Here is a 57,671-nt window from a genome sequence, read left to right on the forward strand (position 1 = left end):
GCTCGAACTTCTGCAAAACGAAGCGATAGCCCTGCATGGCCGCGACATGGCCGTACTGGAGCAGATCCTGGCCCGCAAACAGTCGTTGATCATCTTGCTCGAGCAGCAGGGTCGGCGCCGCAGCCAACTGCTCGCCAGCCTCGGCCTCAGCGCCGATCGTGCCGGCGCAGAAGCCCTGGCCGCCCAGTCGAGCAATGGCCAGGCCATCCTCGCCCGGCTCGCCGAGCTGAGCAACCTGATGGACGCCTGCCAACAGGTGAACGCCACCAACGGCCAGATCATCCAGGTGCAGCAGCACGTCACCGCCAACCAGGTGCGAATCCTCCAGGGTGGCGACTCTCCGTCGCTCTACGACGCCCGCGGCGGCACCTCGCCGATGGCCAAGCCGCGCGCGATCAGCCAAGTGTGATTAGTGGTATCAAGGCACGGAACATACTGGCAAAATGCCGTTAATTGCGTGTGTCGTTTTTGCCTGGAGATTGAAAACCCGTGTTCAATGAATCCGATGCTCCCCAGCCACCGAAGGTGCTGACCACTCCTTTGGAGATTACGGCCAACCTGCGCCAGCTGCTGGAGAGCCACGATCCGCTGATCATCAGCTTCCATGAGCGCAGCCAGCGCTTCCAGAGCTATGTGGTGCATGTCGACCGCGAGGCGGGGGTACTGGCACTGGACGAGATGATCCCGCGCGACGGCGAAAAGTACATCGAGAACGGCGAGGCCTTCCGCATCGAAGGTTTCCACGATGGCGTGCGCATCGCCTGGGAAAGCGACATCCCGCTGACCATCACCGAGATCGATGGCCATCGCTGCTACCGCGGCCCTCTGCCGACGGAAATCACCTACCACCAGCGCCGCAACGCCTTCCGCGCCGCGCTGAAGTTGTCGCAACTGGTCGACATCGTCCTCGACGGCACCCACCTCAAGGGCAATGGCGGGCTGCGCGGCAAGCTGCTGGACATTTCCGCCACCGGCTGCAAGCTGCGCTTCGAAGGCAATGTCGAAGAGCGCCTGCAACTGGGCCAGGTCTACGAGCGCTTCAAGGCCGGCAATCCCCTGGGCTTGACCGACACCCTGGTCGAACTGCGCCACCTGCACTACGAAGAACGCATCAACACCACCTTCGCCGGTGTGCGCTTCCACAACCTCAATGGCCAGGCCCAGCGCAAGATCGAAAGCTTCGTCTACCAGCTACAGCGAGAAGCGCGGCGCTTCGATAAAGACGACTACTAAGAAAAACGCCACCTTCGGGTGGCGTTTTCGTTCCGGCACGATAGTCGTGGGCGTCAGGAATGCACTCAGCTCCTGCCCTCCCCGGCCTCAGGCGGCGCTACCTGAGCGCCTTTATCTTCTTCCTCGGTATCCTCCGCCGCCACCGGCGCCTGCATCACATCCTGCACCGTCTGCTCATCGACCCGCGGGTCAAGCGCCGCCGACAATGGCGAGCCTGCCGCCGGCATCGCCACGTGCCCCAACGGCGCATCCTGGACCTGGTGCAAGCCGGTCACCGCTTTCGGCCTGATGCGCCACACCAGCACCAGGGCAAAGAACAGGAAGAAGGCGTACAGCATCTGCGCCCCGAGCAGTTTCATCAGCACACCGGCGGCCAGCGGCCCGATACAGGCGCCGACACCGTAGGTCACCAACAGCATGGCCGTCAGCGACACCCGCCGCTCGCTCTCCACATGGTCGTTGGAGAAGGCCACCGCCAAGGGGTAGAGGCAGAACTGCAACAGCGAAATGACAAAACCAATGGCAAACAGCAGTGCCAACGGCACGCTCGGCAGGATCGCCAGCGGCGCCGACGCCAGCGCCAGGCCGATCGCCGCGCTGCGGATCAACACTGCGCGGTCATAGCGGTCGGATAACCAGCCCAGCGGCCACTGCACCACCAGGCCGGCGAAAATGCAGCTACCCATGAACAAGCCGACCTGCTCGGTGGACAATCCTTGGTTGGCCGCATACAGCGGTGCCAAGCCATAGAAGGAACCGACGATCAAGCCGGAGCCCAGCACGGTGGACAACGACTGCGGCACCCGCTTGATGAAAAACTTCGGTTCCATTGGCGCCGGGCGCAAAGGCGCGGGGTGGATACGCCGGGTCATGGCCACCGGCACCAGGCACAGGGCAAAGCACATGGCCACCAACATCAGCAGTTCCGGCCCCAGTTGCGGGTGCACCACCAGGATCAACTGGCCCAGCACCAGCCCCAGGTAGGAGGCGATCATATAGCCACTGAATACCGCACCACGGTGCTTGGCGTCGGCCTGTTCGTTGAGCCAGCTCTCGATGACCATGTATTGGCACATCATCCCCAGGCCGACGATCATCCGCAGCCCGACCCAGGCCGGCAACCAGCTGGTCAGGCCATGGCCGAGCACCGCCGCGCCGACGATGCCGGCGCAGGTGGCATAGGCGCGGATGTGACCGACCCGGGCAATCAGCCGGTGGCCAATCTTGCCTCCCAATGCCAGGCCGAAATAGTTGGCCGCCATCAAGGCGCCGACCCACAGGCTGTCGACATGCTCGGCCGCCAGGCGCAAGGCCAGGTAGGTACTGAGCAGGCCCGAGCCGATCAACATCATCAGGGCGGCGAAATACAGCGAACGAAAAGACTTCCAGATCTGTCGCATGCGTTCCGAAAAGCTCCCTGGTCAGGTGGCGGCGGTGCAAGCAAGCATAAGGGCAATTGCCTGACCGCGCAGGCCCCCGGCAGCGAAAAAAACCACCGGCGACGTACGCGGTACAGGGCGTGTCGCGTTCAGGCCTGCGCCGCCAGTACACGGCGTTCCCACGGCGTGATCTCATCGAAGAAATCCGTCAGCTCGAGGGTCTTGGTGGCGATGTAGCCTTCGATGAACTCCTGGCCGAACAGTTCCCGCGCCAGGGCGCTGCGCTTGAGGCGCTCCAGTGCCGCATGCAAGGTGCAGGGCAGGCTCAGGTGCTCCGGCACCTCGAACTCCCCCTGGATGGCCGCCGCCGGCACGATCTGCCGCTCGATGCCATGCAGCCCGGCGGCGAGGCTGGCGGCAATCGCCAGGTACGGATTGGCGTCGGCACCCGGCAGGCGGTTTTCCACCCGTCGCGCCACCGGCGAGCTGGCCGGGATGCGCAGCCCGGCGGCGCGGTTGTCTTCGGACCAGCAGGCATTGTTGGGCGACGCATAAGGGTGGCACAAACGCTGGTAGGAATTGACGTGAGGCGCGAACAGCACGGTGAAGTCGGCCAGGCAGGCCTGCAAGCCGCCGATGAAATGGTGGAAGGTGTCGGTTGGCGCGCCCTGCTCGTCGCTGAACACATTGCGCCCGCTGGTGATCTCGACCAGGCTCTGGTGAATGTGCATCGAACTGCCCGGCGTGTGCGCCAACGGCTTGGCCATGCACACCACGCTCAGGCCATGCTTGAGCGCGACTTCCTTGAGCAAATGCTTGAACAGGAAGGTCTGGTCGGCCAGCAGCAGCGGGTCGCCATGCAGCAGGTTGATCTCGAACTGGCTGACGCCCATCTCGTGCATGAAGGTGTCGCGCGGTAGCCCGAGCGCCGCCATGCAGCGGTACACCTCGTTGAAGAACGGGCGCAGGCCATTGTTGGAACTGACACTGAAGGCCGAATGGCCCATCTCCCGACGCCCGTCCTTGCCCAGCGGCGGCAGGAATGGCTGGGCGGGGTCGGTATTGGGGGCAAAGACGAAGAACTCCAGCTCGGTGGCCACCACTGGCGCCAGACCACGCTCGGCATAACGCGCCAGCACCGCCTTCAGCTGGCCGCGACTGGACAGCCCGGACGGCACGCCATCGAGTTCGACCGCATCGCAGATCGCCAGGGCGCGTGGCTCGTCGCTCCAGGGCAGGCGGTGGATCTGCGCGGGGTCGGCCACCAGCGCCAGGTCACCGTCGTCGCTGCCATAGAACTTCGCCGGCGGGTAGCCGCCCATGATGCACTGCAGCAATACCCCGCGCGCCATCTGCAGGCGCCGGCCTTCGAGGAAGCCCTCGGCGGTCATCACCTTGCCACGGGCAACGCCGTTAAGGTCCGGGGTGACACATTCGATTTCGTCGATACCCTGCAGGTGCTGGGCCTGGTGATGCGGGCCTTCGGTCGTCATGACGCTGTCCTTGTTGTTGTGTACGCATGCCGCAATGGCGGTGAACACAACATAGACAGAGGGTGTTTAAAATATCAAGCACCCCAATTCCATGGCGCACTGTTCACGGGTAAACCCGCTCCCACAGGTTCACCGTTGCCCTTGCGGGTGGCCTGGTACCTGCGAAAGGGCCAGCCCAGGTTATTGCTCACGCAAGGTCATGCCATTGGCCGGCAACGGCAGCGCGGTCTTGTAGCGCACCTGCTTCAAGGCAAAGCTGGAACGAATGTTCGCCACCCCCGGCAACCGCGTCAGGTAATCGAGAAACCGCTCCAGCGCCTGGATGCTCGGCAGCAGCACCCGTAGCAGATAGTCCGGGTCACCGGTCATCAGGTAGCACTCCATGACCTCGGGCCGCTCGGCGATCTCTTCTTCGAAACGGTGCAGCGATTGCTCCACCTGCTTCTCGAGGCTGACGTGGATGAACACATTGACGTCCAGCCCCAGCGCCTCCGGTGACAACAGCGTTACCTGCTGGCGAATCACGCCCATCTCCTCCATAGCCTTGACCCGATTGAAACAGGGAGTGGGCGACAGGTTGACCGAACGCGCCAGTTCCGCGTTGGTGATCCGGGCGTTTTCCTGCAGGCTGTTGAGAATGCCGATATCCGTACGATCCAACTTACGCATGAGACAAATTCACCTGGTTTTTGTGTTTGTCCGGAATGTTTATCTTCCCTGCCCGGCAAAGGCAACGAACTTGAGAGAAAAATTCTCCGGCCATCCCCCTATGATGTAAAAGACGCTGACTTGCCAGTCACAAGCCGGTACTCAGCGGCGGCCGCTTCAAAGCTCACAAAAACAACATTCGAGCGAGCGTAAAAAGCAATGAACGAGTACGCCCCCCTGCGTCTGCATGTGCCCGAGCCTACAGGCCGGCCAGGCTGCCAGACCGATTTCTCCTACCTGCGTCTGAACGACGCCGGCCAAGTCCGTAAACCCCCTATCGATGTAGAGCCCGCCGACACCGCGGACCTCTCCTACAGCCTCGTGCGCGTGCTCAACGAGCACGGTGACGCTGTCGGCCCCTGGGCCGAGGGCATCGACCCGCAGGTGCTGCGCCAGGGCATGCGCGCCATGCTCAAGACGCGCATCTTCGACAGCCGCATGGTGGTCGCCCAGCGCCAGAAGAAAATGTCTTTCTACATGCAGAGCCTGGGCGAGGAAGCCATCGGCAGCGGCCAGGCCCTGGCCCTGAACCGCAGCGACATGTGCTTCCCCACCTACCGCCAGCAGAGCATCCTGATGGCCCGCGATGTGTCGCTGGTGGACATGATCTGCCAACTGCTGTCCAACACCCGCGACCCACTCAAAGGCCGCCAGCTGCCGATCATGTACTCGGTGCGCGAAGCCGGCTTCTTCACCATCAGCGGCAACCTGGCCACCCAGTTCGTCCAGGCGGTCGGCTGGGCCATGGCCTCGGCGATCAAGGGCGACACGAAAATCGCCTCGGCCTGGATCGGCGACGGTGCTACCGCCGAATCCGACTTCCACACCGCGTTGACCTTCGCCCACGTCTACCGCGCCCCGGTGATCCTCAACGTGGTCAACAACCAGTGGGCGATCTCCACCTTCCAGGCCATCGCCGGCGGTGAATCGACTACCTTCGCCGGCCGTGGCGTGGGCTGCGGCATCGCCTCGCTGCGGGTCGACGGCAACGACTTCATCGCGGTCTACGCCGCCTCGCGCTGGGCCGCCGAACGCGCCCGCCGTGGCCTGGGCCCGACACTGATCGAATGGGTCACCTACCGCGCCGGCCCACATTCGACCTCGGACGACCCGTCCAAGTACCGCCCCGCCGACGACTGGAGCCACTTCCCGCTAGGCGACCCGATCGCCCGCCTCAAGCAGCACCTGATCAAGGCCGGCCATTGGTCCGAGGACGAGCACCAGGCCGTCAGCGCGGAGCTGGAGGCCGAGGTGATCAAGGCGCAGAAGGACGCCGAGCAGTTCGGTACCCTGAGCAATGGCCATATCCCCAGCGCCGCCTCGATGTTCGAGGACGTGTACAAGGAAATGCCCGACCACCTGCGCCGTCAGCGCCAGGAACTGGGGGTCTGAGATGAACGATCACAACAACAGCATCCATCTGGAAAACGCCATGTCCACCACTACCATGACCATGATCCAGGCCCTGCGCTCGGCCATGGATGTCATGCTCGAGCGCGATGACAACGTGGTGGTCTATGGCCAGGACGTTGGCTACTTCGGCGGCGTGTTCCGCTGCACCGAAGGCCTGCAGACCAAGTACGGCAAGTCGCGCGTGTTCGATGCGCCGATCTCCGAGAGCGGCATCGTCGGCACTGCCGTGGGCATGGGCGCCTACGGCCTGCGTCCGGTGGTCGAGATCCAGTTCGCCGACTACTTCTACCCCGCCTCCGACCAGATCGTCTCGGAGATGGCCCGCCTGCGCTACCGCTCGGCCGGTGAGTTCATCTCGCCGCTGACCCTGCGCATGCCTTGCGGCGGCGGCATCTACGGCGGCCAGACCCACAGCCAGAGCCCGGAAGCGATGTTCACCCAGGTCTGCGGCCTGCGCACGGTCATGCCGTCCAACCCCTACGACGCCAAGGGCCTGCTGATCGCCTCGATCGAATGCGACGACCCGGTGATCTTCCTCGAGCCCAAGCGCCTGTACAACGGCCCGTTCGACGGCCACCACGACCGGCCGGTGACCCCCTGGTCCAAGCACCCGCACAGCGCCGTGCCCGATGGTTACTACAGCGTGCCGCTGGACAAGGCGGCCATCACCCGCCCTGGCAACGATGTCACCGTGCTGACCTACGGCACCACCGTGTACGTGTCGCAAGTGGCCGCCGAGGAGAGCGGCGTCGACGCCGAGGTCATTGACCTGCGCAGCCTCTGGCCGCTGGACCTGGAGACCATTGTCGCCTCGGTGAAGAAGACCGGCCGCTGCGTGATCGTCCACGAAGCCACCCGCACCTGCGGCTTCGGCGCCGAACTGGTGTCGCTGGTCCAGGAGCACTGCTTCCATCACCTCGAGGCGCCGATCGAGCGCGTCACCGGCTGGGACACCCCCTACCCCCACGCACAGGAATGGGCTTACTTCCCAGGCCCTTCGCGGGTAGGCGCGGCACTGAAACGGGTCATGGAGGTCTGAATGGGAACGCACGTCATCAAGATGCCGGACATTGGCGAAGGCATCGCGCAGGTCGAGTTGGTGGAATGGTTCGTCAAGGTCGGCGACCTGATCGCCGAAGACCAGGTGGTTGCCGATGTCATGACCGACAAGGCCACCGTGGAAATCCCCTCGCCGGTCGCCGGCAAGGTCCTGGCCCTGGGCGGCCAGCCAGGTGAAGTGATGGCGGTCGGCAGCGAGCTGATCCGCATCGAGGTCGAAGGCAGCGGCAACCATGTCGACGCGCCCCTGGCCAAGCCGGTAGAGCCGGCAGCCGCGCCGGTCAAGGCCGAAGCCAAGCCCGAGGTGCGCCTCGAAGCACCGCCACAGGCCGCCACGCATCACATCGCCGCGCCGATCGTGCCGCGCGAAGCCCACGACAAGCCACTGGCCTCCCCCGCCGTGCGCAAGCGCGCGCTGGATGCCGGTATCGAGCTGCGCTACGTGCATGGCAGCGGCCCGGCCGGGCGCATCCTGCACGAAGACCTCGACGCCTTCATCAGCAAGCCGCAGACCAGCGCTGGCCAGGCGCCAGGCGGCTACGGCAAGCGCACCGACAGCGAGCAGGTGCCAGTGATCGGCCTGCGCCGCAAGATCGCCCAGCGCATGCAGGACGCCAAGCGCCGCGTCGCCCACTTCAGCTACGTCGAGGAAATCGACGTCACCAACCTCGAGGCCCTGCGCCAGCAACTCAATGCCAAGCACGGCGACAGTCGCGGCAAGCTGACCCTTTTGCCGTTCCTGGTACGTGCCATGGTCGTGGCCCTGCGCGACTTCCCGCAGATCAACGCCACCTACGACGACGAAGCCCAGGTCATCACCCGCCATGGCGCTGTGCACGTGGGCATCGCCACCCAGGGCGACAATGGCCTGATGGTCCCGGTGCTGCGCCATGCCGAAGCCGGCAGCCTGTGGAGCAACGCCAGCGAGATCGCCCGCGTCGCCCACGCCGCGCGCAACAACAAGGCGACCCGTGAAGAGCTGTCCGGCTCGACCATTACCCTGACCAGCCTCGGCGCACTGGGAGGCATCGTCAGCACGCCAGTGGTCAACACCCCAGAAGTGGCGATCGTCGGTGTCAACCGCATGGTCGAGCGGCCAATGGTGATCGATGGCCAGATCGTCGTGCGCAAGATGATGAACCTGTCCAGCTCGTTCGACCATCGCGTGGTCGACGGCATGGACGCCGCCCTGTTCATCCAGGCCGTGCGCGGCCTGCTGGAACAACCTGCCTGCCTGTTCGTGGAGTGATCATGCAACCGATTATCGACACCACCCTGCTGATCATCGGCGGCGGCCCCGGCGGCTATGTCGCCGCCATCCGCGCCGGGCAACTGGGCATCCCCACCGTGCTGGTCGAAGGCCAGGCGCTGGGCGGCACCTGCCTGAACATCGGCTGCATCCCGTCCAAGGCACTGATCCATGTGGCCGAGCAATTCCACCAGGCCAGCCGCTTCACCGAACCTTCGCCGCTGGGCATCAGCGTGGCGTCGCCGCGGCTGGACATCGCCCGCAGCGTCGAATGGAAGGACGGCATCGTCGACCGCCTCACCAGCGGCGTCGCCGCCCTGCTGAAAAAGCACGGGGTGAAGGTGATCCACGGCTGGGCGAAAATTCTCGACGGCAAGAGCGTCGAGGTCGATGGCCAGCGCATCCAGTGTGAACACCTGTTGCTGGCCACCGGCTCGAGCAGCGTCGAATTGCCGATGCTGCCGATTGGCGGGCCGGTCATTTCCTCCACCGAAGCGCTGGCACCCAAGGCATTGCCGCAGCACCTGGTGGTGGTCGGCGGTGGCTATATCGGCCTGGAACTGGGCATCGCCTACCGCAAGCTCGGCGCCAAGGTCAGCGTGGTGGAAGCGCGCGAGCGCATCCTGCCGACCTACGACGCCGAGCTGACTGCGCCGGTGGCCGACGCGATCAAGAAACTGGGCATCGCGCTCTACCTGGGGCACAGCGTCGAGGGCTATACGGATGGCTGCCTGCTGGCCAGCGATGGCCAAGGTAGACAACTGCGCCTGGAAGCCGACCAGGTACTGGTGGCCGTCGGTCGCCGCCCACGCACCAAAGGCTTCGGCCTGGAAAGCCTGGAGCTGAAAATGAATGGCGCCGCCATCGCCATCGACGAACGCTGCCAGACCAGCATGCGCAATGTCTGGGCCATTGGCGACGTCGCCGGCGAGCCGATGCTGGCACACCGGGCCATGGCCCAGGGCGAGATGGTCGCCGAGATCATTGCCGGCAAGAGTCGCCGCTTCGAGCCCAGCGCGATCGCCGCGGTGTGCTTCACCGATCCAGAAGTGGTGGTGGTCGGCACTACTCCTGAACAGGCCAGCCAACAGGGCCTGGACTGCATCGTCGCGCAATTCCCTTTTGCCGCCAACGGCCGGGCCATGAGCCTGGAAGCCAAGACCGGTTTCGTACGCGTGGTGGCACGCCGTGACAACCACCTGATCCTCGGCTGGCAAGCAGTGGGCGTGGCGGTTTCCGAACTGTCCAGCGCCTTCGCCCAGTCACTGGAAATGGGCGCGCGCCTGGAAGACATCGCCGGTACCATCCACGCCCACCCAACCCTCGGCGAGGCAGTGCAGGAGGCGGCATTGCGGGCCCTGGGCCACGCACTGCATATCTGACGCAGGACACTGAAGCGGCAATAGCCGATTTGGCCCGCTGCGCCCCAGGCGTCGCGGGCATTTTTTTACTCGGCGATAACGTTCTTGCCTGCCGCTTTAGCCTGGTACAAGGCCTTGTCGGCACGGACCAGCAGGTCGCGCTGGTCTTCCCCATCCTGCCACTGCACCACGCCATAGCTCATGGTGAGCTGGCAATCGCCTACCGGGGCAATATCGGCCACCGCCCGCTGAATCCCAATGGCAATATCACGCGCGTCCTCCAGCGCGGTCTGCGGCAAGACGACGGCAAACTCGTCGCCGCCCCAGCGTGCCAGCAAGTCCTGATCACGCAAGCGCCCCTGAATACGCTCACTCACCTCGATCAGCGCGGCATCGCCCTGGGCATGACCATGACGATCGTTGATCGGCTTGAAGTCATCCAGGTCCATGGCGATCAGCGCCAGTGGCTCACGGAAGCGCCGTGCGCGCTCGCATTCCTGCTGCAGGGTTTTCTCCAGGCGGTAGCGATTGGCGACGCGGGTCAGTGCATCGCGCTCGGCGAGTTCACGGTTCTCGTCCAGTTGGCGCTGCAGTTGCTGGTTGACCCACGACAGCTCGCGGGTGCGCTCGGCAACCAGGGTTTCCAGCGACTGGTTGCGTTGTTCCAGCTCGGCCACCAGGCGCTTTCCGGCGTCGATGTTGCGGTGCGCGCCAAGCATCCTGGCCACCGAACCATCCGGGTTGCGGGCGATGATATGACCGCTGTCCTCGATCCACAGGTAGCTGCCGTCCTGGCAGCGGCAGCGGTATTCGATGCGATAGCGTTCATTGCGTTGATTGATGTAGGCCTCGAAGTGCGCCATTACCCGCGGATAGTCCTGCGGGTGGATAACGCCTTCCCAGGTCAGCACGGTATTGGCCATGGCATGGCTGGCATAACCCAACATCGAGTACCAGCCAGGGTTGCGGTAGACATACCCGCTGTTGGCATCCCAGTCCCAGATGCCATCGCTGATGAGGTCAAACAAGGTGTGTAGTTGCTGCTCGGTAAAACCCGCCGGGATCGGCTTGATTGCCTGACTCATGGACGCTCTCCTTGGTATCCAGCAACTGCGCCCCGGTCACGGTGCTGCCGACATGCATGACGATTGCCGCAGGCGGCAATACTGTTCCTCTCGCGGGCAAGCATATGCCGAGTGGCGAGTACCCGGAATAGCTCGAACGGCCTATTTCGCAGCGAGTAGCCCAGTGGCACAGCTTTTGCCACTTTTGCCGGGTCTTTCGCATCATCCATGGAGGAAACCATGCTTATCACCGCAACCGGGCTGGGTTGGCAAAACGTGCAACAGCACAATCGCAGCGGCAACGAACAGTCCGCCAGCCCCTTCCCGGCCTTCTCGGCCATCCCCGCAACCCGTAAGGCCGAGACGCCGCAGAACAGCCAGGGCGGCACATCACAACAGCAAGCCGAGGACAACAGCAAGGAAGCCTTTGCCAAGTTGATGGCAACACTGCAAAACCCGAAAGCCGACAGTACGCGCCAGGCCAGCACAGACAAGCAGGAAGCATCCGTTGCCCTGCAGGAGTTCCGCGATTACATGGCCAAATCACCGGCGCAGAAGATCAAGGAAAAGATGCTTCAGGAACTGGGCCTGACACCAGAAGAGTACGACGCACTGCCCCCGGAGCAAAAACTGAAGATCGACAAGCAGATTGCCCAGCGCATCGAGGAGGACGCCGAGCTGAAGACCCAAGCCAAGATCGTCCAGCAGCAGTATCGCGCTCAGGCACCAGGGCTGGTGGTTGAGGAGGTGAGCAAGACGACTGACCGGGACATCGAAAAGCGCTACTCCGCCAGCCTTTGAAGCAAAGACGGCGCGATGGTCATGAGGGGAAATCGGAAGATGGCGTCCCAGGCAGGATTTGAACCTGCAACCTTCCCCTTAGGAGGGGGATGCTCTATCCAATTGAGCTACTGAGACATACAAGCCGCCAGCGAACGCTGTACGACGGGACGGCGAGCATGTTAACCAGCACGCCGCCGTTTGTCATGCCTCAATCGGGCAATTTGCATGTCGGACTTTTCTGCACGCTCGAGCGGCCCACGCCCTGCTCTTCCAGCAAACGCAACAACGCGCGGCATGCGTTCGCCAGCGAGGTCGAATTGTCCAGCACCTGAACCTCGGCGTCATAGGCTTGCAGGCTGGCATTGCGGGCCAAGCGCTGCTCGATCGCCTCAAGGCTCTCCCGCCCCCGGGCAAGCAAACGCGCTCGCAAGGCGTCGGGCGATACCACCAGGCCCACTGCCAACAGATCGGGATAGCGACGACGGGCAATTGCCAGATGGCCACGCGATCCATTGACCAACACCGACCTGCCAGCGGCAAGCCAACGGTCGATCTGTATTGGAATGCCGTAGCGCAAGCCATTGGCCTGCCAGTCGAGGGCGAACGCACCTTCATCGCGCATGGCCTGGAACTGCGCCTCGCTCACGCCATGGGCATCTTCCCCCTTGGCCTCGGCCGAGCGGGTGATGACCCTGCGGGCCACTTCCACGCCCCGTGCCCGCAACGCCTCACGGGCCGCATCGATCAGGGAATCTTTTCCCGAACCAGACGGTCCTATGAGGAATATCACACGCGCCCTTGAGATCGCCCCGTTGCTTGCGTCATATTGCATAGCCACTATGCTCAATGTGAAGGAAACCCGCAAATTGTAAGCTTTTCCCCGGGCTTTTGTTGCTTATTACCAGATTTTGACGACAAACGTCTGACACCACCAAACACGGATGTATGTGAAACTTTTCAAACCAGTGCTCATTTCTGATAATTGGTACTGGCAAAAAGCCTTTATCCAGATCACTATTTGTCACAGAATTGACGCCAAGGAAACGGCGACCATGAGGCAAGATGAACACCCAAAATCACATCACGGTTGAACATTTTGTCGTCGCCGCGGTCGTACTTCCACCGTGCGGCCAATTTGAGAACCGCTTCCCCTGAACCAGAACAACCGGTCAATTTATATGCGCCCAATGAAACAGGCTATCTATTCGAGCCGCACCGCTGACAAGTTCGTCGTCCGCCTGCCAGACGGGATGCGTGAGCGCATTGCCGAGGTAGCGCGCAACCATCACCGCAGCATGAACTCCGAAATCATCGCGCGCCTGGAGCAGAGCCTTATCCAGGAAGGTGCGCTGGGTGAAGAGCTGAGCATGCGCCTGGACAGCCCAGAGCTCAGCCTGCACGAACGCGAACTGCTGCAGCGCTTCCGCCAGCTGTCTCATCGCCAGCAGAATGCCCTGGTCGCCCTCATCGCTCACGATGTGGAAATGGCAGCAGACGCCTGATCTCGACACGCAACTGCCGCACACAAAAAAGCCAGCGCAAGCTGGCTTTTTTGCATCTGGTGATTGTGGGGGCACGGCAGGTTAACGCACGCCCCCTGTAGGAGCGGCCTCGTGCCGCGAAAGGGCCGCGCAGCGGCCCCGGCGATCTATGCGTCAACGTTGAAATCCTGGGGCCGCTTTCCGACCCTTTCCGGCCGGTCCGACGCCTCGGCAAGGCCGCTCCTACAGCAGGAACAGCGTAGCCAGACCGAGGAAGATAAAGAAGCCGCCGCTGTCGGTGACCGCCGTGATCATCACACTCGACCCCATCGCCGGATCGCGCCCCAGACGCGTCAGGGTCATTGGGATCAACACCCCCATCAATGCGGCGAGCAACAAGTTCAAGGTCATCGCCGCCGTCATCACCAGACCCAACGACCAGCTCCCATAGAGCCAGAACGCGACCACGCCAATCACCCCACCCCAGATCAGACCATTGAGCAGCGATACCGCCAGCTCCTTGCGCATCAGGCGGCTGGTGTTGCCCGGCGACACCTGGTCCAACGCCATGGCCCGGACAATCATGGTGATGGTCTGGTTACCCGAGTTGCCGCCGATACCGGCCACGATCGGCATCAGCGCGGCAAGAGCCACCAGCTTTTCGATGGAGCCTTCGAACAGGCCAATCACCCGCGACGCGACGAAGGCGGTGATCAGGTTGATCGCCAGCCAGGCCCAACGGTTGCGCAGCGAACGCCAGACCGAAGCGAAGATATCTTCCTCTTCACGCAGACCGGCCATGTTGAGCACTTCGCTTTCGCTCTCTTCACGGATCAGGTCGACCATCTCGTCGATGGTCAGACGACCGATAAGGCGGTCGTTCTTGTCCACCACAGGCGCAGACACCAGGTCGTAACGCTCGAACGCCTGAGCCGCATCGTAGGCATCTTCCTCGGGGTGGAAGGTCACCGGGTCATTGGCCATGACCTCCGCGACTTTCTTTTCCGGGTCGTTGACCAACAACCGCTTGATCGGCAGCACACCTTTGAGCTTGCCGTCGTAATCGACCACGAACAATTTGTCGGTGTGCCCCGGCAGCTCCTTGAGCCGACGTAGGTAGCGCAACACCACTTCGAGGCTGACATCTTCGCGGATGGTCACCATCTCGAAGTCCATCAACGCACCGACCTGCTCCTCGTCATAGCTCAGGGCCGAGCGCACACGCTCGCGCTGCTGGGCATCGAGGCTTTCCATGAGCTCGTGCACGACGTCACGCGGCAGCTCCGGCGCCAGGTCGGCGAGTTCGTCGGCGTCCATCTCTTTGGCGGCGGCCAGCAACTCGTGATCATCCATATCGGCGATCAGGGTCTGACGAACAGCGTCGGAAACTTCGAGCAGGATGTCGCCGTCACGGTCCGAGCGCACCAACTGCCAGACCGTCAGACGGTCTTCCAGCGGCAAGGCTTCAAGGATGTAGGCGATGTCGGCAGGGTGCAGGTCATCGAGCTTACGCTGCAGCTCGACGAGGTTCTGGCGGTGGACGAGGTTTTCCACCCGGTCATGGTGGTGACCTTCCTGACGGTGCGTCAGGTCCTCGACCACCCGCTGGCGCTGCAGCAGTTCGATCACCTGGGCCAGGCGATCCTGCAGGCTTTCTTGGGCTTTCTTTACTTCGATTTCGGTCATAGGCGAACTCCACTCCCAGCAGCGGAGCACGCCGGGAGAATCAATCGGTCAGATCTTGCTGTATGAAGCGCGTTAAGGAGTAACTACTGGGTAAGTCCATGGTGGGATTCCACAAGCCCCGGCGGGGCTGACGGGCGCAATCATACACTGTGCAAGCTGTCGGATCGCTTAAATTTTTGGCCAGAACAATCGTTTGCGCGATAAAGCTATGACAACGCTCGAAGCCAACAGTGCGACGGTGGGCGCGATAGAAAAAGCACATCGCATTAACGGCCACCTGAAAAATTCACGACCTGCCTCGAACCGTGTAAGACAGCCTTGTTGGCGGATCAGGTGATGCCACACGAATCGCGATAACTACTGAAAAGCGTAGATGCACATCCGCGACAATTCAGTGCGGCAGAAAAACAAAAAGCCCGCTCGAATGAGCGGGCTTCTTGATGTATGGCGGACTCAGGAGGATTCGAACCTCCGACCGCTCGGTTCGTAGCCGAGTACTCTATCCAGCTGAGCTATGAGTCCGTAGGTGGTAGTTTTAGACCAGGTTACCACTGGTGGGTGAAACAGCCTTGCAAGCAAAGCCACTTCAAAAGTGGCGGACTCAGGAGGATTCGAACCTCCGACCGCTCGGTTCGTAGCCGAGTACTCTATCCAGCTGAGCTATGAGTCCGTAGGGTAGTTTTAGACCAGGTTACCACTGGTGGGTTGAAACAGCCTTGCTAGCAAAGCCACTTCAAAAGTGGCGGACTCAGGAGGATTCGAACCTCCGACCGCTCGGTTCGTAGCCGAGTACTCTATCCAGCTGAGCTATGAGTCCGTGGGGTAGTTTTAGACCAGATTACCACTGGTTGATTGAAGCAGCCTTGCTAGCAAAGCCACTTCAAAAGTGGCGGACTCAGGAGGATTCGAACCTCCGACCGCTCGGTTCGTAGCCGAGTACTCTATCCAGCTGAGCTATGAGTCCGTGTCTTGCTGTGCCATTCAGATCGCACTAAGCGCTCTAGGCAAATAATGGCGGTGAAGGGGGGATTCGAACCCCCGATACCCTTATGAGGTATACTCCCTTAGCAGGGGAGCGCCTTCGGCCACTCGGCCACCTCACCGCAACACGAGGCGAATATTAAACACACCCTTCCTCGTTTGCAACCCTTTTTTTGAAAAAAACTTCAAAAAAATTAAAGGCTTGGCTCCTCGTCCTTCTCTTTCTTGATCCGCAGGTAGATTTCCTCGCGGTGAACAGCCACTTCCTTGGGCGCGCTAACGCCAATACGCACCTGGTTGCCTTTGACACCCAGGACCGTCACGGTGATCTCACCGTCACCAATGATCAGGCTCTCGGCGCACCGACGAGTCAGAATCAGCATAGTTTTCTCCTCACTTGAATCTTCAGGGACAACAGTCTTTGTTAACGAGGCCTGCCGGGGACGACGGCATAAGGCCCGGGACAACTGCCGGCGGCGCCTGGACAGGGACACCACCAGCGGGCAAAAACGCGAAGGGCGCGGCAAGCCGCGCCCCTCCAGGCAGCGCCTTACTCGCCCTGTCGGGCGGGCGCATCGAGCTCGAACGCGGTGTGCAGCGCGCGCACGGCCAGCTCCAGGTACTTCTCTTCGATCACCACCGAAACCTTGATTTCGGAGGTGGAGATCATCTGGATATTGATGCTCTCCTTGGCCAGGGCTTCGAACATGCGGCTGGCGACACCCGCGTGGGAGCGCATGCCGACACCGACGATCGACACCTTGGCGATCTTGGTGTCGCCGATCACTTCACGCGCGCCGATTTCACGGGCGGTGTTCTCCAGCACGCTCAGCGCCTTCTCGTACTCATTGCGGTGCACGGTGAAGGTGAAGTCGGTGGTGTTATCGTGCGAGACGTTCTGCACGATCATGTCGACTTCGATGTTGGCCGCGCTGATCGGGCCGAGGATCTTGAAGGCAACGCCTGGGGTATCCGGGACGCCACGAATGGTCAGCTTGGCCTCATCACGGTTGAAGGCGATACCGGAAATGATCGGCTGTTCCATGGATTCCTCTTCATCGATGGTAATGAGGGTACCCGGACCCTCCTTGAAGCTGTGCAGCACGCGCAGCGGGACGTTGTACTTGCCGGCGAACTCAACCGAGCGGATCTGCAGCACCTTGGAGCCGAGGCTGGCCATTTCCAGCATCTCCTCGAAGGTGATCTTCTCCAGGCGCTGGGCCTGGGGCACGACACGCGGGTCGGTGGTGTAGACGCCGTCGACATCGGTGTAGATCTGACACTCGTCAGCCTTCAGCGCCGCCGCCAGGGCCACGCCAGTGGTGTCGGAGCCGCCACGGCCGAGGGTGGTGATGTTGCCGTGCTCGTCGACGCCCTGGAAACCGGCCACCACCACAACACGCCCGGCCTTGAGGTCGGCGCGGATCTTCTGGTCGTCGATCTGCAGGATGCGCGCCTTATTGTGCGCACTGTCGGTGAGGATGCGCACCTGGTTGCCGGTGTAGGACACCGCCGGCACGCCGCGCTTCATCAGGGCCATGGACAACAGGGCGATGGTGACCTGCTCGCCGGTCGAAACGATCACGTCCAACTCGCGCGGTTCCGGCTTGTCGGTGATCTGCTTGGCCAGGTCGATCAGGCGGTTGGTTTCCCCGCTCATCGCCGACAGCACGACCACCAGGTCGGTGCCTTGCTCGCGGAATTTCTTGACCTTGTCGGCAACCTGCTCGATCCGCTCGATGGAACCGACAGAGGTACCGCCAAATTTCTGTACGATCAACGCCATTTCAAAGGTGCCTCAGCCCTCAAGGGCCCCAAAAAACAATCCAACATGAAGCGGCCGGTGACTGGACACCGGCCGCCTCATCTCAAAGACCCTGCTCGGCGAACGGCACGGCCAGGGCCAGGGCCTGGTCCAGCGCGGCGACGTCGACGCCACCGCCCTGGGCCATGTCCGGACGACCACCGCCCTTGCCACCCACCACTGCAGCGGCTTGCTTCATCAGATCGCCAGCCTTGAGTTGGCCGGAGAGGTCCTTGGTCACGCCAGCCACCAGCACGACCTTGCCCTCATGCTCGCTGCCCAGCAGGATCACTGCATGGCCGAGCTTGTTCTTCAGTTGATCGACGAGCGCCAGCAGAGCCTTGCCATCCTGCCCATCCAGGCGGGCGGCAAGCACCTTGGCACCCTTGACCTCAACGGCCGCGTTGGAGAGATCATCCCCGGCGGCGCTGGCGGCCTTGGCCTGCAACTGCTCGAGTTGCTTTTCCAGCTGGCGGTTGCGCTCGAGCACAGCCGACAGCTTGTCGATCACATTGTCGCGATTACCCTTGACCAGCTGCGCGGCTTCCTTGACCTGCTCTTCGGCAGCGTTCAGGTAGGCCAGCGCGGCGGCACCGGTGATCGCTTCGATACGGCGCACGCCAGAGGCCACGCCGCCTTCGCTGATGATCTTGAACACGGCGATGTCGCCAGTGCGCTTGGCATGGATGCCACCGCACAGCTCGACGGAGAAGTCACCGCCCATGCTCAGCACGCGCACGGTGTCGCCATACTTTTCACCAAACAGCGCCATGGCGCCCTTGGCCTTGGCAGTCTCGATATCGGTCAGCTCGGTTTCGACCGGGGTGTTCTTGCGCACCTCGCGGTTGACGATGTCTTCCAAGGCCTTGATCTGCTCAGGCTTGACCGCCTCGAAGTGGCTGAAGTCAAAGCGCAGGCGCTGGCTGTCCACCAGCGAGCCCTTCTGCTGCACGTGCTCGCCCAGGACCTGGCGCAGCGCCTCGTGCAGCAGGTGGGTGGCCGAGTGATTCAGCGAGGTGGCGTGCTGCACCTCGGCGTCGACCTTGGCCTCGACCGGCGAGCCGATGACCAGCGCGCCACTGGCGACCACGCCGTGGTGCAGGAAGGCACCGCCAGTCTTGGTGGTGTCACGCACATCGAAGCGCGCGGCGCCGGCTTGCAGGTAGCCAGTGTCGCCGACCTGGCCACCGGACTCGGCGTAGAACGGCGTGCGATCGAGGACCACGACGCCCTCCTCGCCTTCACCCAGTTGATCGACCGCTTGGCCATCCTTGTACAGGGCGATGATCTTGCCCTGGCCTTCGGTGGCGTCGTAACCGAGGAAGTCGGTAGCGGTGTCGACCTTGACCAGGCTGTTGTAGTCCATGCCGAAGGCGCTGGCGGAGCGGGCACGCTCGCGCTGGGCCTCCATCTCGCGCTCGAAGCCGACTTCGTCGATGCTCAGTTCGCGCTCGCGGGCGATGTCGGCAGTCAGGTCCATGGGGAAGCCGTAGGTGTCGTACAGCTTGAACACCACGTCGCCCGGTACCACCTTGCCCTGCAGCTGGGCCAGGTCTTGCTCGAGGATGCGCAGGCCCTGCTCGAGGGTCTTGGCGAACTGCTCTTCCTCGGTCTTGAGCACGCGCTCGATGTGCGCCTGCTGGCTCTTGAGCTCAGGGAAGGCTTCGCCCATCTCGGCCACCAGCGCGGCGACGATCTTGTGGAAGAAGCTGCCCTTGGCGCCGAGCTTGTTGCCATGGCGGCAGGCCCGACGAATGATGCGGCGCAGTACATAGCCACGGCCTTCGTTGGAAGGCAGCACGCCATCGGCGACCAGGAAGCCGCAGGAACGGATGTGGTCGGCAACCACCTTCAGCGAAGGCTGGTCGTCATTGCTGCAACCAATGGCTTCGGCGGCGGCGGCCAGCAGGCTCTGGAACAGGTCGATCTCGTAGTTCGAGTGCACGTGCTGCATCACCGCACTGATGCGTTCCAGGCCCATGCCGGTGTCCACCGACGGCGCCGGCAGCGGATGCAGAACGCCATCGGCGGTGCGGTTGAACTGCATGAAGACGTTGTTCCAGATCTCGATGTAACGGTCGCCGTCTTCTTCCGGCGAGCCGGGTGGGCCGCCCCAGATGTCGGCGCCGTGATCGTAGAAAATCTCGGTGCATGGGCCGCACGGGCCGGTGTCGCCCATGGTCCAGAAGTTATCGGAGGCGTACGGGGCGCCTTTGTTGTCGCCGATGCGCACCATGCGCTCGGCCGGCACGCCGACTTCCTTGGTCCAGATATCGTAGGCCTCGTCATCGCTGGCGTAGACGGTGACCCACAGTTTTTCCTTCGGCAGGTTCAGCCACTTGTCCGAAGTCAGGAAGGTCCAGGCGAAAGTGATGGCGTCGCGCTTGAAATAGTCGCCGAAGCTGAAGTTGCCCAGCATCTCGAAGAAGGTGTGATGACGGGCGGTGTAGCCGACGTTTTCCAGGTCGTTGTGCTTGCCACCGGCGCGCACGCATTTCTGGCTGCTGACCGCGCGGGTGTAGGCGCGCTTTTCCTGGCCGAGGAAGCAGTCCTTGAACTGGTTCATGCCGGCGTTGGTGAACAGCAGGGTCGGGTCATTGCCCGGGATCAGGGAGCTGGAGGCAACGCGAGTATGTCCCTGCTCTTCGAAGAAGCGGAGGAAGGCTTCACGGATTTCTGCGCTTTTCATAGGTTCTTCCACGGAAACGGCGGCCACACGTCGAATCGACGAAACGACGGCAAAGGGCCGCATTATATCGGTCCTGCAGTCTCGGTGCAGTGTGTTTGTGCGATAGATGCCGTCGGTTGGACGGTTTATCAGACTAAAGCAGTTGGAAACGGCATGACCGCGATGCTAAAGCCAGGGTTTCGCTGCTGGCAAGCCAATTACGGTCCTGGGACGGGGAAAATTAACAGGTTGGTGAATTAAAAGAATTTCATCACCGAAGGGATCCAAAACCAGTCAAGCGCAGAACGCTCCTGTAGGAGCGGCCTTGTGCCGCGAAAGGGCTGCGTAGCAGCCCCAGGATTTCCATGTTGAGCAAAGATCGCCGGGGGCGCGCAAGCCTCAGGCCAGGCGTTGGCCCGAATCCGGCACGATCAGGATACCGGCGCGCAACCCATTCTTGACCTTGGGGTTGGGGAAGATGATCCGCGCACCCTCTTCCTCGACCACCCAGCGCGTCTCGGCCAGGTCCTCGGCCAGCAGGTAGCCCTTGCTCAGCTCGGAGAAGTTCTCGATGTCCGCCGGCAGGTGCAGGTGGAAACTGTCGCTGTGCTTGATGATCTCGCGGGCGACACTGAACAGCTTGAGGCCCTCGAGGGACTGCTCGGTCTGCGGTTCGCTGTCTTCGATAAGCTGGATCAGCCGGGTTTCGAGCCTGTCGAGATTGACCTCTTCGTTCTGTCCGAACGGACGAGCCTTGCCAAGCTCCAGGGTGAAGGCTTCGGCATCGAGCTGCTCGTAGGTAAAGGCGCTGAAAGTGATCGACGACTTGCTCTGCAGCAGGACTGCTTCCATGCCGGCCGCCGCAAGACGGGCAAGCTCGCGACGAGAGTGCGTGCGCCCCTCTTTGAAGGGATACAGGGCGAACTGCTCGATCTTGGACCCACGAATGGCGGTATGCAGGTCGTAATGCAGGCGGGTGCGCTCGGGCTTGCTGAAAAACACTCGGGCAAACTGTTCGAGCTCCGCGGCGCGCAGTGCCTCGAAACCACTGGACAGCTCGTGCCGACCATTGAACAGGCGGTTGATGTCCTGCTCGATGAAACGCTCGCCCTTGCGGATCGCCGCCGGATTGCCGAACAGGAACAAGACGCGCGCGCGCGGCTTGATCTTGCCGTTGGCCACCCCATGCAGCAGGCGCTCGAGCAACTCGATCGGTGCCGTCTCGTTGCCATGGATACCTGCCGAGAGCAGCAGGTCGAGCCCACAATCCTCACCTTCGGGAGGACGCACTTCCAACGCGCCCTCCCCCAGCCAGCGCAAACGCACGCCCCTGGTGGTCACTTGGGTCTTCTCGGCCGGTTCGTGATCGGTCAGGGTCAGCTCAAGCAGTTTGCCAAGGGCGAGCATAGGCGCTTCCTTAGTGGTGGTGGCCGCAATCCGGGCCATGGACGTGGTCGTCGTCACCGGCATCGGCCGGTTCCATTTCCAGTTGCAGGCTGACCAGGTTGGTGGCCATCGGGCGCAGCAGCAGGTTGGCGTACTCGGTGTCGTCTTCTTCGACATCCACGCCAATCAGCAATTGGCCGCGGCCATCCTGCTGAATCCACACTTCCTTGCCTTGCCAGACCACGGCAAAACGCGTGCAGGAGGTTTCCAGCTGGGTGCCGTCTTCATCTTCCAGGATCAGGCGCAGGGCGTCGGACATCAGGGTTTTCTCTCTATCAAGGTTGGCGTTGGAACGGATAGACCGAACCCAGCTTGAGGATCTGGGTCAGTTCATCCAGTGCCGTGCGGCACTCGACCAGCAACTGCGGATCGGCCAGGTCCGCTTCGCCAAGGCGATCGCGGTAGTGCCTGTCGACCCACTGCACCAGGGTGTCGTACAGCGAGGCGGTCATGATAACGCCTTGGTTGACCGCCGCCAGTTCGTTTTCCTTCAACGCCACGCGCAGGCGCAGGCAAGCCGGGCCGCCGCCGTTCTGCATGCTCTGCTTGAGGTCGAACACCTTGACCTCCTTGATCGGGCCACCCTGGCTGGTCAGCTGGCCCAGATACGCCCAGACGCGCTCGTTGTTGCGGCATTCCTCTGGCACCACCAGCAGCATCGAGCCGTCCTCGCGGCTGAGCAGCTGGCTGTTGAACAGGTAGGAACGCACCGCGTCCTCCACCGTCACCGCCGAACGCGGCACACAGATGGCCTGGAAGTTGCCACCCTTGCTGGCCAGTTTAGCCTGCAGTTGGCCAAGCACCGCGTCGGTGTCGAGGAAGGCGTCCTCGTGGTAGAACAGCACCTCGCCGTTGCCCACCGCGATCACATCGTTGTGGAACACACCCTGGTCGATCACCGCCGGGTTCTGTTGAGCGTAGACCACGCCATCGTCGCGCAGGCCGTGCAACCGGGCCACCGCCTGCGAGGCTTCCAGGGTCTGGCGCGCCGGATACTTCTGCGGCGCGGGGTAGCGGCTGTCGAAGGCACTGCGGCCATAGACGAAGAACTCGACGCCGGCATCGCCGTAGGCACGGCAGAAGCGGGTATGGTTGGCCGCGCCCTCGTCACCGAACTGGGCCACCGCCGGCAGCGCCTGATGATGGGCGAAGACCTTGTCGTCATTGAACATGGCGCCCAGCACGCGACTGGTGGTCGGGTGCTCGATGCTGCGGTGGTACTTGCAGTTGAGGTTGGCGGCGGTGAAGTGCACGCGGCCGTCAGCGGTGTCGGCGCTGGGGCTGACGGTGGCGGCGTTGGCCACCCACATGCTCGAGGCCGAGCAACTGGCCACCAGCAGCGGCATGGCCTCCTTCGCGGCGCGCTGGATCACTTCGGCGTCGCTGCCGGTGAAGCCCAGGCGACGCAGCGCGGCCACGTCCGGGCGCTCCTGCGGCGCCAGCACGCCCTGCTGGAAGCCCATTTCCATCAGCGCCTTCATTTTCGCCAGGCCCTGACGCGCCGCCTCGCGCGGGTTGGAACCCTGCTGGCTGTTGCTCTGCGAGGCCACGTTGCCGTACGACAGGCCGCCGTAGTTGTGGGTCGGCCCCACCAGGCCATCAAAATTCACTTCATAGGATTTCATCGGCTAAGCTCCGAGACCTGTTGTTATAGGGTGACGCCCGGCGTCAGGGTCGCCGGCAGTGCAAGGCTTGCGGTCTCCAGCGAAGCCACAGGGTAGGCGCAGTAGTCCGCCGCGTAGTAGGCGCTGGCGCGGTGGTTGCCGCTGGCGCCGACGCCCCCGAACGGCGCGCTGCTGGCGGCACCGGTCAGTTGCTTGTTCCAGTTAACGATGCCAGCGCGGCTGCGCAGCCAGAAGTGCTGGTAGCGGGCATTGGAATCCGACAACAGGCCAGCGGCCAGGCCGTACTGAGTGTTGTTGGCCTCTTCGATCGCCGCGTCGAAGTCGGTGTAGCGAATCACCTGCAGCAGCGGCCCAAAGAACTCTTCATCCGGGCGCCCAGGCACACCGGTGACATCAATGATGCCTGGGGTGAGCAAGGCGGCGCTGGCCTGGGGCTGGGTCATCTCCAGCAACGCCACCGCGCCCTTGCCGAGCAACTCGGCCTGGGCTGCCAGCAGTGCGCGAGCGGCCTGCAGCGAGATCACCGAGCCCATGAATGGCGCGGGCTGCTGGTCGAACGCGCCGACGCTGATGCCACGGCAGACCTCGACCAGGCGCTGGATCAGCGAATCACCCCACGCGCCCTGCGGCACGAGCAGGCGACGGGCACAGGTGCAGCGCTGGCCGGCAGAGATGAAAGCCGACTGGATGATGGTGTACACCGCCGCGTCCAGGTCCTTGACCTCATCGACCACCAGCGGGTTGTTGCCGCCCATTTCCAGGGCGAGGATCTTGTCCGGGCGGCCGGCGAACTGCTGGTGCAGCAGGTTGCCGGTGCGGCTGGAACCGGTGAAGAACAAACCGTCGATGCCCGGGTTGGCAGCCAGTGCCACGCCGGTTTCACGAGCGCCCTGGACCAGGTTGAGCACGCCGGCCGGCAAGCCGGCCTCGATCCAGCACTGGACCGTCAGCTCGGCAACCTTCGGCGTCAGCTCGCTGGGCTTGAAGACCACGCAGTTGCCGGCCAGCAGCGCCGGCACGATATGCCCATTGGGCAGGTGGCCGGGGAAGTTGTACGGGCCGAACACCGCGACCACGCCGTGGGGCTTGTGCCGCAACACGGCAGTAGCGTCGGCCAGCGGGCCGCTCTTCTCACCGGTGCGCTCGCGATAACTCTGCACCGAGATGGCGACCTTGTTGACCATGCTGGTCACTTCGGTGGCCGACTCCCACAGCGGCTTGCCGGTTTCTTCACCGATGCAGCGCGCCAGTTCTTCGGCTCGCGCCTTGAGCTTGTCGGCAAAGGCCTCCAGCACGCTTGTACGCGCCTCCAGGCTCAACGATGCCCAGGCCGGGAACGCTTGGCGGGCAGCCTGGACGGCAGCCTCGACCTGGGCCGCATCGGCGCCCTGCCCCTGCCAGATCACTGCCTGGCTGACAGGATTGAGCGATTGCAGGGCTTCGCCCTGGCCAGCCAGCCATTGGCCGGCGATGTAATGCGTGGTCATTTATTGAGCCTCCCGACCGGCGGACAGCGGTACCGCGCGGACGTTGTCGCCAGCCCCCAGGCGCAGGCGCTTGGCGGTTTGCGGGTCGACCACCAGGGTGCCGGCCGCCAGACGGGCGGGCGCGGCGGTGATGCGGCAGTCTTCGCGCTTGCGGTTGTGAATGATGTAGGGCGTGGCGTCATCACCAGGGGTACCGACCGCCAGCACCAGGGTTTCGCTGTCGCGCACGGCACGAATCTTCGACGTCTCGCACTCGATGGCCGGGCCAGCATCGAAGATGTCGACGAAGCCTTGGTAGTTGAAGCCCTCGCGCTTGAGCATCGCCAGGGCAGGCTCGGTGTCGCTGTGTACGCGGCCGATGACATTGCGCGCCGCCTCCGACAGGAAGCAGGTGTACAACGGGAACTTGGGCATCAGCTCGGCGATGAACGACTTGTTGCCCACGCCGGTGAGGTAGTCGGCCTGGCTGAATTCCATCTTGAAGAAGTGCCGGCCAAGGCTTTCCCAGAACGGCGAACGCCCCTGCTCGTCGGACATGCCACGCATCTCGGCGATGATCTTGTTGCCGAACAGCTCGGGGAACTCGGCAATGAACAGCATCCGCGCCTTGGACAGCAGGCGACCGTTGAGGCCACTGCGGTAGTCGCTGCGCAGGAACAACGAGCACAGCTCAGAGTTGCCGGTCAGGTCGTTGGCCAGGAACAGGGTCGGGATCTCGCGGTAGATGTTCAGCTCCTGCGAGGCGCTGACGGTCAGGCCGACCCGGTAGTTGTACCAGGGTTCGCGCAGGCCGACGGCACCGGCAATGGCGCTGATACCGACCACCAGGCCCTCGTCGTTTTCCAGCACGAACAGGTAGTCGGTATCGCCGCGCTCGGCTTCGCCGCGGAAGCTCTTCTCGGCCCAACCAACGCGGTGGCCGAGGCGCTCCTCGTTGGCCGGCAGCGTGGTCAGCCCGGTGGTGCCAGTGCTGCGGGCCAGCTCGATCAGCGCGGGTAAATCGCTGCTGCGTACAGGACGAACGATCATGCTATCTCCTTGTGCGGCGGCCTGTGCCTGCCGCGAAACTCTCTGTTGCGCCAACTCAGACCGCGACCAGGCGCACGCTGGCACCTTCGCCGACACCCAGGGCCTCGGCGGCCTCGCTGTTCAGGCTGACCGGTTTTCCCGGCACCCAATCCAGCTCCAGCAACACCGCGCGGTAGTCCTGCAACTGGCCGTTGCACACCAGATAGGGGCGCCCGCCCTTGGCTGGCGCATCGTCGAGCTTGACCGGCACCACCCGGCTCTGGGCAATCGAGCGGATGCCCGAGGTGCGCGCATGCAGGGTTGGGCCACCGTCGAAGATGTCGATGTAGTGCTCGGTCTCGAAGCCCTCGCGCATGAGGATATCGAAGGTGATCTGTGCCCGCGGATGCACCTGGCCCATGGCCTCCTGGGCCTCGTCGGCCAGCAGCGGCACGTAGATCGGGTAATGCGGCATCAGCTCGGCGAGGAAGGTCCGGCTCTTCAGCCCGCACAGGCGCTCGGCGTCGGCATAGTTGAGGTCGAAGAAGTTGCGCCCGATGGCATCCCAGAACGGCGACTCGCCCTGTTCGTCGCTGTAGCCGACGATCTCGGTCACCACCGATTCGGCGAAGCGCTCGGGGTGCGCGGCCATGAACAGCAGGCGCCCTCGGGAGTTGAGCTCGGCGAAGGCGCTGTTGACCAATTCCGGCAGCACGTAGAAGCTGGTCAGCAGGCTGTTGCCGGTGAGGTCGTGGCACAGCGACAGGACATGGATCTTGTTGTGGATCTTCAGCTCGCGCGAGGCATGCACGAAGGTCTCGTTGCGGAAGCTGTAGAACGGCTCGGAGTAACCGGCCGAGGCGACGATGGCCGAGCAGCCGACCAGTTTTCCGGTGGCGCTGTCCTCGAGCACGAAGAAATAGCTCTCCTCGCCGTTGAAACTCACTTCGGCGGCGAACGAGGTTTCCGAGGCGGCGATCTTGTCGCCCAGGCGAGCGGTGTCGTCCGGCAGCGAGGTGACACCAATGGGGCTGTCGGCAGCCATGCGCTGCACTTCGTTCAGATCCGCCATTTGCGCGGGGCGCATCACCAGCATGGTGTCACTCCTTTCGGGAAAGCACGCCGATCACATCGGCACGGAAAAACGGCGGGCACGCGCCACCACCTGCAAGCAGGTGCCCGCACTGGAATTCAGGTTTCGCCGGCCCGGCGGGGCCGGCGAAAGGACCGCAGGATCAGCCCTGGGTCAGTTTGCCCACGGCACGCTCGAAGCGCGCCAGGCCTTCATCGATATCGGCATCCTCGACCACCAGGCTCGGGGCGAAGCGCACCACGTCCGGACCGGCCTGCAGGACCATCACGCCTTCCTTCTCGGCGGCATTGAGGATGTCCTTGGCCTTGCCTTTCCAGGCGTCGCTGAGCACGCAGCCAATCAGCAGGCCGACACCGCGCACCTGGGTGAACAGGCCGGCTTCCTGGCCAATCTTCTCCAGGCGGGTCTTGAAGCGCTCGTGCTTGGCCTTGATGCCCGCCAGAGTTTGCGGGGTATTGACCACATCAAGCACGGCGCAGGCCACGGCGCAGGCCAGTGGGTTGCCGCCATAGGTGGTGCCGTGGGTGCCGACGGCCAGGTGCTTGGCCAGCTCGCTGGTGGTCAGCATGGCGCCGATCGGGAAACCACCGCCCAGGCTCTTGGCGCTGGTGAGGATATCCGGGGTGACGCCGTAGTGCTGGTAGGCGTACAGCGAACCGGTACGGCCAACGCCGGTCTGCACTTCATCGAAGATCAGCAGGGCATTGTGTTCATCACACAGCTTGCGCGCGCCCTCCAGGTAGTCCTTGTCGGCCGGGACCACGCCGCTCTCGCCCTGGATCGGCTCGATGACCACGGCGCAGGTCTTGTCGGAAATCTGCGCCTTGAGCGCTTCCAGGTCGTTGTAGGGCACATGGCTGATACCAGTGATCTTCGGACCGAAGCCGTCGGAATACTTGGGCTGGCCACCAACGCTGACGGTGAACAGGGTGCGACCGTGGAAGCTGTTCACGGTGGCGATGATCTCGTGCTTCTCCGGGCCGAAGCGGTCATGAGCGACGCGACGGGCCAGCTTGAAGGCGGCCTCGTTGGCCTCGGCGCCGGAGTTGCAGAAGAACGCGCGCTCGGCGAAGGTCGCGTCCACCAGCTTGTGCGCCAGGCGCAGGGCCGGCTCGTTGGTGAATACGTTGGAGACGTGCCAGAGGGTATTGGCCTGTTCGGTCAGTGCCTTGACCAGCGCCGGGTGGCAGTGGCCGAGGGCGTTGACCGCGATGCCGCCAGCAAAGTCGATCAGCTCGCGCCCGGTCTGGTCCCAGACTCGGGAACCCTCGCCTCGCACAGGAATGAAGGCCGCCGGGGAGTAGTTGGGAACCATGACCTGGTCGAAATCGGCACGTTGCACCGGGGCTTGCTCAACGGACATCTGAGTCTCCTGAAGAGGAACGCTGGCCAGGAAGTGGCGAGCGATGGAGCGATTGTAAGGACTGATCGGCGCCTGTCCTTGCTGCCAGGCGACAACTTGTTACAGCGCCAAACCGTGTTTTCACGCGGTTTTCGGCAATGCGACAAACAGTGTCGCATTCGCGCAGTGTACGGGAGAGAGGGGGCTGGGTGAACGGGTGTGCACATCAAGAAGAAAGGCAGCCTGCGCCGGCCTCTTCGCGGGCAAGTCCACCCCCACAGGATGGTGCCGCACCTGAAAACGACAGATTACCTGTGGGAGCGGGTTTACCCGCGAAAGGGCCAGCACAGGGAATAGATAAATCAGCCCTTCTCGGCCGGCGCCGAACTGAGCTCGAACGGGCTGCTGCTGCGCCGCTGGTTGCGGTCTTCACGCGGCGTGGCGCCAAAGAAGTTGCGGTACGCACTGGAAAAATGCGGCCCCGAGGAGAACCCGCAGGACAAGCCGATCTGGATGATCGACTTGCTGGTCTGCATCAGCATCTGCCGCGCCTTGTTCAGGCGCAGCTCCAGGTAGTACTGGCTGGGCACGCGATTGAGGTACTGCTTGAAGATCCGCTCCAGCTGACGGCGCGACACGCACACATGCTGGGCGATCTCGTCGGTGGTCAGCGGCTCCTCGATATTGGCTTCCATCAGCAACACCGCCTGGGTGAGCTTCGGATGGCTGGAGCCTAGACGATTCTGCAGGGGTATACGCTGGCGCTCGCCACCTTCGCGAATGCGCTCGACCACCAGCTCCTCCGACACCGCCCCCGCCAGCTCCGCGCCGTGATCCCGGGCCAGCAGGGCCAGCAGCAGGTCGGTCACCGCCATGCCGCCGCACGCGGTCAGGCGATCACGATCCCAATCGAACAGATGGCTGGTGGCGATCACCTTGGGGAAACGCTCGCTGAAGTCATCCTGCCAGCGCCAGTGCACGGCGGCGCGGTAGCCATCGAGCAAGCCCAACAAGGCCAGCGGATAGACCCCGGCAGACAGCCCGCCAATCATGCAACCACTGCGTGCCAGCTGCTTGAGCGCTGTCGACAGCGCCGAACCGACAGCCGCTGGCGGCTCATCGGCCAGCAGGAACAACTTGTGACAGCCCTCCAGGCGACCGTTCCACGGTTCGCCCGGCAGGCGCCAGCTGCCCTCCTGCCCGGCCTCGGCCTGCAGATAGAGCAGTTCGTAGGCCACGTCCGGATGCACCCGCTGGGCCACCAGCAACACTTCTTCCGCCAGCGCCAGGGTCAGCGGCTTGGTGCCGGGCCAGATGAGAAATCCGATTCGCTGGGTGGTCATAGGGCGTGGTCCGAAACCTGGAAAGAAGGGTTCGCGCTTGTGGCGCCAGGGCATGCTGCGTGCGTTGCGCAGCATGCCCCATCATGGTGCAAAGTGCAGCCTTTACTTCAGGCTACCGGAAAGGAACTGCTTGAGGCGCTCGGACTGCGGATTGACCAGCACTTCGCGCGGGCAACCGCGCTCCTCTACCAGGCCCTTGTGCAGGAACACCAGCTGGTTGGAAACCTCGCGGGCAAACCCCATCTCGTGGGTGACCACGACCATGGTGCGGCCTTCCTGGGCCAGCGACTGCATGACCTTGAGCACATCCCCCACCAACTCAGGATCAAGCGCCGAGGTCGGTTCGTCGAACAGCATCACCTCCGGCTCCATGGCCAGGGCACGGGCAATCGCCACCCGCTGCTGCTCGCCACCGGACATGTGGCCCGGGAAGGCGTCCTTGCGATGGGCCACGCCCACCTTGGCCAGGTAATACTCGGCCTTCTCCAGTGCTTCCTTCTTGTTCACGCCCAGCACATGCACCGGCGCTTCGATGATGTTCTCCAGCGCGGTCATGTGCGACCACAGGTTGAAATGCTGGAACACCATCGACAGGCGCGAACGCATGCGCTGCAGCTGCTTGGGATCGGCGGCCTTGAGCGCGCCATCCTTGCCGGCCACCAGCTTGAGCTCTTCGTTGTTGAGCAGGATCTTGCCCGCATGCGGCTGCTCGAGCAGGTTGATGCAGCGCAGGAAGGTCGACTTGCCCGAGCCGCTGGAGCCGATGATGCTGATCACATCGCCCGCCTTGGCTTCCAGCGAGACACCCTTGAGCACCTCGTGGCTGCCATAGCGCTTGTGCAGGTCTTGGATTTGCAGTTTGTACATGCTGTCGGTTCTCACAGAGCGGTCAGTGCTTGCGCGGCGCCAGGTAGCCGAGCCAACGGCGTTCGGCCAGCTTGAACAGGCGCACGAGGATGAAGGTCAGGCACAGGTAGAACACGCCCGCCGTGATGTAGGCCTCGAAAGGCAGGTAGTACTGGGCATTGACCGTGCGCGCGGCACCGGTGATGTCGATCAGGGTGACGATCGACGCCAGGCTGGTGGTCTGCAGCATCATGATCACTTCGTTGCTGTACTGCGGCAGCGCCCGACGCAATGCCGAAGGCAGCAGGATGCGGCGGTACATCTTCATGCGCGACATGCCGATGGCCTTGGCCGCCTCGATCTCGCCATGGGGCGTGGCCTTGAGGCTGCCGGCGATGATCTCGGCGGTGTAGGCGCTGGTGTTGACGGCAAAGGCCAGGCAGGCACAGAAGGTCGCGCTGGACAACCACGGCCACAGGAAGCTCTCGCGCACCGCCTCGAACTGGGCCAGGCCGTAGTAGATCAAAAACAGCTGCACCAGCATCGGCGTGCCGCGGATCACATAGGTGTACAGCCAGGCGCTCATGTTCACCAGCGGCTGCTTGGACACCCGCATCAGGCCCAGCGGGATGGCCGCCAGCAGGCCAAAGAACAGCGACAGCGCCAGCAGCTTGAGGGTGGTCAGCAGGCCACCCAGGTACAGCGGCATGGCTTCCCAGATGACGTTGTAGTCGAAGATCATAGTTCAGCCGCCTTGACGCCCACCGAGTAGCGCTTCTCGAGATACTTCAACGCCAGCAGCGAGACACTGGTCAACACCAGGTACAACGCCGCCACCGCCAGGAAGAAGGTGAAGGGTTCGCGGGTGGCATCGGCCGCCTGCTTGGCCTTGAACATCATGTCCTGCAGGCCGACCACGGAAATCAGCGCGGTCGCCTTGGTCAACACCAGCCAGTTGTTGGTGAAGCCCGGGATCGCCAGGCGAATCATCTGCGGCACCATGATCCGGAAGAACACCTGCACACCGCTCATGCCATAGGCCGCGCCCGCCTCGGCCTGCCCCTTGGGAATACCCAGGAAGGCGCCACGGAAGGTTTCCGAGAGGTAGGCACCGAAGATGAAGCCCAGGGTGCCGATGCCGGCGACCAGGGGGTTCAGGTCGATGTAGTCGTCATAGCCGAGCAGCGGCGCCACCCGGTTAATGATGTCCTGGCCGCCATAGAAGATCAGCAGGATCAGGACCAGGTCGGGGATGCCACGGATGACCGTGGAGTACAGATCCCCTAACCAGGCCAACCAGCGCACCGGCGACAAGCGCAGCGCCACGCCGATCAGGCCGAGGACGATGGCCAGGGCCATCGACGACAGGGCGAGCTGCAGCGTCAGCCACGCTCCGTCGAGGATGACTGCCCCATAGCCTTTCAACATGATTCGGATTCCTCAGGGCTTGGGAATGAAAAATGGTGCAAACCTCAGAGATTCTGCTGTTTGCACCATTACACAGGTGTATCTCGACGTCTTACTTGGCGTCAGGGCCGTAGATGTCGAAATTGAAGTACTTGGCTTCGATCTGCTTGTACTTGCCGTTGGCACGGATCGCGTCGATGGCCGCGTTGATGCGGTCGGCGTTGGCCTTGTCACCCTTGCGCACGGCGATACCGACGCCATCACCGAAGTACTTGGTGTCGGTGAAGGCCGGGCCAACGAAGGCGAAGCCCTTGCCAGCGTCGGTCTTCAGGAAGCCGTCCTCGAGCAGGGTGGCGTCGGCCACGGTACCGTCCAGGCGGCCGGCGGCGACATCGAGGTAGATTTCGTTCTGGGTGCCGTAAGGCACGACGGTGGCGCCTTGCGGGGCCAGGACTTCCTTGGCGAAGCGGTCGTGGATGGAGCCGCGCTGCACGCCGATCTTCTTGCCCTTGAGCTCGACCAGGCTGTCGCTGACGGTGGTGCCTTCCTTCATGACCAAGCGGGCCGGGGTCAGGTAGTAGCGCTTGGTGAAGTCGACCGACTTCTTGCGATCGTCAGTGATCGACATGGACGACAGGATGGCGTCGATCTTGCGCACTTTCAGCGCCGGGATCAGGCCGTCGAACTCCTGCTCGACCCAGGTGCACTTGGCTTTCATCTCTTCGCACAAGGCATTGCCGATGTCGTAGTCGAAGCCGGCCAGGCTGCCGTCGGGCTGCTTGAAGGCGAAGGGTGGGTAGGCGGCCTCGATACCAATCTTCAACGGCTTCTCGTCGGCCTGCGAGACCAGGGAAAACATGGAAAGCGCCAGGGCGCCAAGCAGTGCGAGCTTCTTCATCAGGTAACTCCATCGGTACGGGGCAATACAAGGCAGTTGTAACGGCTGCCCGATATGCGAATGGGTACAACGCGAGCCGCGCAGGGTTCGACCAAGGTCGCAGACCACGAGCGAGTGAGTGGCATTTTAGCGACAGCCCGGTAGTCGATATTTCTTCAAAGCGACAACTAGTTACAGAAGCGCCTGGAACCGCGGCGGGCGATATTGACAGCTCCTGCGGATTATGCAAGAGCAAAAAAGAAATAACCCATACACAAAGCAATAAGCGGGCCCATTATTGGCAAAGCCTTGTATTCCGGCAAGTGCAGCGTGCCGCAGCGCAAGAAATGCTCGCAAAAACGCACCGTTCTGGCACGTGAATGTTTCTGCAGGCCCCGGTTTTGTGCGAAATAGGTGACAGCGAAAGGTTACCGATGAATGTCGGAGTAACACCTCTGTAGCAAAGCAAAAGCCCCGCCGGTTGCCCGGCGGGGCTTTGTTCATCGTTTCAGGGCGGTCGACGATCAGGCGGAAGCCAGGCTCATCGCCTTGTGGGTGTCGATCAGGTGCTGCACCACCCCCGGGTCGGCCAGGGTCGAGATATCCCCCAGCGCATCGTATTCACCGGTGGCGATCTTGCGCAGGATCCGGCGCATGATCTTGCCCGAGCGGGTCTTCGGCAGCCCCGGCGCCCACTGGATCACATCCGGCGAGGCGATCGGGCCGATTTCCTTGCGCACCCAGTTCTTCAGCTCCAGGCGCAACTGCTCGCTCGGCTCCACACCGGCATTGAGGGTGACATACACATAGATGCCCTGCCCCTTGATATCGTGCGGCACACCCACCACCGCGGCCTCGGCCACCTTGGCATGGGCGACCATGGCGCTCTCGATCTCGGCGGTGCCCATGCGGTGGCCGGAGACGTTGAGCACATCATCCACGCGACCGGTGATCCAGTAGTAGCCATCTTCATCGCGACGGGCGCCGTCACCGGTGAAGTACATGCCGCGGAAGGTCTTGAAGTAGGTATCGACGAAACGGTCGTGATCGCCGTACAGCGAGCGCGACTGGCCCGGCCAGGAATCGAGGATCACCAGGTTGCCCTCGGCGGCGCCTTCGATCAGGTTGCCCAGGTTGTCCACCAGCGCCGGCACCACACCGAAGAACGGACGGGTCGCCGAGCCTGGCTTGAGCGCGGTGGCACCCGGCAACGGGCTGATCAGCACGCCGCCGGTCTCGGTCTGCCACCAGGTGTCGACGATCGGGCAACGCTCCTTGCCCACGGTCTTGTAGTACCAGTTCCAGGCCTCGGGGTTGATCGGCTCGCCCACCGAGCCCAGCAGGCGCAGGCTGGAGCCATCGGCACCGGCCACCGCCGCCTCGCCTTCGGCCATCATGGCGCGGATGGCGGTAGGCGCGGTGTAGAGGATGTTGACCTTGTGCTTGTCGACGATCTTCGACACCCGGGTGATGTCCGGGTAGTTCGGCACGCCTTCGAACAGCAAGGTAGTGGCACCGTTGGCCAGCGGGCCGTAGACGATGTAGCTGTGGCCGGTGACCCAGCCGACGTCGGCGGTGCACCAGTAGACCTCGCCCGGGCGGTAGTCGAACACGCGCTCGTGGGTCAGCGCCGCATACACCAGGTAACCACCGGTGGTGTGCAGCACGCCCTTGGGCTTGCCGGTGGAACCGGAGGTATAAAGGATGAACAGCGCTTCCTCGGCGCCCATCTCTTTAGGCGCGCAATGGCTGGAGGCGACCTTCATCAGGTCCTCAAACCAGATGTCGCGATGCTGGTGCCAGGCGATATCACCACCGGTGCGCTTGCACACGATGATCTTCTGCACGCTGTTGGTTTCAGGGTTGGTCAGGGCCAGGTCGACGTTGGCCTTGAGCGGCGTGCGACGGCCGCCACGCAGGCCTTCGTCGGCAGTGATCACCACCTTGGACTTGCAGTCGATGATGCGTCCGGCCAGAGCCTCGGGCGAGAAGCCGCCGAACACCACCGAGTGGATCGCGCCGATGCGGGCGCAGGCCAGCATGGCGACCACGGCCTCGGGGATCATCGGCATGTAGATGGTCACCACATCACCACGGTGCACGTCCTGGCCACGCAGGGCGTTGGCGAACTTGCAGACCTGCTCGTGCAGTTCGCGGTAGGTGATGTTGCGGTGCTCGGAAGGGTCATCGCCCTCCCAGATGATCGCCAACTGGTCGCCACGCGCTTCGAGGTGACGATCCAGGCAGTTGTAGGAGACGTTCAGAGTGCCGTCGGCGAACCACTTGATATCGACGTGGTGGTCGTCGAACGAGGTCTGCTTGACCTTGGTGAAGGGCTTGATCCAGTCCAGACGCTGGGCCTGCTCGCGCCAGAAGCCGTCCGGATTGATCACCGATTGCTGGTACATGGCCTTGTAGGTGGCCTCGTCGGTCAGGGTACTGGCCGCAACCTCGGGACGAACGGGATACAGTGGAGCCGCACTCATCTGTGTTACCTCGGTGTAATAGTTGTTTTTGTATGGAACCGTTTGTAACTGTACCAGAGCAGCAAACACCATTCGACGTTGGTAGTAACGCGCCGCCCCGGCAACCCGCTGTTTGAACCGGGCCGCTCTAGCACATGGCATTCAGTCATCCCATGCAGCAACGACAGTGAATACCTGGGGGATTGTTACAGATTCTGTCAAAAGACTTTATCAAAACCCCCTCTGTTTCAGCCCCGGCCACCCTCCTAGAATTCACCTCGCCAGCAACGGCAACGCGATTAACTTGGTAACAGCCCCCACCCAGGCAAAGTTAATTCGCAGCTCATCCTGATAGTTGAAACTTGCTGTACTCGCGGCGCCCTCAGCGCCGCGTGCCCCCTCACGACCTTAGATAGGTAAATAGAAAATGAAAGCTTTACTGGTATTGGTACTTGGCAGTCTTTGCGGCGCGGCAATGGCCGGCGAGGCAAACAATGCCGAGCAGATTCCGGTTGAACAGTACAGTTATTCGCAGCACCTGGACATCGCCCGTGTTATTTCCATGAGCGAAGTGCCTAATGTTTGCGAAGTCGTACCCGCCCGCATGACCTACGAAGACTCCAAAGGTCAGAAGCACATTCTCGAATACCGCGTGATGGGGAACGGCTGCTCCAACGGCTGATTGCCGATGCCCAAGGGGCCGCCCTGCGGCCCTTCGCGGGAAACACCATCAACTCGCCATGAGCAGGCTCATGCACAGCCCACTTTATTCCGCCGACTTGCCCAACGAATAATCACGCAACTTGTTGGCGATGGTCGTATGCGAAACCCCTAGCCGCTTGCCCAATGCGCGACTGCTTGGAAACTCGCCCAGCAAACTTTCCAACACGGCTTTTTCAAAACGCCCGACAATTTGCGAAAGATCGCCATCCAGCGAAAACTCGCCCAATGGCTGGCGCACGCCATAATCCGGCAAGCGAATATGTTCGCTTTTTACCACGCCACCTTCACATAACGACACCGCCTGGAACAAGACGTTTTCCAGTTGCCTTACATTGCCTGGCCAATGGTACTGGCTCAACTTGTCCATCGCCGAAGATGCCAGGCGCGGCATCGGGCAACCAATCTGCCGACTGGCCTGATCAAGGAAGTGCTGCACCAAGCCCTCCAACCCATCCATGCATTCGCGCAATGGCGGTATGTGCAGCGACAACACATTCAAACGATGGTAGAGATCCTGGCGGAACTCACCGCGCGCGCAGAGTTCGGACAGGTCGACCTGGGTCGCGCAGATCACCCGCACATCGAGATAGACCTCTTCATCGCTGCCCACCCGGCGGAAACAGCCGTCCTGCAAGAAGCGCAACAGCTTGACCTGCAGTCGTGGGCTCATCTCCCCGACGCCATCGAGAAACAGCGTGCCACCAGCGGTCAGCTCCAACAGCCCAAGCTTGCCCTCGGCCCGCGCCCCCTCGAAGGCTCCGGGCCCATAGCCGAACAGCTCGGTCTCGGCCATCGACTCCGGCAGGCCGGCACAGTTGAGCGCCATCAACGGCGCCTGGCCGCGCGGGCTGGCCAGGTGGCAGGCGCGCGCCAGCAGCTCCTTGCCGGTACCCGTCTCGCCCTCGATCAACAAAGGCGCATCCAGCGGCGCCATGCGTCGCGCTTCACGCACTACCGCCGCCATCACCCTGGAGCTCTGGAAGATGCTGTCGAACCCGCGCAGCTCCTGCTTGCGCACGTTGTAGATACGCTCACCGATACGATCAGCGCGATGCAGGGTCAGCACAGCGCCAGCCAAGGCCTCGCTCTCGTCGTGCTCCGATTGCAGCGGCGCGATATCGGCCAGGAACACATCGCCCTTGACCTTGATGCGCAAGCCGTTGATCCGCGACTTGTTGGCCCGCACCAGCTCCGGCAGGTCGAAGTCCTCGACATAGCGCGACAAGGGGATCCCCGGCACCTCGTCGACGCGCACCCCGAGCAGCTGCGCCGCGCCGCGGTTGGCAGCGACGATACTGCCGCCCATGTCGATCGACAGCACCGGGAAATCCAGCGCCCCGAGCAGCGCGTTCAACTCCATGTGCCGACGTTCGCTGGGCATCAAGCCGACGCGCTTGACCCCGAACACCCCGGCGATCGACTCGAACTTGGGCCGTAGTGCCTGGAACTGCAGGTTGATCAGGTTCGGACAGTGCAGGTAGATGGCGTTGCCGTGGTCACCGCCCACCTCGCCGCGCAGCACGTTGATGCCGTACTCCACCAGCAGGTTGAGGATGTCCCGGAGGATGCCGATACGGTTTTGGCAATGCACCTTGATACGCATGGAGGCTCTCGAAACAGACAAAAATTTCGTTGGTCGACGGAAAACTCGTAAAGATAAGCTGACAAAAACAGCACATAGGCCAGCCTGGCACCCACCATTTTCCGGGATCAATCCGATCTTGTAAAATTATCGTTACAAAAACCCTGCAAACGAATGTCACCTCCAGTGGCAAACACCCGTGCAAAGCACCAAGGACGGGGTTATCTCTAGGGCATGTCCTGAACATAACAAGAATGTCCTCCCAGGAGAGCCACATGAAACAGACGCACTACGTGGCCCGTGAGCCCGATGCGCACGGCTTCATCGACTACCCGCAGCAAGAGCATGCGGTGTGGAACACCCTGATCACCCGCCAGCTGAAAGTCATCGAAGGCCGGGCCTGTCAGGAGTACCTGGACGGCATCGAGCAGCTCAAGCTGCCCCATGACCGCATTCCGCAACTGGGCGAAATCAACAAGGTGCTGGGCGCCACCACGGGCTGGCAAGTCGCCCGGGTGCCAGCGCTGATCCCCTTCCAGACCTTCTTCGAACTGCTCGCCAGCAAGCGCTTCCCGGTCGCCACCTTCATCCGCACCCCGGAAGAGCTGGACTACCTGCAGGAGCCCGACATCTTTCACGAGATCTTCGGCCACTGCCCACTGCTGACCAACCCTTGGTTCGCCGAATTCACCCACACCTACGGCAAGCTCGGCCTGGCCGCGACCAAGGAAGAGCGCGTCTACCTGGCGCGCCTGTACTGGATGACCATCGAGTTCGGCCTGATGGAAACCGCCCAGGGCCGCAAGATCTACGGCGGCGGCATCCTCTCCTCGCCGAAGGAGACCGTCTACAGTCTGTCAAGCGAGCCCGAGCACCAGGCCTTCGATCCGATCGAGGCCATGCGCACGCCGTACCGCATCGACATCCTGCAGCCCCTGTACTTCGTCCTGCCGAGCATGAAGCGCCTGTTCGACCTGGCCCACGAAGACATCATGGCCATGGTCCACCAGGCCATGCAGTTGGGGCTGCACGCACCGAAGTTTCCACCCAAGGTCGCTGCCTGAGCGGCCTTGTCGATAACAACTCAAACCGGAAAACACCTATGAATGCCTTGAACCAAGCCCACTGCGAAGCCTGCCGCGCCGATGCGCCGAAAGTCACCGACGAAGAACTGGCGGTGCTGATCCGCGAGATTCCGGACTGGAACATCGAAGTCCGCGACGGTCACATGGAGCTCGAGCGCGTGTTCCTGTTCAAGAACTTCAAGCACGCCCTGGCCTTCACCAATGCCATCGGCGAAATTGCCGAGGCCGAAGGTCACCACCCGGGCCTGCTGACCGAATGGGGCAAGGTCACCGTGACCTGGTGGAGCCATTCGATCAAAGGCCTGCACCGCAATGACTTCATCATGTGCGCGCGCACCGATGAAGTCGCCAAGACTGCCGAAGGGCGCAAGTGATGCACTTCACGGCCATTGGCCGGGTCCCCGGCGACCCGATCCTCGGCCTGATGGAGGCCTACGCCCGCGATGCCAACCCGGACAAGTTCGACCTGGGTGTCGGCGTATTCAAGGACGCCCAGGGCCTGACGCCGATTCCCGCCGCAGTCAAGCAGGCCGAGCAACGGTTGGTCGAGCGCCAGGCGAGCAAGAGCTACATCGGCGGCCACGGCGACGCGGCGTTCGGTCGGTTGATCAGTGAACTGGTGCTGGGCAGCGCTTCGCCGCTGCTCGCCGCCCAGCGCGCCGGCGCCACCCAGACCCCAGGCGGTACCGGCGCCCTGCGCCTGGCCGCGGAGTTCATCGCCCACTGCCTGCCGGGCCGTGGCGTCTGGCTGAGCAACCCGACCTGGCCGATCCACGAGACAATCTTCGCCGGCGCCGGGCTCAAGGTGTCCCACTACCCCTATGTGGGTGCGGACAATCGCCTGAACGTCGCTGGCCTGCTCGCCGCGCTGGAGCAAGCCCCTGAAGGCGACGTGGTATTGCTGCACGCCTGCTGCCACAACCCCACCGGCTTCGACCTGGGCCAGGACGACTGGCGCGCGGTGCTCGCCATCGTCAAGCGGCGCAACCTGCTGCCCTTGATCGACTTCGCCTACCAAGGCTTTGGCGACGGCCTGGAGGAAGACGCCTGGGCGGTGCGCCTGTTCGCCGCCGAATTGCCGGAGCTGCTGGTCACCAGCTCCTGCTCGAAGAACTTCGGCCTCTATCGCGACCGCACCGGCGCGCTGCTGGTGAGCTGTCATGACGCCGAAAAACTGCAGGATGTGCGCAGTCAGCTGGCATTCATCGCACGCAACCTGTGGTCGACACCGCCGGACCACGGTGCCGCAGTGGTGGCCGAGATTCTTGGCGACCCGGCACTGAAAGCGCTGTGGGTTAAAGAAGTGAACGCCATGCGCCAGCGCATCGCCGAGCTGCGCCAGGGGCTGGTCCAGGCCCTGGCGCCCCACGGCCTGGCCGAGCGCTTCGCGCACATCGCGGCGCAACGCGGGATGTTCTCCTATACCGGGCTGAACCCGGAGCAGGTGCGCCAACTGCGTGAGCGGCACAGCGTGTACATGGTCGGTACCGGTCGGGCGAACATCGCCGGGGCCGATGCCCAGCGCCTGGAACAGCTGGCCGCGGCCATCGCCGACGTCTGTCGCTGATCGCGCCGCTACTGTCTTGCAAAGAGGCCTCCATCTGCCGCGCCCCTCCTGTGGGAGCGGCTTCAGCCGCGAACACCGGCATGGCCGATGCCAGGCACCGTGTCGCTGGCTTCGCGGCAGCTCGAGAAACCTCAACAGGCCAACTGCCCCCACAGTCTTGCCGATGCCCGAACGCTGCCATTGCTTGGCCGATCGCCGCAATAACCGATAAGCGCGGCGGAAAAATCTCAAACTGTCATCCAGACTGCGGTATCCTGCCCCAGCTTTTCGAAGCCTCACGCGCGCCAAGGCGCTGTCTTTTCACTCACACTTGCGAGGAACGACGAGATGCATGAAATCCCGAATCTTCCCTTCCCAAGCCTGAACCCCGAAGAGCAATCCGTTGCCGCCCACGCCGAACCGACGCCTGCCGTCGACCAGGACGGCGACGATCCATCCAGCGCCGACCAGGACTAACTCGCGCACCGTCCGACCGTGTGAAAACGGCTGACCTGGAGTACCTCCCCGTCATCGCGTTTTCACACCGTCCAGCCACTCGTGGCGCGTTATCCCACTACCGCCTCGCGCTCATTTCAACTCGACAGACTGATGCCTCCCCCACAGGAGACATCACATGTCAAAAAAATCCGGGCTCATTGCCACCAAACCTTCGGCAATCCATACCATCAACCTCGATGATGGGATCTTGGACGATAGCTTTCCCGACGACCAAGCCGCCACGACCTCACAGGGCGAAGTCGCTATCACGCAACCTGTCGAACGCGATCCTTTACCAGGCATATCGCTCAGCACGACACAACTGCTCGAAAATATTCGAGTACATGTGTCGGCAACCACCCCTACAGCAGCGACAACCGCTAGCGATCCGGACATTCCTTCCAGCGCACCAACCGAAGCGCACGACTACATCAAAGCGGTTCACTGCACACTCAACTATCTGCTCGACACGCATGCCCAGTTCCCCAGCGATCCCACCGGCCTCTTTCTAGAACTGATGGACCTGTACGCTGACAGCAGGACCTATGCCTTGGTCGCTGCCGCGCTGAACGTTGAACTGCCAAGCGTAACCCCAAGCCTGGTACATGGATTCTTCGCCCGCATCGCCTGGCTGAACGAAGCGTCAATCCAGACACCAACCGCACGGGAACAACTGGCTGACCTGCTGCATGGCAATCGCTTGCTGAGCCAGGAGGCGACACGCCTTGGCCAGGATGAATGGTCCGAACTGGGCACCTTGCTGACTGGCGTGCCAGATTCATTGCAGGTATGGATGCTGCAGTTCAAGCGCGGCCAACACCGTGATACCGCCAGCGACTGGTTGACCCAGTGCCCGGCTGAAAATCTGCTGCAAAGCCTGACCGCCTACCAGCTGGATACAAGCCAAACCGCCTTGAGCACTCTGGCCAGCCAGATGGAAACGCTGCTGCCCACCACGGCAGAGTACGAGGATCAAGCCCTGGCACACTCACGCAACCTGCACCTGACAGGGCCGATGATGAAGCTGCGCGTCAGGGTGCTCCCGGTCATGTCGCAGGTGCCCGCCTGGGCCAATGAGGATCGCTCCCACGACGATCTTCCGAGCATCACCTGGAGTGACGCGCAAACCCAGGAGCTAGGCGCACGAATTCTGCAAAAAGTGACACTGCACGCACTCGAGGCAGAGATCCAGGCCTGGGTGCGCCTCGCTATCGACGATGCTCAACGCACACCCGGCATGCAGGCCTACTCCTTTGCAACCGAACTGCAGCGCAGGCACCCCACGCTGAGTACAAACAGCTGCCTGCGCCTGGCCTCACTGCTGTTGCCTGCAACGGCCTCGTCGCAAACCCCTTCGCCACTCGCCTCCCTGCCAGACAGCCGCCCGCTGGAGGTTGCGCTACCCGCGTTCAACGACTGGTGCCCGGAAGCCTCGCTCGACGACTTTCTCTCGAAGGCGGGCTTCGAGTTGCTCTGCGAAACCCAGGGTGGAGCACGACATTTGCGGGTACCTGCCGCACAAGCCTGGCAACTGGCAATGTACTCAAGCCAGTTCGCCGAACTGCTCCAACCCCTGCTGGAAAAACTTGGCTGGTATGGCGCACTGCCTGACGAGCACGCTTCGCCGCGGGCAACACAAGCGCTGGCGAGCAGGGCAATCGTCGATCACTTCCTCGGCCCTCGCACACCCGATGATCGATCAATGGCGCAGGACTTCCAGGATCATTGGCTGACCGAGTACAGCCACCTGGAACTGCGCGCGAAAATCAGTGACGACATTCGTGCGCGCAATCCCGATGCCTCCCCTGCAGCACTGAGCCTGCTCGAGTACCTGTTGCTCCGGGAGATCGCGCCTGAACTACTGATCAGCGACACACCCGACTGGCTCTACTACGGCCGCTCCCTGCAGAGCGTCGCCCTGATTCACGGCGCCAGGTTGCTCGAAGCCATGCTGCCTGGCGCCAGCAGTCGGGCGGCCTATGACAAGGTCATCACCTTGGCCAGTGACGTGAGCGGCAGCGACGATGAGCAACTCCAGCGCCAGTGGAGCAACGCCCTGATTCTGCCTGCCCTGCGCTACGCCAAGGCCCACGGTGCGCTGCCTGATTTCACGGGCAACGATATCAGCCAGGCGACGCTGCAACAGATCAACCAGGCCGTGCAGTTCGTTACCCGCGAACAACAGGCATTCGCACAGGATGCGCAGGAGATCGCCAAGGCTCCGCCTGATCGAAAAACCTTGGCCGAGCAACAGTTGAGCGAAGCCGGTGTCGACACGCGCTACTGGGACAAATCCATTGCCGAAACGCAAACCTGGACCCACCTGAGCGGCCTCGGCCTGGCCAAGTCGAGCAGCTACACCTGGCATCACACCATCGCCACACCGGGATTCATGGGTGACGCGGGCGACCCTAGCCAGAAACCTGTCATCGAAAACCTCACGCAACTGATGATGTCGGGAGATATCTATCGCGATGGCGAAAGCACGGTGCCACAGCTTTATGACCAGGCCTTCGAGGCGTTCAAGACCGAGTGGGAAGCCGCCCACGCACGGCTGATCAAGCGACTGTTCATGGAACTGCCGCAAGCCTTGCGCAACCTGCTCTACATCTCTACCTGCGAAGTGAGCCTAGTGACCTTCGGCGGTGAAACCGGCACACAAGCCCTGTTCATTCGCTGCCAATCCGGCGACCACCGTGACGACTTCGACAACCATGCAGCCGGCCTGGAACACTATTTCGAACTCTGCCCCGGCGCTGGCGCACTACGCCCCTGCGCGCAGTCCTTCAAGTACACCATCCCCCCGAGCTACATCCCCAAAAGCACCATGGCCGAGATGATGCTTCAATCGGCGATCGAGAAATTCAAACGCAAGAACCGCCTAACCCCGCAGGCGCGCTTGGACAGCGACGCCTACCTCAATGGCACGCCGTCACGCGTGGCCAGCCAATTGCAGACGCCACGCAACGGCACACTGATCCCCTCCACGCAATGGGTGTACGCCAACCGGGCGAGCGAGGAGGACTTCTTCCAGACCCTGGCCACCACGGCAACCACCCATCTGTATGCCTCCACGCTCGACAAGCTCAAGGCCGATCACACCCACACCACCCCTTGGGAGGAATTGGTCGATCTGGAAAAACAGATTGCCGACTTCCTCGCGCGCACACTGCTGCCCTTCTACGGCTGCATCGCCGATCTGGTCAAGGGTGATCACTCCGCCGGTGTCATCATCGGCTGCGTGCTGGATGCCGTCGGCGTGCTGATCCCCGCAGGCAGGTTCATGGCCTCGAGCCTGACGCTGGTTCGCGATGCCGGCAAACTGACCCTGCGCGCGGCGTATGAAGTCATGAGCAGCGCAGTCGGCGACCTGCTCACCCATTTGGCGGAACAAAGCCCGGTGCTCATTTATCGGGACATCGGCCGTGGCATCCGCTGGCTTTCGGTCAAGTCCTGGGAAAAGCTGGCACAACCTGCGCTGCATTGGCTGCAGGATCTGCGCGGCGTGCCGCAACTGCTGCACATGACCGAGGAAGGCACCTACGCCATCACTCGGGAAGCCTTGAACGAGCTTGGGCATTCCACCCTGCCAGGCGAACTGGAACAAGTGGGCACGCGCGAAAACACACTGGTGCGCAACCTTGGCACGCCGGAGACGCCGAACTTCAAGCTACTCGACCCACTCGACAACCTGCCCTTCGGACCGCGGCTGATCGAAGAGGACACGTCATTGGCGCACTCTTTGAACCTGCTGAAGGAACCCGGAAGTATCAGTCCCGATCACTACCCTACCCGCATCGCCGCAGTTGCGACGGCAGACGAAAGACTGAGCATGTCAATCGATGAAGCTTGCGAGGTACGCGTGCGTTACAAGGGTGAGGGTCACTACGACATCCATATCGATGATCACGGCTACCACCTGGATACCACCTCAGCCGAACCCTGCCTCACCGAATTACCCAAGGCCCCCCTCAGTGAACTGACCGATGTGGAGGCCGAGCAAATCCTCTGTCGCCTCAGGCGCGATGTAGTTGAGGTTTCCTGCACCTCCCATACCAAATTAGTGACCCTGCCGGCTGAACGCCTTGGCACCCCAGGAGCCGACCCACTGACGCGCGGACAGGAAATCAGCCAGGCATTCGAGGCCAGGGAGTTCCATCTTGAACGGCGTACCATCCCGGCGAGTGAACAGTCTGCGGAGCAAACGCACAACCTGCTGGTCCATGAAGGCAAGTTTTGCAAATGGGGCCATGCGCCTATAAAAAGAACCAACCCCGTGAGGTTCACGCCAGACAAACAGATCGTGGCCTTGAGCGCCGAACAACGCGATGCCCTAGGCTTACCCGAAGCACCTAACTACCGCGCCGAAATCACCGGGCGTATGTCCAGAGAACGCAATTTCGGGTTCTCTGATCAAATCAGTGGCACGCAAGCCAAGACCATCAACCCCCAAGTACCAGTCGTCGAGCTGGAGCAGATCTGCGATCAAGTTACCGATAGGCGACGCCTGCGCGGAATCAGCATGGAGTGGGAATCAGAAACGTACGTCTACGTTGAAGTCGACAATGGGCAATTTTATAAAACCAGCCAAGGCCCCGGTGAGCTGTCATTCACCCCCGTTAGCGATCCGGCGGAAATCGACGAGTACCTGCGTCTATCCAACCAGTACCGATTCGTCTCCGAGCGCCCTTACAGCGCTGTTGACCGGGACAATATTGCCAAGCTCCTCTATCACGCCCTCGTAGAGAAAGACGAACCTGGGCTTAAAGACTGGCTTGCCTCTGCACCAAGCAACCGTGAGTACCAGACATACGCCCAATGGTGCATCGACAACAACGTACGTAACGACATGCTGCACTTTGCCGAGAACATTCTGTCAGGGGAGCATTCGCAGAGCGCCTTGGTCGAAGAGACACGCGCACTGATTCCCGACTGGAGGAAAATCACTCAACGCAACATCGCGGAAAAACGCGCGACCGTCGAAACCCTGAATGAGCTGTTACCGATAAAAGGCAAAGAAGCCACTTGGGTGCCCGTCACAGTCGATAACATTGTCGACGACGCGGTCTCGAATATGATCTCGAAACAGGTAAACACCAGCAACCTGGCATTCTTCTCGATCCAGACCAAAGCAGGAGATAAATTCGTCTATTACGCCCTGGCAGGCGGCAAGCGCGCGGAGAAATTGAACGTCAAAATCCATGTGGCAGGGGAAACCAGCCGCACAATAGAGGGCATCACCTACACGGATGCGCGAGAGCTGATGAAAGATCGCGCTCCCGACCCAAGCATTACCAGCCTTCCGAATGTGAGACATGCCGGTAGATTGAACATCACCGGGCACTCCCGCCACCTGGACGCCGAGCGCTTGATCGCGAGCATCGTCAAGGAACAGCACCCCGCACACAGCATCGACTCCATCCATGTCTTTACTCGAATGGATACCTGTCGATCCTGCGGCGGAGTGGTACTGCCTCAATTGGCACTCGCCTATAACGATGCGGACTTCTGGGTGACTTATCTGGATGACTATCAATAAGCAAAGCATTGCGCGCCCCCCTCGCCGCACCGAGCACAGCGCACTACCCTGAGCCCGCGAAGATCTCTTCGACAGGCAGGGTTGAACACGACACCTCGGTCCACGCCTCGCAAGGCGTGGGCCGAGGTGGCTATGATAGCGACGCCTTCGTTTCGCCACGGTTGGAACCCTGGATGTCCCTATCTACCTCACCATTGACCATCACCACCCAGGTGGTCTCCATCGTCCTCTTCACCTTCATCGGCTACCTGAACATCGGCATCCCGCTGGCGGTGTTGCCCGGCTACGTGCACAACGACCTGGGTTTCAGCGCCGTAGTCGCCGGCCTGGTGATCAGCATCCAGTACCTGGCCACCTTGCTCAGTCGCCCCACCGCCAGCCGCATCATCGACAACCTCGGTAGCAAGAAGGCGGTGATGTGGGGGCTTGCCGGCTGCGGCCTGAGCGGCGTGTTCATGCTGGCCTGCAGTGCCCTCACCCCCTGGCCCTGGCTGAGCCTTACCTGCCTGCTGATCGGTCGCCTGGTGCTGGGCAGCGCCGAGAGCCTGGTGGGCTCGGGCTCGATTGGCTGGGGCATCGGCCGGGTTGGCGCGCAGAACACCGCCAAGGTGATTTCCTGGAACGGCATCGCCAGCTACGGTGCCCTGGCGATCGGCGCACCGCTGGGGGTGCTGATGGTCAGGAGCCTTGGCCTGTGGAGCATGGGCGCAAGCATCATCCTGCTTGGCGCGCTCGGCCTGCTGCTAGCCTGGCCCAAGCGTGCCGCGCCGGTGGTCTCCGGGGTGCGCCTGCCGTTCCTGCGGGTACTCGGCAAGGTCTTTCCCCATGGCTCCGGACTGGCGCTTGGCTCGATCGGTTTCGGTACCATTGCCACCTTCATCACCCTGTACTACGCCAGCCGCGACTGGCCCAATGCCGCGCTGACCCTGAGCCTGTTCGGCGCCAGTTTCATCTGTGCGCGGCTGTTGTTCGGCAACCTGATCAACCGTATCGGCGGCTTTCGCGTGGCGATCGCTTGCCTGTCGGTGGAAACCCTGGGGCTGCTGATGCTGTGGCTGGCACCCAACGCCGGAATGGCCCTGGCGGGCGCGGCACTGAGCGGGTTCGGCTTTTCGCTGGTATTCCCAGCGCTGGGGGTAGAGGCGGTGAACCAGGTGTCGGCGGCCAACCGTGGCGCGGCGGTGGGCGCCTATTCGTTGTTCATCGACCTGTCGCTGGGCATCACCGGGCCGCTGGTGGGCGCGGTGGCGGCAGGGTTCGGCTTTGCCTCGATGTTTCTGTTCGCGGCGGCGGCGGCGGGATGCGGGCTGGTATTGAGCCTGTACCTGTACCGCCAGGCGCGACGCTTGCGCGAGGGCTGACTCCATACGTCTACCGCGCGGCACGCAAATGCGGGAGCAGGCTTATCGGGGGGCCGGTTTGCCGGGAAGCAAGCAGCGCGGCACCTGGCACCGGCTCCGCCGGTGTTCGCGGGTAAACCCGCTCCCACAGGGATCGCGCTGGCTTTAGCAGTTGAGCAAGACAGTTGCTCCCACAGGAATCGCGCCAGCTTCTGAAGGTTGAGCCGGCACCCAGGTAGGTGCCGGCCTGCCTTCAGCGCTGCGCGTATTGCAGTACCACCTCCAGCGGATGGCGCAGCTGCTTTTCGGTCATGCGCTTGACCTGGCTGCGGCACGAATACCCCGTCGCCAGCGCCTCGCCCTGCTTGTCCAGCTTGGTCGCCCAGGACTGCTCGAAGATGGTCTTCGAGGTGGCCTGGTTACGCGCCTCATGGCCATAGGTGCCGGACATGCCACAGCAGCCGGTGGCCTCGGTGACCAACTTCAAGCCCAGACGCGCGAACACCTGCTCCCACTGCCGGGTACTCGCCGGCACATTGGTCTTCTCGGTGCAGTGGGCCATCAGGCGGAACGTATCGGCCTTGGCCGCAGGCTGCTCGGGCAGCACCTCGATCAGCCACTCCTGGGGCAGCAGCACCTTCGGGCAACCGTCCAGTCCGTCAACCTTCTGGTACTCCTGGCGATAGACCAGGGTCATCGCCGGGTCCAGCCCCACCAACGGCACGCCGCAAGCGGCCAGGGTCTTGAGCTGGGTGGCGTTGCGGATCGCTGCCTTGGCGAAGGCGCCGAGGAAACCCTGCACGTGCAGTGGCTTGCCGTTGGCACTGTATGGAGCAAGGAACACCTTGTGCCCCAGGCGATGGGCCAGCTCGATGAATGCTGCCAGCAGCGGCGTCTCGAAGTAACGGGTGAACGCGTCCTGAACCAGCACGATACTGCGCTCGCGCTGGGCCGGGGTCAGTTCGCGCAGGGCCGGCACGCTGGCCACCTGGACCCGACAACGCGTCAGGGTGGCCTGGAAGTTGAAACGGCTGATCAGCGGGCTGTCGACCATGCCAACCTTGTCTGCCAGCAACCTGCCCACCCACTTCGAGCCCATCACCGCGTTGTACAGCCCCGGCGCATGGGCCAGGTAGGGGATGCTGAACTCCAGCGAGCCGATCAGGTAATCGCGCAGCGGACGCTGGTAGCGGCCGTGGTACAGCTCGAGAAAGCGCGAACGGAAGTCCGGCACATTGACCTTGATCGGGCACTGGCCAGCACACGACTTGCACGCCAGGCATCCGGCCATGGCGTCATATACCTCATGGGAGAAATCAGCCTGCCCTTGCTGGCGTGCCCGGCTGTTGCGCAGCCGCGCCGGCAGTCCCTTGAGCCAGGAAGCCTTGCGCTGGGCTGCGGCGAGCACATCGATATTGGCCTCGCCCTGTAGCCGCAGCCATTCGCGGATCAGCGAGGCACGGCCCTTGGGCGAGTGCTGACGCTCACGGGTGGCCTTCCACGACGGACACATGGCGTCGTTGGGGTCGTAGTTGTAGCAGGCGCCGTTGCCGTTGCAGTACACGGCGCTGGCGAAGTCCTGCCACACCCGTTCGTCGATGCTGCGGTCCAGGTCGCCGCGCAAGGTCACGCCGTCCACCGGAGTCAGGCCTTCGGCGCTGTCCGGCGGGGTGCAGATCTTGCCGGGGTTGAGCTGGTTGTACGGGTCGAAGGCACCCTTCAAACGCTGCAGCGCCGGGTACAGCTCGCCGAAGTATTCCGGCACGTACTCCGAGCGCAGTCCCTTGCCGTGCTCGCCCCAGAGCAGACCGCCATAGCGCTTGGTCAGCGCCGCCACGGCATCGGAAATCGGTTTGACCAGCGCGGCCTGGGCCGGGTCTTTCATGTCCAGCGCCGGGCGTACGTGCAGCACGCCGGCATCGACATGGCCGAACATGCCGTAGGCCAGGCCGTAACCGTCGAGCAGGGCACGGAACTCGGCAATATAGTCGGCCAGTTGCTCCGGCGGCACCGCGGTGTCTTCGACGAAGGGTTGCGGACGCACCTCGCCCTCGACGTTGCCCAACAACCCCACCGAGCGCTTGCGCATGGTGTAGACGCGGGTCACCGCCTCGGCGCCCTCGGCCAGGGTATGCCCGAGGCGCTCGACGCTGGTGTCGCTTTGCAGGTGGTCGATGAACGCCTGCACTCGGGCATTGACCTCGGCCGGCTCGTCACCGCAGAACTCCACCAGGTTGATGCCCAGGGTCGGCCGCTCGGGATCGGCCGGGAAGTACTCGGCGACGCTGTGCCAGACGATATCCTGCATCGCCAGCATCAAGACCTTGGAGTCCACCGTCTCGATCGACAGCGGCTTGAGCGCCATCAACGCGTTGGCATCGCGCAGGGCGTCCATGAAGCTGGAGTAGCGGACGTTGACCAGCACCGCATATTTCGGGATCGGCAGCACATTGAGCTTGGCCTCGACCACATAGCCCAGCGAACCCTCGGCGCCACACAGAACGCTGTTGAGGTTGAAACGACCCTGCTCGTCGCGCAGGTGCGCCAGGTCGTAGCCGGTCAGGCAGCGGTTGAGCTTGGGGAAGGTGGTCTCGATCAGTTCGGCCTGGGTTTCCTGGATTTCCCGGGCCATGCGGTACACCTCGCCGATCCGCCCCGGCGCGGCGCAGGCCTGCTCCAGCGCCGCGTCGTCGATCGGCTGGCTGTGCAGGCGCTCGCCACCGAGCAGCACGCTGTGCAGCTCAAGTACGTGGTCGCGGGTCTTGCCGTAGGTGCAACTGCCCTGGCCGCTGGCATCGGTGTTGATCATGCCGCCGACGGTGGCGCGGTTGGAGGTGGACAGTTCTGGGGCGAAGAACAGGCCGTATGGCTTGAGCGCGGCATTGAGCTGGTCCTTGACCACACCGGCCTGGACCCGCACCCAACGTTCCTCGACATTGATCTCGAGGATCGTATTCATGTGCCGCGACAGATCGACGACGATGCCATCGGTCAACGACTGGCCATTGGTGCCGGTGCCACCACCGCGGGGGGTAAGCTTGATCGCCTGGAAGCGCGTCTCGGCCATCAACGTGGCAACCCGCGCCACATCGTCGGCATCCAGCGGGAACACCGCGGCCTGGGGCAGACGCTGGTAGATGGAGTTGTCGGTAGCCAGCACGGTTCGGGTGCCGTAGTCGGCGCTGATCTGGCCACGGAATCCGCTGTTTTTCAGCGCTTCGAGGAATTCAGGGTAGTGGGCGGCAGGCGCACGGGGCGGCAGCTGGGCGATCATCGACGGATGCCTCTTTTATATCGGCTAATTCACGGAAATCTTGTCACTCCGGCATGAATGACTCATGGGAGGATTTCGAATACGCCAATGTTCCTGTAGTTTCGCGCCAGGGGCAAACGGATATTCCTGCCGCTATCGATGAGCTTTATGAATGAATTACCGCCACCTCACCCCCTCGATGTCGCTGCTGCTGGCCTTCGAGGCCGCCGCCCGGCATGAAAGCTACACCCGCGCCGCCGCCGAGCTGTCGCTGACCCAGAGCGCGGTCAGCCGCCAGGTGCAGGCGCTGGAGCAGCAGCTTGGACTGACGCTGTTCCGCCGCGAGGGCCGCCAGGTGCAACTGACCGATGTCGGGCGCCTGTACCAGCGCGAACTCAGCGAGGCCTTGGGGCGCATCCGCAGCGCCACCTTGCAGGCCCTGGCCTATCAGTCCGGGGTCGGCACCCTGCGCCTGGCGACGCTGCCGACCTTCGGCTCGAAGTGGCTGCTGCCGCGCCTGCATGCCTTCTACGCCGCGCACCCGGGCATGCTGGTGCACATTCATTCACGGATCGAAGCGATCAACTTCGACACCAGCGAAATCGACGCCGCCATCGGCGTGGCCAGCCATGACCTGCCCGGGCTGATCTGTCATCGCCTGCATGCCGAGGAACTGGTGGTGATCCTGCCGCCGCAAGCCCGTGACGATGCGCCGTGGACCCCGGCGCGGATCAGCGCGGAGGTCTTGCTCAATGTCGCCAACAACCCGCATGCCTGGGGGGAATGGTTCTCCCACCACGCCCTGCCCCACCGCGCCATGCGCCTGGGACCGAGTTTCGAGCTGACCTCGCACCTGATCCAGGCGGTGCGGGCGGGGATAGGCATTGGCCTGGTGCCGCGGATCCTGGTGACCGATGAGCTGGCCAGCGGCGAGCTGTTCAGCCCTGGGGCGCCGTTTGCCAGCCAGCGCAGTTACTACCTGATCTATCCTCCGCGCAACGAGGCATTGCCATCGTTGCGAGCGTTTCGTGGCTGGCTGCTGGAACAGATCTGACGGCCCTTTCGCGGGCAAGCCCGCTCCCACAGGTTCTGTACCCACCGCCCCTGTGGGAGCGGGTTTACCCGCGAAAGGGTCGGGACAGACAACAAAAAACCCGATGCCGGTTACCCGGCATCGGGTTTTCCAGAAGCGCCTCAGCGCTTACTTGGCAATGCCGGCAGCGCCATTAGGCTGCGCACCACGCTTGCCCTTGAGCATGTAGGCCACATACATCACCACCAGCCACACCGGCATCGCGTACACCGACACCTGGATGCCCGGGATCTGCAGCATGATGCCCAGGATCAGCACCACGAACGCCAGCACCAGGTAGTTGCCGTAGGGGTACCACAGCGCCTTGAATAGTGGCTTCTGGCCGGTACGATCAAGATGCTGGCGGAACTTCAGGTGCGAGTAGCTGATCATCGCCCAGTTGATCACCAGGGTTGCCACCACCAGCGACATCAGCAGCTCCAGGGCGTTCTGCGGCATCAGGTAGTTAAGCAGCACCGCGATCAGGGTCACGGCCGCCGATACCAGGATCGAGCGCACCGGCACACCGCGACGGTCGACCTTGGCCAGGGCTGCCGGGGCATCGCCCTGCTCGGCCATGCCCAGGAGCATGCGGGCGTTGCAGTAGGTGCCGCTGTTGTACACCGACAGCGCCGCGGTCAGGACCACGAAGTTCAGCAGGTGCGCGGCCACATCACTGCCCAGCAGCGAGAACACCTGGACGAACGGGCTGCTGCCATAGCTGCCGCCGGAGGCGTCGATGCTGGCCACCAGGGTGTCCCACGGGGTCAGCGACAGCAGTACCACCAGGGCACCGACATAGAAGATCAGGATGCGGTAGATGACCTGGTTGATCGCCTTGGGGATCACGCTCTTCGGCTTGTCGGCCTCGGCAGCGGTGAAGCCGAGCATTTCCAGACCACCGAAGGAGAACATGATGAACGCCAAGGCCATGACCAGACCGCTGACACCGTTGGGGAAGAAGCCACCATGCGACCACAGGTTGGCCACGGTCGCGTCCGGACCGCCGCTGCCGCTGGTCAGCAGGTAGGCGCCCAGGCCGATCATGCTGACGATGGCCACCACCTTGATGATGGCGAACCAGAACTCGGCCTCGCCGAAGAATTTCACGTTCATCAGGTTGATGGCGTTGATCAGCAGGAAGAACGCCGCCGCCGTGACCCAGGTCGGGATCTCAGGCCACCAGTAGTGAACGTACTTGCCCACCGCCGACAGCTCCGACATGCCCACCAGGATGTACAGCACCCAGCAGTTCCACCCCGACAGGAAGCCGGCGAAACCGCCCCAGTACTTGTGGGCGAAATGGCTGAAGGAGCCGGCCACCGGCTCCTCGACGATCATCTCGCCGAGCTGGCGCATGATCATGAAGGCAATGAAGCCGCAGATGGCATAGCCGAGGATCATCGAAGGCCCGGCGGACTTCATCACGCCGGCCGAGCCCAGGAACAACCCGGTGCCGATGGCGCCACCCAGGGCGATCAGCTGGATATGACGGTTCTTCAAGCCACGCTTGAGTTCACCAGACTGTGAATTATGTCCACTCATGAACGAAGTCACCTGCTTGTTTTTATCTGTGACGGAATCGGACCCACCGCGCTCGTGGCGCAGCGGAATGGGCAAGGTGGTTACCTTGGATACTTGTGACAGGTAGTCGCACGAGGCCGCGAGGCCAGGGGCGGATCAACCGGGTGTCAGCAAGCGTGCGCGGTACGCAAGGGAGTCACAGGTAAAACGCGGCGCATTGTATAACCCTGCAAACGCGCAGGCGTCAACGCGTTGCATCGTTTCCTGTGGAAAAAACGCAGCGGTCCCGGGGAGATAGCCTGAAAAGGCGAAGTGATCGGCGTGCATGACGCCTCCATTTGTTTGTTGTTCTTGGTGCCTGGCGATCCTGCCTGGCTTTGTACACGCAATGGCGCTATCTCAGCGGTTGGGAGGGGGTTTGGGAAGGGGGCCATGGGTAGCGCGACGGCTCTGGAGCAGGGCATTCGGAAAGTTTTTGTTACACTAGATCGCACAACCTTGGAAAACGGCCTTATTCGTATAGTTTTCTTTACGGCGCGGTTCAAAAAGTTTCCAGCCCTCAGGGAAATTTCTTTTTGATCAGAGGCTTGAGCTATTTTTCAGCCCTTGGATTCGCAGGAGCCAGCCTTGCCGGCGAACGTGCGGCAACGTCTTTTCCGCGCGCACAAAAAAGCCAGCCCGAAGGCTGGCTTTGGCAACACCGGGAGAGATCAGCCGCGCGGCTTCTCGCGCCCACGGCCACGCCCCGTCGGCTTATCGCCGTCAGGACGCGCCGGACGCTTGCGCATCTCGCTCGGGCGCTCGGCCACGGTGCTACCGCGACCACCCTTGCGTGGCGCGGCGTCTTCACGCGGGGCACGGGCCGGGCGCTCGCTCTGGCCTTCGCCGGCCGGGCGCAGGGTGCGCACACGCTCGCCACGCCCCAGTGGACGGCTCGACTTGCGCTGCAGACGCTCGAGCTTGTCCTTGGCCTTGAGCTTCATCTCCGGCAGCGCTACCGGCTGCAGGCCGACTTCAGCGGCAAGGATGTCGATCTCGCCCTGGCTCATTTCGCGCCAGCGGCCCATCGGCAAGTCGGAGTTGAGGAACACCGGGCCGAAACGCACGCGCTTCAGGCGGCTGACCACCACGCCCTGGGACTCCCACAGGCGACGCACTTCCCGGTTGCGGCCTTCCATCACCACGCAGTGGTACCAGTGGTTGAAGCCTTCGCCACCAGGGGCTTTCTGGATATCGGTGAACTTGGCCGGGCCGTCTTCGAGCATCACGCCGGCCTTGAGGCGGTCGACCATGTCGTCGTCGACCTCGCCACGCACACGCACCGCGTACTCGCGGTCCATCTCGTAGGAGGGGTGCATCAGGCGGTTGGCCAGTTCGCCATCGGTGGTGAACAACAGCAGGCCGGTGGTGTTGATGTCCAGGCGACCGATGTTGATCCAACGCCCCTCTTTCGGGCGCGGCAGGCGGTCGAACACGGTCGGGCGGCCTTCCGGGTCGTCGCGGGTGCAGATTTCGCCATCGGGCTTGTTGTACATGATCACCCGGCGGGTGGCCTCGGCGGCCTCGACGCGCTTGATCAGCTTGCCGTCGACGGTGATGGCGTCATGCAGGTCGACGCGCAGGCCGAGCGTGGCCTCGACACCGTTGACCTTGATGCGGCCCTGGCTGATCCAGGCCTCGACGTCACGGCGCGAACCGACGCCAATGCGCGCCAGCACCTTTTGCAGTTTTTCGCCGGATGGCGGGGTGGGTTGTTGGTCTTGCAGGTCTGTGTCACTCATCTGGGCACCTCCCGGTGTAGTAGTGAAAGCGGGCGCGAATCATACGCGCAACGCACTGGAGAGTAGAGCGTTTTGTGTGGTTGGACGTGATTTTCTGCCAAATGGGCTTTGTGTAATCAGGTCCGGCCTCTTCGCGGGCAAGCCCGCTCCCACAGGTGGTGAGATCCCTGTGGGAGCGGGCTTGCCCGCGAAGAGGCCAGCTCAGGCGGTAGATGAATCAAGGCGGCAACTTGCCCTCGCCCTGCTCCGAGGCCTCAGGCTCTTCTTCGCGCAAATCATCGAAATCGGTCTTGAGCCCTTCTTCCATCGCATCCAGCTCCACCAGCAGCGAGCGGAAACTGGTCTCTTCCTTGGGTTCCACCTCTTCACCCGCCTCGCCCAGGCTGGCATCGGCCAAGGCTTGCAGATGAGCGGGCACAGGCGCCTCGTCCGGATCGAGCTCAGGCTCAAGCTCCATCTCACGCAGCTCGGCCAGTGCCGGCAGTTCATCGAGGCTCTTGAGGTTGAAGTGATCGAGAAACGCCTTGGTGGTGGCAAACATGGCCGGCCGCCCGGGCACCTCGCGGTAGCCGACGATCCGGATCCACTCACGCTCCATCAACGTCTTGATGATGTTGCTGTTCACCGCCACGCCGCGCACATCCTCGATCTCACCGCGGGTGATGGGCTGGCGGTAGGCGATTAGCGCCATGGTTTCGAGCAGGGCCCGCGAGTAACGCTGCGGGCGTTCCTCCCACAGGCGACCCACCCAGGGCGCGTAATCTTCGCGAATCTGCAGGCGATAACCGCTGGCCACTTCCTTGAGTTCGAAAGCCCGCCCCGCACAGGACTTGCCGAGCACTTCCAAGGCTTTCTTGAACACACCTGGCGCCGGGCGCTCGGCCTCCTCGAACAGCTCGTACAGGCGCTCGAGGGACTGCGGCTTGCCCGAGGCGAGCAGGAAGGCCTCGATCAACGAGGCGAGTTCGCGGGGTTCATTCAGGTTCATCGGTCGTCAGGTCACTCTGCCCGGGCACGGACGTGGATCGGGGCAAAAGGCTCATTCTGCACCAGTTCGATCAGCGATTCCTTCACCAATTCGAGAATCGCCATGAAGGTCACCACCACACCCAGCTTGCCCTCCTCGACCGTGAACAGCTCGACGAACGGCACGAAGCCCCCGCCCTTCAGGCGTTCGAGCACGTCGCTCATGCGCTCGCGGGTCGACAGCACCTCGCGGGTGATCTGGTGGCTTTCGAACAGGTCGTTGCGGCGCATGACCTCGGCCATCGACAGCAGGATTTCTTCCAGCGCCACCTCCGGCAACAGTTTGCGCACCTTGGCCTGGGGCGCTTCCAGGCGTGGCACGACGACCTCGCGGCCAACCCGGGGCAGCTCATCGATGCCTTCGGCGGCGGCCTTGAAACGCTCGTACTCCTGCAGGCGACGAATCAGCTCGGCGCGTGGGTCGCCTTCTTCTTCCTCGATCTCGCTGGAACGCGGCAGCAGCATGCGCGACTTGATCTCGGCAAGCATGGCAGCCATCACCAGGTACTCGGCGGCCAGTTCCAGACGCACGCTCTTCATCAGCTCGACGTAGCCCATGTACTGGCGGGTGATCTCTGCCACGGGGATGTCGAGGATGTCGATGTTCTGCTTGCGGATCAGGTAAAGCAGCAGGTCCAACGGGCCTTCGAAGGCCTCGAGAATGACTTCCAGGGCGTCCGGCGGGATGTACAGGTCCACCGGCATCTCGGTCAGGGCTTCGCCGTAGACCAGGGCCAATTGCAACTGCTGCGGCGCTTCAGCCTCCAGGGCCGGCGCCTCGGGCGCTTCCAGCTGGCTCACGCGTTGACCAGGAACGGCGTGGGGTCGCCGCAGCCTTCGCGGATCAGTTCCGGCTCGTCTCCGGACAGGTCGATGATGGTGGAGGCCTTGAGGTCGCCGAAGCCGCCGTCGATCACCAGGTCGACGTGGTGCTCCAGGCGCTCGCGGATCTCGTAGGGGTCGACCATCGGCTCAGCGTCGCCCGGCAGGATCAGGCTGACGTTCATCAGCGGCTCGCCAAGCTCTTCGAGCAGCGCCAAGGTGATTGCATGCTTCGGCACGCGCAGGCCGATGGTACGGCGCTTTTCGTGCAACAGCAGGCGCGGCACCTCGCGGGTACCGTTGAGAATGAAGGTGTAGGGCCCGGGCACATGGGCCTTGAGCAGGCGGAAAGTGCCGGTGTCGACCTTGGCGTACAGCCCGAGCTGCGACATGTCACAGCACATCAGGGTGAAATTGTGGGTCTTGTCCAGGCCGCGCAGCTTGCGCACCCGTTCGATGGCGGCCTTGTTGCCGATCTGGCAGCCCAGCGCATAGGCCGAGTCGGTCGGATAGACCACCACACCGCCCTTGCGGATGATCTCCACGGCCTGCTTGATCAGGCGCGGCTGCGGGTTCTCC

44 protein-coding genes, 6 tRNA genes and 1 pseudogene (2 of these 51 running past the window's edge) are annotated in these 57,671 nt (G+C 62.8%); 16 read left to right on the plus strand and 35 right to left on the minus strand.

The genetic code is table 11. The features are described from left to right. Together HU772_RS17345 and HU772_RS17350 are read left to right on the plus strand one after the other, a co-directional pair. Positions 1 to 409, plus strand: the 3' portion of a protein-coding gene (locus HU772_RS17345) for a flagella synthesis protein FlgN (protein WP_186660892.1). Its footprint begins 59 nt before the window's first position; 409 of the gene's 468 nt are visible here — the last part of the coding sequence; its start codon lies beyond the left edge, outside the window; the stop codon is at positions 407 to 409. 80 nt (positions 410 to 489) lie between these two features. Further along, positions 490 to 1,233, plus strand: coding sequence for a flagellar brake protein (locus HU772_RS17350; RefSeq protein ID WP_186660893.1), 744 nt, complete (start codon positions 490 to 492; stop codon positions 1,231 to 1,233). Positions 1,234 to 1,298: 65 nt separating this feature from the next. On the opposite strand, the gene HU772_RS17355 is transcribed toward HU772_RS17350, so the two are convergent. The 3 genes from HU772_RS17355 to bkdR all read right to left on the minus strand — a co-directional run bounded on the left by HU772_RS17355 (position 1,299) and on the right by bkdR (position 4,774). Beyond that, on the minus strand, positions 1,299 to 2,633 hold the full coding sequence (locus tag HU772_RS17355; RefSeq protein ID WP_186660895.1) for an MFS transporter: 1,335 nt from the start codon (positions 2,631 to 2,633) through the stop codon (positions 1,299 to 1,301). Between the two features lie 128 nt (positions 2,634 to 2,761). Beyond that, positions 2,762 to 4,003 carry a glutamine synthetase family protein gene (locus HU772_RS17360; RefSeq protein ID WP_186660917.1) on the minus strand — a complete coding sequence of 414 codons (1,242 nt, stop codon included), beginning with the start codon at positions 4,001 to 4,003 and terminating at the stop codon, positions 2,762 to 2,764. Positions 4,004 to 4,285: 282 nt separating this feature from the next. Next, positions 4,286 to 4,774: a Bkd operon transcriptional regulator BkdR gene (bkdR, locus tag HU772_RS17365; protein WP_186660896.1), complete on the minus strand. Its 489-nt coding sequence runs from the start codon at positions 4,772 to 4,774 to the stop codon at positions 4,286 to 4,288. A 198-nt stretch (positions 4,775 to 4,972) separates the two neighbouring features. Between bkdR and HU772_RS17370 the strand changes: the two genes are divergently transcribed. Genes HU772_RS17370 through lpdA form a run of 4 tightly spaced genes read left to right on the plus strand, consistent with a single transcriptional unit; the run spans position 4,973 to position 9,916 of the window. Beyond that, positions 4,973 to 6,205: a 3-methyl-2-oxobutanoate dehydrogenase (2-methylpropanoyl-transferring) subunit alpha gene (locus HU772_RS17370; protein WP_186660898.1), complete on the plus strand. Its 1,233-nt coding sequence runs from the start codon at positions 4,973 to 4,975 to the stop codon at positions 6,203 to 6,205. 1 nt (position 6,206) lies between these two features. Beyond that, positions 6,207 to 7,265, plus strand: coding sequence for an alpha-ketoacid dehydrogenase subunit beta (locus tag HU772_RS17375; protein ID WP_110738600.1), 1,059 nt, complete (start codon positions 6,207 to 6,209; stop codon positions 7,263 to 7,265). After that, complete coding sequence (locus tag HU772_RS17380; RefSeq protein WP_186660900.1) at positions 7,266 to 8,534, plus strand: dihydrolipoamide acetyltransferase family protein; 1,269 nt, start codon at positions 7,266 to 7,268, stop codon at positions 8,532 to 8,534. Positions 8,535 to 8,536: 2 nt separating this feature from the next. After that, the gene (lpdA, locus tag HU772_RS17385) at positions 8,537 to 9,916 is read left to right on the plus strand and encodes a dihydrolipoyl dehydrogenase (protein WP_186660902.1); all 1,380 of its coding nucleotides are present in this window, start codon (positions 8,537 to 8,539) and stop codon (positions 9,914 to 9,916) included. Between the two features lie 65 nt (positions 9,917 to 9,981). On the opposite strand, the gene HU772_RS17390 is transcribed toward lpdA, so the two are convergent. Further along, positions 9,982 to 10,980, minus strand: a complete 999-nt coding sequence (locus HU772_RS17390; RefSeq protein WP_186660909.1) for a sensor domain-containing diguanylate cyclase — start codon at positions 10,978 to 10,980, stop codon at positions 9,982 to 9,984. A 219-nt stretch (positions 10,981 to 11,199) separates the two neighbouring features. Here HU772_RS17390 and HU772_RS17395 point away from each other — a divergent pair, with 219 nt between their 5' ends. After that, the gene (locus tag HU772_RS17395; RefSeq protein ID WP_186660910.1) at positions 11,200 to 11,760 is read left to right on the plus strand and encodes a hypothetical protein; all 561 of its coding nucleotides are present in this window, start codon (positions 11,200 to 11,202) and stop codon (positions 11,758 to 11,760) included. Positions 11,761 to 11,800: 40 nt separating this feature from the next. On the opposite strand, the gene HU772_RS17400 is transcribed toward HU772_RS17395, so the two are convergent. Beyond that, a tRNA-Arg gene (locus HU772_RS17400) sits at positions 11,801 to 11,877 on the minus strand. A gap of 73 nt (positions 11,878 to 11,950) precedes the next feature. Next, positions 11,951 to 12,574 carry a phosphonate metabolism protein/1,5-bisphosphokinase (PRPP-forming) PhnN gene (gene phnN / locus HU772_RS17405; RefSeq protein WP_186660912.1) on the minus strand — a complete coding sequence of 208 codons (624 nt, stop codon included), beginning with the start codon at positions 12,572 to 12,574 and terminating at the stop codon, positions 11,951 to 11,953. A gap of 346 nt (positions 12,575 to 12,920) precedes the next feature. On the opposite strand from phnN, the gene HU772_RS17410 reads away from it, so the two are divergent. Next, the gene (locus HU772_RS17410) at positions 12,921 to 13,244 is read left to right on the plus strand and encodes an Arc family DNA-binding protein (RefSeq protein WP_186660913.1); all 324 of its coding nucleotides are present in this window, start codon (positions 12,921 to 12,923) and stop codon (positions 13,242 to 13,244) included. Between the two features lie 222 nt (positions 13,245 to 13,466). On the opposite strand, the gene mgtE is transcribed toward HU772_RS17410, so the two are convergent. The 22 genes from mgtE to acs form a co-directional block, all read right to left on the minus strand. Next, the gene (mgtE, locus tag HU772_RS17415; protein WP_186660914.1) at positions 13,467 to 14,909 is read right to left on the minus strand and encodes a magnesium transporter; all 1,443 of its coding nucleotides are present in this window, start codon (positions 14,907 to 14,909) and stop codon (positions 13,467 to 13,469) included. Between the two features lie 445 nt (positions 14,910 to 15,354). Further along, positions 15,355 to 15,431: transfer RNA gene (locus HU772_RS17420), tRNA-Arg, on the minus strand. Between the two features lie 71 nt (positions 15,432 to 15,502). Further along, a tRNA-Arg gene (locus tag HU772_RS17425) sits at positions 15,503 to 15,579 on the minus strand. 70 nt (positions 15,580 to 15,649) lie between these two features. After that, positions 15,650 to 15,726, minus strand: a tRNA-Arg gene (locus HU772_RS17430). 70 nt (positions 15,727 to 15,796) lie between these two features. Continuing rightward, positions 15,797 to 15,873 (minus strand) — tRNA-Arg (locus HU772_RS17435). Positions 15,874 to 15,921: 48 nt separating this feature from the next. Further along, positions 15,922 to 16,012: transfer RNA gene (locus tag HU772_RS17440), tRNA-Ser, on the minus strand. Positions 16,013 to 16,084: 72 nt separating this feature from the next. Further along, positions 16,085 to 16,273, minus strand: coding sequence for a carbon storage regulator CsrA (gene csrA, locus HU772_RS17445; protein ID WP_003254503.1), 189 nt, complete (start codon positions 16,271 to 16,273; stop codon positions 16,085 to 16,087). A 167-nt stretch (positions 16,274 to 16,440) separates the two neighbouring features. Beyond that, the gene (locus HU772_RS17450) at positions 16,441 to 17,676 is read right to left on the minus strand and encodes an aspartate kinase (RefSeq protein ID WP_028691060.1); all 1,236 of its coding nucleotides are present in this window, start codon (positions 17,674 to 17,676) and stop codon (positions 16,441 to 16,443) included. Between the two features lie 82 nt (positions 17,677 to 17,758). Continuing rightward, positions 17,759 to 20,383, minus strand: a complete 2,625-nt coding sequence (alaS, locus tag HU772_RS17455; protein ID WP_186661750.1) for an alanine--tRNA ligase — start codon at positions 20,381 to 20,383, stop codon at positions 17,759 to 17,761. Positions 20,384 to 20,761: 378 nt separating this feature from the next. Beyond that, entirely contained in the window at positions 20,762 to 21,769 is a 1,008-nt protein-coding gene (gene astE / locus HU772_RS17460) for a succinylglutamate desuccinylase (protein WP_186661752.1), read from the minus strand. 10 nt (positions 21,770 to 21,779) lie between these two features. Next, positions 21,780 to 22,067, minus strand: a complete 288-nt coding sequence (locus tag HU772_RS17465; RefSeq protein WP_134690889.1) for a topoisomerase II — start codon at positions 22,065 to 22,067, stop codon at positions 21,780 to 21,782. A 16-nt stretch (positions 22,068 to 22,083) separates the two neighbouring features. Beyond that, complete coding sequence (gene astB / locus HU772_RS17470; RefSeq protein ID WP_186661754.1) at positions 22,084 to 23,433, minus strand: N-succinylarginine dihydrolase; 1,350 nt, start codon at positions 23,431 to 23,433, stop codon at positions 22,084 to 22,086. Between the two features lie 23 nt (positions 23,434 to 23,456). Beyond that, positions 23,457 to 24,920 carry a succinylglutamate-semialdehyde dehydrogenase gene (gene astD / locus HU772_RS17475; RefSeq protein WP_186661756.1) on the minus strand — a complete coding sequence of 488 codons (1,464 nt, stop codon included), beginning with the start codon at positions 24,918 to 24,920 and terminating at the stop codon, positions 23,457 to 23,459. After that, positions 24,921 to 25,949: an arginine N-succinyltransferase gene (gene astA / locus HU772_RS17480; RefSeq protein WP_186661757.1), complete on the minus strand. Its 1,029-nt coding sequence runs from the start codon at positions 25,947 to 25,949 to the stop codon at positions 24,921 to 24,923. 55 nt (positions 25,950 to 26,004) lie between these two features. Next, complete coding sequence (gene aruF / locus HU772_RS17485; RefSeq protein ID WP_186661758.1) at positions 26,005 to 27,024, minus strand: arginine/ornithine succinyltransferase subunit alpha; 1,020 nt, start codon at positions 27,022 to 27,024, stop codon at positions 26,005 to 26,007. 139 nt (positions 27,025 to 27,163) lie between these two features. Next, positions 27,164 to 28,384 carry an acetylornithine transaminase gene (locus tag HU772_RS17490; RefSeq protein WP_186661759.1) on the minus strand — a complete coding sequence of 407 codons (1,221 nt, stop codon included), beginning with the start codon at positions 28,382 to 28,384 and terminating at the stop codon, positions 27,164 to 27,166. Positions 28,385 to 28,725: 341 nt separating this feature from the next. Then, a complete protein-coding gene (gene argR / locus HU772_RS17495; RefSeq protein ID WP_186661760.1) occupies positions 28,726 to 29,706 on the minus strand; it encodes a transcriptional regulator ArgR in 981 nt (326 codons plus the stop codon). A gap of 102 nt (positions 29,707 to 29,808) precedes the next feature. Then, positions 29,809 to 30,573 carry an ABC transporter ATP-binding protein gene (locus HU772_RS17500; protein WP_186661761.1) on the minus strand — a complete coding sequence of 255 codons (765 nt, stop codon included), beginning with the start codon at positions 30,571 to 30,573 and terminating at the stop codon, positions 29,809 to 29,811. A gap of 22 nt (positions 30,574 to 30,595) precedes the next feature. Then, a complete protein-coding gene (locus tag HU772_RS17505; RefSeq protein WP_186661762.1) occupies positions 30,596 to 31,294 on the minus strand; it encodes an ABC transporter permease in 699 nt (232 codons plus the stop codon). After that, the gene (locus tag HU772_RS17510; RefSeq protein WP_028691070.1) at positions 31,291 to 31,980 is read right to left on the minus strand and encodes an ABC transporter permease; all 690 of its coding nucleotides are present in this window, start codon (positions 31,978 to 31,980) and stop codon (positions 31,291 to 31,293) included. The genes HU772_RS17505 and HU772_RS17510 overlap by 4 nt, the downstream gene beginning before the upstream one ends. Before the next feature lie 91 nt (positions 31,981 to 32,071). Further along, positions 32,072 to 32,857 (minus strand): ABC transporter substrate-binding protein, encoded by a 786-nt coding sequence (locus HU772_RS17515; protein ID WP_186661763.1) that lies wholly within the window; start codon positions 32,855 to 32,857, stop codon positions 32,072 to 32,074. A 503-nt stretch (positions 32,858 to 33,360) separates the two neighbouring features. Next, on the minus strand, positions 33,361 to 35,322 hold the full coding sequence (gene acs / locus HU772_RS17520) for an acetate--CoA ligase (RefSeq protein WP_186661764.1): 1,962 nt from the start codon (positions 35,320 to 35,322) through the stop codon (positions 33,361 to 33,363). Positions 35,323 to 35,728: 406 nt separating this feature from the next. On the opposite strand from acs, the gene HU772_RS17525 reads away from it, so the two are divergent. Further along, positions 35,729 to 35,983: a DUF2790 domain-containing protein gene (locus tag HU772_RS17525; RefSeq protein WP_186661766.1), complete on the plus strand. Its 255-nt coding sequence runs from the start codon at positions 35,729 to 35,731 to the stop codon at positions 35,981 to 35,983. 84 nt (positions 35,984 to 36,067) lie between these two features. Here the strand turns inward: HU772_RS17525 and HU772_RS17530 are convergent, their stop codons facing one another. Next, positions 36,068 to 37,627, minus strand: a complete 1,560-nt coding sequence (locus HU772_RS17530) for a sigma-54-dependent transcriptional regulator (protein WP_186661767.1) — start codon at positions 37,625 to 37,627, stop codon at positions 36,068 to 36,070. A 254-nt stretch (positions 37,628 to 37,881) separates the two neighbouring features. On the opposite strand from HU772_RS17530, the gene phhA reads away from it, so the two are divergent. The 6 genes from phhA to HU772_RS17555 all read left to right on the plus strand — a co-directional run bounded on the left by phhA (position 37,882) and on the right by HU772_RS17555 (position 47,635). Further along, entirely contained in the window at positions 37,882 to 38,670 is a 789-nt protein-coding gene (gene phhA / locus HU772_RS17535; protein WP_186661768.1) for a phenylalanine 4-monooxygenase, read from the plus strand. Between the two features lie 38 nt (positions 38,671 to 38,708). Continuing rightward, a complete protein-coding gene (locus HU772_RS17540; protein WP_062574779.1) occupies positions 38,709 to 39,065 on the plus strand; it encodes a 4a-hydroxytetrahydrobiopterin dehydratase in 357 nt (118 codons plus the stop codon). Beyond that, positions 39,065 to 40,258, plus strand: coding sequence for an amino acid aminotransferase (locus HU772_RS17545; RefSeq protein ID WP_186661769.1), 1,194 nt, complete (start codon positions 39,065 to 39,067; stop codon positions 40,256 to 40,258). Before HU772_RS17540 ends, HU772_RS17545 begins: the two co-directional genes overlap by 1 nt. Before the next feature lie 327 nt (positions 40,259 to 40,585). Then, positions 40,586 to 40,714, plus strand: coding sequence for a hypothetical protein (locus HU772_RS25090; protein ID WP_264082545.1), 129 nt, complete (start codon positions 40,586 to 40,588; stop codon positions 40,712 to 40,714). A 157-nt stretch (positions 40,715 to 40,871) separates the two neighbouring features. Beyond that, a complete protein-coding gene (locus HU772_RS17550; RefSeq protein ID WP_186661770.1) occupies positions 40,872 to 46,274 on the plus strand; it encodes a deaminase domain-containing protein in 5,403 nt (1,800 codons plus the stop codon). Between the two features lie 173 nt (positions 46,275 to 46,447). Then, on the plus strand, positions 46,448 to 47,635 hold the full coding sequence (locus HU772_RS17555; protein WP_186661771.1) for an MFS transporter: 1,188 nt from the start codon (positions 46,448 to 46,450) through the stop codon (positions 47,633 to 47,635). Positions 47,636 to 47,867: 232 nt separating this feature from the next. Here HU772_RS17555 and ydiJ read toward each other — a convergent pair whose 3' ends face one another. Further along, positions 47,868 to 50,888: a D-2-hydroxyglutarate dehydrogenase YdiJ gene (gene ydiJ / locus HU772_RS17560; protein WP_186661772.1), complete on the minus strand. Its 3,021-nt coding sequence runs from the start codon at positions 50,886 to 50,888 to the stop codon at positions 47,868 to 47,870. A 151-nt stretch (positions 50,889 to 51,039) separates the two neighbouring features. On the opposite strand from ydiJ, the gene HU772_RS17565 reads away from it, so the two are divergent. Further along, entirely contained in the window at positions 51,040 to 51,921 is an 882-nt protein-coding gene (locus tag HU772_RS17565) for a LysR substrate-binding domain-containing protein (RefSeq protein ID WP_186661774.1), read from the plus strand. A gap of 147 nt (positions 51,922 to 52,068) precedes the next feature. On the opposite strand, the gene HU772_RS17570 is transcribed toward HU772_RS17565, so the two are convergent. The 5 genes and pseudogenes from HU772_RS17570 to HU772_RS17590 form a co-directional block, all read right to left on the minus strand. Then, positions 52,069 to 53,484 carry an amino acid permease gene (locus HU772_RS17570; protein WP_186661776.1) on the minus strand — a complete coding sequence of 472 codons (1,416 nt, stop codon included), beginning with the start codon at positions 53,482 to 53,484 and terminating at the stop codon, positions 52,069 to 52,071. 689 nt (positions 53,485 to 54,173) lie between these two features. Then, positions 54,174 to 55,244 (minus strand): 23S rRNA pseudouridine(2605) synthase RluB, encoded by a 1,071-nt coding sequence (rluB, locus tag HU772_RS17575; protein ID WP_186661777.1) that lies wholly within the window; start codon positions 55,242 to 55,244, stop codon positions 54,174 to 54,176. 220 nt (positions 55,245 to 55,464) lie between these two features. Then, a pseudogene (gene scpB / locus HU772_RS17580) lies at positions 55,465 to 56,232 on the minus strand (SMC-Scp complex subunit ScpB); the annotation flags it as partial. Positions 56,233 to 56,243: 11 nt separating this feature from the next. Next, positions 56,244 to 57,071 (minus strand): segregation and condensation protein A, encoded by an 828-nt coding sequence (locus HU772_RS17585; protein WP_496198484.1) that lies wholly within the window; start codon positions 57,069 to 57,071, stop codon positions 56,244 to 56,246. Continuing rightward, on the minus strand, positions 57,068 to 57,671 hold the 3' portion of the coding sequence (locus HU772_RS17590) for an L-threonylcarbamoyladenylate synthase (protein WP_217858729.1). The gene runs 26 nt beyond the window's last position; the window shows 604 of its 630 coding nt (coding positions 27-630); the start codon falls outside the window, past its right edge; it ends in the stop codon at positions 57,068 to 57,070. Before HU772_RS17590 ends, HU772_RS17585 begins: the two co-directional genes overlap by 4 nt.

It is taken from the genome of Pseudomonas xantholysinigenes, assembly GCF_014268885.2.
Taxonomy (GTDB): domain Bacteria; phylum Pseudomonadota; class Gammaproteobacteria; order Pseudomonadales; family Pseudomonadaceae; genus Aquipseudomonas; species Aquipseudomonas xantholysinigenes.

Coding starts and splice junctions, on each gene's coding strand:
- HU772_RS17525 (WP_186661766.1), top strand. CDS start 35,729: ATGAAAGCTTTACTGGTATTGGTACTTGGCAGTCTTTGCGGCGCGGCA.
- HU772_RS17375 (WP_110738600.1), top strand. CDS start 6,207: ATGAACGATCACAACAACAGCATCCATCTGGAAAACGCCATGTCCACC.
- rluB (WP_186661777.1), bottom strand. CDS start 55,244: ATGAGTGACACAGACCTGCAAGACCAACAACCCACCCCGCCATCCGGC.
- HU772_RS17530 (WP_186661767.1), bottom strand. CDS start 37,627: ATGCGTATCAAGGTGCATTGCCAAAACCGTATCGGCATCCTCCGGGAC.
- astB (WP_186661754.1), bottom strand. CDS start 23,433: ATGAAATCCTATGAAGTGAATTTTGATGGCCTGGTGGGGCCGACCCAC.
- HU772_RS17550 (WP_186661770.1), top strand. CDS start 40,872: ATGTCAAAAAAATCCGGGCTCATTGCCACCAAACCTTCGGCAATCCAT.
- HU772_RS17450 (WP_028691060.1), bottom strand. CDS start 17,676: ATGGCGTTGATCGTACAGAAATTTGGCGGTACCTCTGTCGGTTCCATC.
- astA (WP_186661757.1), bottom strand. CDS start 25,949: ATGATCGTTCGTCCTGTACGCAGCAGCGATTTACCCGCGCTGATCGAG.
- HU772_RS17360 (WP_186660917.1), bottom strand. CDS start 4,003: ATGACCGCCGAGGGCTTCCTCGAAGGCCGGCGCCTGCAGATGGCGCGC.
- phnN (WP_186660912.1), bottom strand. CDS start 12,574: ATGCAATATGACGCAAGCAACGGGGCGATCTCAAGGGCGCGTGTGATA.
- HU772_RS17540 (WP_062574779.1), top strand. CDS start 38,709: ATGAATGCCTTGAACCAAGCCCACTGCGAAGCCTGCCGCGCCGATGCG.
- HU772_RS17570 (WP_186661776.1), bottom strand. CDS start 53,484: ATGAGTGGACATAATTCACAGTCTGGTGAACTCAAGCGTGGCTTGAAG.
- phhA (WP_186661768.1), top strand. CDS start 37,882: ATGAAACAGACGCACTACGTGGCCCGTGAGCCCGATGCGCACGGCTTC.
- HU772_RS17490 (WP_186661759.1), bottom strand. CDS start 28,384: ATGTCCGTTGAGCAAGCCCCGGTGCAACGTGCCGATTTCGACCAGGTC.
- mgtE (WP_186660914.1), bottom strand. CDS start 14,909: ATGACCGAAATCGAAGTAAAGAAAGCCCAAGAAAGCCTGCAGGATCGC.
- HU772_RS17410 (WP_186660913.1), top strand. CDS start 12,921: ATGCGCCCAATGAAACAGGCTATCTATTCGAGCCGCACCGCTGACAAG.
- HU772_RS17545 (WP_186661769.1), top strand. CDS start 39,065: ATGCACTTCACGGCCATTGGCCGGGTCCCCGGCGACCCGATCCTCGGC.
- astE (WP_186661752.1), bottom strand. CDS start 21,769: ATGCTCGCCCTTGGCAAACTGCTTGAGCTGACCCTGACCGATCACGAA.
- HU772_RS17565 (WP_186661774.1), top strand. CDS start 51,040: ATGAATTACCGCCACCTCACCCCCTCGATGTCGCTGCTGCTGGCCTTC.
- HU772_RS17515 (WP_186661763.1), bottom strand. CDS start 32,857: ATGAAGAAGCTCGCACTGCTTGGCGCCCTGGCGCTTTCCATGTTTTCC.
- HU772_RS17510 (WP_028691070.1), bottom strand. CDS start 31,980: ATGTTGAAAGGCTATGGGGCAGTCATCCTCGACGGAGCGTGGCTGACG.
- HU772_RS17355 (WP_186660895.1), bottom strand. CDS start 2,633: ATGCGACAGATCTGGAAGTCTTTTCGTTCGCTGTATTTCGCCGCCCTG.
- csrA (WP_003254503.1), bottom strand. CDS start 16,273: ATGCTGATTCTGACTCGTCGGTGCGCCGAGAGCCTGATCATTGGTGAC.
- HU772_RS17500 (WP_186661761.1), bottom strand. CDS start 30,573: ATGTACAAACTGCAAATCCAAGACCTGCACAAGCGCTATGGCAGCCAC.
- HU772_RS17380 (WP_186660900.1), top strand. CDS start 7,266: ATGGGAACGCACGTCATCAAGATGCCGGACATTGGCGAAGGCATCGCG.
- HU772_RS17555 (WP_186661771.1), top strand. CDS start 46,448: ATGTCCCTATCTACCTCACCATTGACCATCACCACCCAGGTGGTCTCC.
- HU772_RS17370 (WP_186660898.1), top strand. CDS start 4,973: ATGAACGAGTACGCCCCCCTGCGTCTGCATGTGCCCGAGCCTACAGGC.
- aruF (WP_186661758.1), bottom strand. CDS start 27,024: ATGCTGGTGATGCGCCCCGCGCAAATGGCGGATCTGAACGAAGTGCAG.
- HU772_RS25090 (WP_264082545.1), top strand. CDS start 40,586: ATGCATGAAATCCCGAATCTTCCCTTCCCAAGCCTGAACCCCGAAGAG.
- HU772_RS17465 (WP_134690889.1), bottom strand. CDS start 22,067: ATGTCCGACGCCCTGCGCCTGATCCTGGAAGATGAAGACGGCACCCAG.
- ydiJ (WP_186661772.1), bottom strand. CDS start 50,888: ATGATCGCCCAGCTGCCGCCCCGTGCGCCTGCCGCCCACTACCCTGAA.
- argR (WP_186661760.1), bottom strand. CDS start 29,706: ATGACCACCCAGCGAATCGGATTTCTCATCTGGCCCGGCACCAAGCCG.
- lpdA (WP_186660902.1), top strand. CDS start 8,537: ATGCAACCGATTATCGACACCACCCTGCTGATCATCGGCGGCGGCCCC.
- acs (WP_186661764.1), bottom strand. CDS start 35,322: ATGAGTGCGGCTCCACTGTATCCCGTTCGTCCCGAGGTTGCGGCCAGT.
- HU772_RS17505 (WP_186661762.1), bottom strand. CDS start 31,294: ATGATCTTCGACTACAACGTCATCTGGGAAGCCATGCCGCTGTACCTG.
- alaS (WP_186661750.1), bottom strand. CDS start 20,383: ATGAAAAGCGCAGAAATCCGTGAAGCCTTCCTCCGCTTCTTCGAAGAG.
- HU772_RS17390 (WP_186660909.1), bottom strand. CDS start 10,980: ATGAGTCAGGCAATCAAGCCGATCCCGGCGGGTTTTACCGAGCAGCAA.
- astD (WP_186661756.1), bottom strand. CDS start 24,920: ATGACCACGCATTACATCGCCGGCCAATGGCTGGCTGGCCAGGGCGAA.
- bkdR (WP_186660896.1), bottom strand. CDS start 4,774: ATGCGTAAGTTGGATCGTACGGATATCGGCATTCTCAACAGCCTGCAG.
- HU772_RS17395 (WP_186660910.1), top strand. CDS start 11,200: ATGCTTATCACCGCAACCGGGCTGGGTTGGCAAAACGTGCAACAGCAC.